The following is a 57,671-nucleotide window of genomic DNA, read 5'->3' on the forward strand; positions in this document are numbered from 1 at the left end:
TTTTTAACCATTCAAATTCGACCTAAAGGGCAAGTCTTCACGTAATGCAAATTCTTACGATTTACCTCTGTACGCTCTTTCAACTCAAACCCCTTCAGATAAATTTGTGTCGTCTTTATAGACTTATGCCCTAAAGATTCACTGATCATTTCAATTGGAACTCCACGGAACTTTGCAGTAGTTGCCCAAGAATGGCGAATCGTGTAAGAAGTTACCGGAGAAGTCAGGTGCAAAGCCCTCGCCAAACTTTTCAAATGATTATTAAACCGGCGAAGTGCAGACTGATATTCACGATAAGCACGTTCATCCTTACGTTTCTTATCACCGGAAAGGATACTGAAAAGGTAATCGGGGCAACCCGGACGCGATGACTGGGAATTGCGAAGCTGATTCATCATTTCCTTAGCTGTATCCAAAACTTCCACACTCATTGGAGTTCTGGTTTTAATTCGATTATATCGGATCACATTACAATCTAAAGCCGACTTTTCCAAATGAGCCAAATCGGCAAAAGACATCCCACAGAATTGAAACATCAAAGCAGCAATCGATTGTGTGCGCCGCAAACAATCCGTCTTGGGATCTTCGTAAAGAAGCCGTCGGAGTTCACTCACCGGAAGAGCCCTTTTCTGACGGATATCCACTCCTGTATACACATCACGGAACAGGCCATGTACATAGGGCGCACTACCCAACTCTACCCCACGGTTATAGATACTGCGAAGCATACGCATATACGTTGATACCGTATTCGGTTTTAAGCCCGAATCATACAGATGTTCCCCGTAACGACGCAATCGGTCACGAGTGACTTGCCTGAAAGATACACTGGCATTACCACAAAATTTATTAAAAGAGAAAAGAGCATTTTGATAGACATGTGCCGTAGAAAAACGACCTTCTTTTCGTAAAAGGCCGATGTATAGTTCCCCACATCGGCTAAATCCATTTTTATTCATTATTTGCATCACTAGTTATTTTATATACAATTATAGGGCGAAAATTTGGAATTTCCATCTTAATGCCATTTATTAATTTTATTTAAATCAAAAGAAATGACAACGACAAAAAAATGCCTGAAAAATGCAACTGGCACACAAAAGAAGAGAAGTCTTGAAACTGATTATCAGGATGATGACGAAATTATTGACATCGATGAGGTCAGAAAAAGAAATGGCATCACAGGCGAAAAAAAACACTATTTCATTGCCTGTCTTCGCACTTATTACGAAGATGACGAGTTTAATTCCTACGTAAAATCTTTAACAGGACTAGCCAAGTACATTGCAGACTGGAGAATCTTTTACGTAAACACACATCATGGATATAGATTAATGAAATTCAGGAGTATACTCAGCGAAATTAGCAGTTTAAGCAAAGGAATCGGAATAATTTCGAAGCACGAAAAAGAAGAGAAAGAACAATACAAATCAAAGTATCACAGTAGAAAATAGCAAAAATAATTGGAGCGAAAAAATACAACTTATACTTTTGCCCCCGTTTTTTAGATAAAGAAATGAACGAACTATCCGGCAGAAATTATAGTGTCACTATAACAGCAAGATAGTGTCACTATCCCGGCAGGATAGTGTAACTATCATCGCACGATAGTGTAAGCATCCTACAGATAGTTCCGCCTTTTCTTTAAATATAACTATTTTACTAACAAATTTATAATGTAATGACAAAAGAAAAACGGCTGATAGCCACTAACAAAACAGAAGAAGAAAGAGATCGATTAACAGAAGTATGGAAAAAACGTATCGTATCAGAGAAAGGTTATTCGGAAACGATCGCAGAACGAATAGCCGAAAAAGTGAAATCACTGGCAGACTACATGCAATATGGCCATGCCATCATCGCATACTACAGACAGAACGGTAGTTTTCAGTTAGTTACAGGCACTCTTATTTCTTATTCCAAAGACTTTCACCACTCTTATGACATGAAGCAGGTACACAGTACCTTCATATTCTGGTGCATGGAAGAGAAAGGATGGAGAACCTTTCAGATTGAGAATTTTCTCGATTGGAAACCAATTGTATAAACTTAAAAACAAACAATAAGACTGATATGAGCACAACTTATTTAAGCGTAGACTATTTTCCGCTTACCGTAAACTTTTTCGACAGAGATGCCATTGAACTGGCTGAAGCCAAATATGGCATCAGAGTGGATGGAGCTGTATGCAAACTTCTATGTAAAATATTCAAAGAAGGATATTACATCCCATGGGGTGAGGAACAATCGTTGATTTTTGCCCGCAAGCTGGGAGGAGAACTGAAAGGAAAAGAGATAGACGGAATCATTCAAATTTTGCTTGACAAAGGATTCTTTGACAAAGAAAGCTATGAGAAGTTTCAGATATTGACTTCCCTTGAAATTCAGCACATCTGGATAGATGCTACCTGCCGCAGGAAAAGAAAGTTAGAAGATTTGCCCTACCTGTTAGTCAATGACACCCAAAAACAGGAAAAGGAAAATAATACAAAGGATGCAAACAATTCGTCAGTACAAGGTGAATTGAAACTGGAAAATGAGAACATTTCACCCGAAATTGCTGACATTTCCGGACAAAGTAAAGGAGAGAAAAGAAAAGCAGAAGAGGAAGAAGACAATACGGCTTCGCCTTCGCTCGAAATCCCCGGTTATGCCTACAACAAGAGTACGCACAACGTCAAAGGACTTCTGGACAGCCTGGCACAACATGGAGTAACAAACAAGAAAGAAATTACAGCTATTCTCAAGCTGTCGGATTATGGAAAGAAGGGGACGCAGATATGGATCACGCTGTCTACCACCAAGTGGGGAAAGATTGATAATCCGGGAAGGTATATCATTTCAACGTTGAGGACATAGAGATAAAATAAGGCACGGATTACACGAATTAACACGGTTTTTAGTTACTCAATTCCTGAAACCGTGAAATCTGTGTAATCCGTGCCTAAAAAAAATTACCACTTATAGTTAATACCGAAGCTCAGCAATTCCTTCAGCTGGAAAAAGCTGCCATTTTCAACGGTTGGTTTTGAACTGTCGTCAAAACGGGCGTGTACGTAAAGTTTAGTAGAAAGATAGCGGTTCAAAACAAAGTTGAATGTATTCTCCCACTCCACACGTACCCATTCGTAATTGGTCAGATAGTTCAGACGGGATTCCAGCGAAACAGCCGAAATGATTTTCCAGTTGAACGTTGACTGCAACTGAGAACCGAAATCGTTTTTAGAGCATTTGCCTTTCTCCAGACCGAACTTGGTTTCATCTACTTCCGAATTGTCGATATATCGCAAGTTATAAGTCAGCGGACCGATGAAAACAGAAAGATTGAATTTCTGCTTATTCAATTTGTAGTCCATACCGATACTGACTGCCAAATCCGCCGGAGACAGGAATGCGGAAACAAGTTCTTCGCTATTGGCTTTGTAACCGTGACAGAACTGAGTCTTAAACTCGGAAGAAATAGTATAGTACCAGTTCTTTAACGCTCTCAATCCTAACTTATTGTACAAACGGAACTGGTCGGTATTAATCAGATAATCATGGAATTTATCCGACGGTGTGGATGTCATACCCAGTTTAGCCTCCAACTGATTTTCGAAAAGGACTTTCTCATTATCATTGTAATTGGCATAAAGCTGCAAGGTAGCCAGACCGGCAAAGTTACTTTCTCCTCCCTTGTACCAGTTCTCAGAAAGGTGGTTCTGGCTGATTTGCAAAGAACCGTTACCTCCGGTAACCCACCAGTTAGGACGGCTGATTTTCATTTTTGCCTTGCCTACATCGTTGCTCATTTCTTCCGGCTGGAAAAGATGGACAACAGATGCCTTCGGAGAAATCTTCGGTTTCACATCCCTACGGAAGACATCACGGCTCATGATACGGTTTTCCGTGGTGACAACCAATTCCGGATGATTGAGATAAAGAGCCATCAGTGCTTTATTGACCGATTGATTGGCACGCTCGGACTTCGTATATGCCAAAGTATCATAAGGAAGAAGTTCCGCTGTCAACTTTTTCAAGTTGTCGGGCAAAGAGTCAAACTGTACCGGTTTCCAGTCCACCTTTGAATACTGCGCCATCGGAGCATAATAATAGGCTAACGGAGTAAACAGACGAAAATAGTCAGGATCGGACGGAATATAACGTTCCGGTACAGACGGGTCATTCAGATAGTCCAACTGACCGATATACTTATTATATAAGATTGATACAGTGTCCAATTTAGGAGTTTCTCCGGACAGATTCAATTTAAGCATTAAATACTTCTGAAGTTCTGACGAAAGCGTGTCTGCCTTCACAATTTTCGCTTTTGCCACTACGGTAGAAGGTTGAGTGGCGGTCTGTGCTGAAAGCGATAAAGATAAAGTCGAGGTAAAAACTACGAATGATAATAACTCTCTTCTCATAATATTCCTAATTTGGTGCAAATCTACATTATTTTGTTTAGAAAACATAGGAATCTTTCAAAATTGCATTTTTTAATAAAATTGTAGAGGGGAAAGTCTGCATTCTTCCCCTTTTTTTTATAATTTTGCGCTTTTTAAGTTCGTAAGAAACTACTAAGTAAAAATAATTAAAACAGTTATAGCTGTGGGAGAAACAAAGTATATTTTCGTCACCGGTGGTGTTGCCTCTTCTTTAGGAAAAGGGATCATCTCATCCTCCATCGGTAAATTGCTGCAAGCAAGAGGTTACAATGTAACCATCCAGAAGTTTGACCCGTATATCAACATCGACCCGGGAACATTGAATCCTTATGAGCATGGAGAATGCTATGTGACCGTAGACGGCCATGAAGCCGATCTTGACCTGGGACACTACGAACGTTTCCTGGGTATTCAGACTACAAAGGCTAACAACATCACTACGGGACGTATCTACAAAAGTGTTATTGACAAAGAACGCCGTGGAGACTATCTGGGTAAGACGATTCAGGTGATTCCTCATATCACGGATGAAATCAAACGGAACGTAAAATTGCTCGGTAACAAATACAAGTTCGATTTTGTAATTACCGAAATCGGTGGTACGGTAGGTGATATCGAATCACTCCCCTACCTCGAAAGTATCCGCCAGTTGAAATGGGAGTTGGGTAAGAACGCTCTTTGCGTACACCTGACATATGTGCCTTATCTTGCCGCTGCCGGAGAGCTGAAAACCAAACCGACACAGCATTCTGTCAAGGAACTCCAGAGTGTAGGTATTCAGCCGGACGTATTGGTGCTTCGTGCCGAACACCCGCTGAGCGACGGACTCCGCAAAAAAGTAGCTCAATTCTGTAATGTGGATGACAAGGCTGTCGTGCAGTCTATCGACGCAGAAACAATTTATGAAGTACCTCTCCTGATGCAGGCACAGGGACTGGACAGCACAATCCTTGAAAAGATGGGGCTGCCCGTAGGAGAAACTCCGGGACTAGGTCCGTGGCGTAAATTCCTGGAACGCCGTCATGCTGCTGAAACGAAAGAACCCATCAACATCGCATTGGTAGGTAAATATGACTTGCAGGATGCTTACAAGTCAATCCGTGAAGCATTGTCACAGGCAGGTACTTACAACGACCGCAAAGTGGAGGTTCACTTTGTGAACAGCGAAAAACTGACAGATGAGAACGTAGCCGAAGCCTTGAAAGGCATGGCAGGCGTGATGATCGGTCCGGGATTCGGTCAGCGTGGTATCGACGGTAAGTTCGTTGCCATCAAATATACACGTACACATGATATACCGACCTTCGGTATCTGTCTGGGTATGCAATGTATCGCTATCGAATTTGCCCGCAACGTATTGGGATATGCCGATGCCGACTCACGCGAAATGGATGAAAAGACTCCGCACAACGTGATCGACATCATGGAGGAACAGAAAGCGATCACCAATATGGGAGGTACGATGCGTCTGGGCGCTTACGAATGTGTGCTTCAGAAAGGATCGAAAGCATACCTTGCTTATGGTGAAGAACATATTCAGGAACGTCACCGCCATCGCTATGAGTTCAACAATGACTATAAGGCTCAATACGAAGCTGCCGGTATGAAATGCGTGGGTATCAACCCCGAATCGGATCTGGTGGAAATCGTTGAGATCCCGGCATTGAAGTGGTTTATCGGCACTCAGTTCCATCCGGAATACAGCAGTACGGTATTGAACCCGCATCCGTTGTTTGTGGCTTTCGTGAAGGCAGCCATCGAGAACGAGAAGAATTGACAATTGACAGTTGACAATTGACAATTTATTATTCAAAAATTTATAATTCATAATTAATAGGAATGGATAAAAACACCATTACAGGTCTCGTTTTAATAGGTATATTATTGGTAGGATTCAGTTATCTGAGCCGTCCAAGCGAGGAGCAGATAGCTGCGCAGAAGAAATACTACGATTCTATTGCCGTGGTGCAACAGCAGCAGGAAGCGCTGAAAGCAAAAACAGAAGCCGCACTCGCCAATGAAAACAAAGGTGCAGCGGCGGCAGCAGATTCTTCTGCCCTGTTTTTCAACGCGATGCATGGAACTGATTCCAAAGTAAGCATCCAGAACAGCGTAGCGGAAATCACTTTCACTACGAAAGGCGGACGGGTATATTCGGCTATGCTGAAAGAATACAAAGGACAGGACAAGACAAACCCTGTCGTACTGTTCGACGGTGATGATGCTACCATGAGTTTCAACTTCTACAACAAGCAAGGAGCCATCCAGACAAAGGACTATTACTTCGAAGCTGTCAATAAGACAGACAGCAGCGTAACTATGCGTCTGGCTGCGGACAACGCCAGCTACATCGATTTTATCTATACGCTGAAACCGAACAGCTACCTGATGAACTTTGAAATCAAAGCAACAGGCATGGAAGGCAAACTGGCCAGTACGGAGTATGTAGACATCGACTGGACACAGCGTGCACGCCAGCTGGAAAAGGGATTCACTTACGAAAACCGCCTCTCAGAGCTGACTTATAAGGTAAAAGGTGACAATGTAGATAATCTGTCGGCTGCCAAGGATGACGAAAAGGATCTGGGCAATACAGCGATAGACTGGGTAGCATTCAAAAACCAGTTCTTCTCTTCTGTATTCATCGCAGACCAGGACTTCAACAAGGTTTCTGTGAAGTCAAGAATGGAACAACAAGGAAGCGGATATATCAAGGATTATTCTGCAGAAATGAGTACCTTCTTCGATCCGAGCGGAAAACAACCGACAGAAATGTACTTCTACTTTGGTCCGAACCACTTCAAGACCTTGAAGGCACTGGACAAAGGACGTACAGAGAAATGGGAACTTAACAGACTGGTATATCTGGGCTGGCCGTTAATCCGCTGGATCAACCAGTTTATCACGATCAACGTATTCGACTGGCTGTCGGGCTGGGGCTTGAGCATGGGTATCGTACTGTTGATTCTGACAATCATGGTGAAGGTGGTAGTTTACCCTGCTACCTGGAAAACATACATGTCTTCTGCCAAGATGCGTGTATTGAAACCGAAAATCGACGAGATCAACAAGAAGTATCCGAAGCAGGAAGATGCGATGAAGAAACAGCAGGAGATGATGAGCCTTTACAGCCAGTATGGCGTGAGCCCGATGGGCGGTTGTCTGCCAATGTTATTGCAGTTCCCGATCTTGATGGCATTGTTCATGTTCGTACCGAGCGCTATCGAGTTACGTCAGCAGAGCTTTTTGTGGGCGGACGACTTGTCCACTTACGACGCGTTCATCACATTCCCGTTCCATATCCCGTTCCTGGGCAACCATCTCAGCTTGTTCTGCTTGCTGATGACGGTAACCAACATCTTGAACACAAAGTATACAATGACGATGCAGGATACAGGAGCACAACCGCAAATGGCTGCGATGAAATGGATGATGTATCTGATGCCGATTATGTTCCTGTTCGTACTGAACGACTATCCTTCGGGATTGAACTATTATTATTTCGTGTCAACACTGATTAGTGTAGGAACCATGATTTTGTTGCGTAAAACTACAGACGAAACAAAATTACTGGCTATTCTGGAAGCTAAGAAAAAAGACCCGAAACAAATGAAAAAGACCGGATTTGCTGCACGCCTGGAAGCTATGCAAAAGCAACAGGAACAGTTACAGCAGCAAAAACAGAATAAACGATAAGAAATTATCCGAAGATATATTCTGAGAAAGCCGGGCAACCGAAAGGGGTTTGTCCGGCTTTCTTTCTCTAAAAAACAAACTTAATATGAAGACAAAATATACTTATAAACAAATCTGGACGATCGCCTACCCTATTCTGATCAGCCTGATTATGGAGCAGCTGATCGGCATGACGGACACGGCCTTTCTTGGACGTGTCGGGGAAATTGAATTAGGGGCATCCGCCATCGCCGGGGTTTACTACCTGGCTATTTTCATGATGGCATTCGGATTCAGCGTAGGAGCACAGATATTGATCGCCCGTCGCAACGGGGAAGGAAACTACAAGGAAATCGGACCGATTTTCTATCAGGGGATTTATTTCCTGGTAGTGGTTGCTGCGATTCTGTTTACACTTTCCATCGTATTCTCGCCATTTATTTTAAAGAATATCATTTCGTCCCCTCACATTTATGATGCAGCGGAAAGTTATATTCATTGGCGGGTGTACGGGTTCTTTTTCTCATTTGTCGGAGTGATGTTCCGCGCCTTCTTTGTCGGTACGACACAGACCAAGACGCTGACGCTGAATTCCATCGTGATGGTGCTTTCTAACGTGGTATTCAACTATATCCTGATTTTCGGTAAGTTCGGTTTCCCGCAACTGGGCATTGCCGGTGCAGCCATCGGTTCATCCCTGGCTGAGCTGGTATCGGTAATTTTCTTTATCATCTATACCTGGAAGCGGATCGACTGCAAGAAGTATGCACTGAATATCCTGCCGAAATTCCAAAGCCGGACATTGAAGCGGATTCTCAATGTCTCCGTGTGGACAATGATTCAAAACTTCGTTTCTTTATCTACCTGGTTTATGTTCTTCCTGTTCGTGGAACACCTGGGAGAACGGTCATTGGCTATCGCGAACATTATCCGGAATGTGTCGGGTATCCCGTTTATGATCGCCATGGCTTTTGCTGCAACCTGCGGATCTCTGGTCAGCAACCTTATCGGTGCGGGCGAAAAAGATTGTGTACGGGGAACCATCAATCAGCACATCCGTATCGGATATGTGTTCGTACTGCCGATATTGATATTCTTCTGTCTGTTTCCCGACCTGATTCTGCGCATATACACGGATATGCCCGATTTGAGGGATGCGTCCATCCCTTCTTTATGGGTATTATGCGCAGCCTACGTAGTGCTGGTACCAGCCAATGTGTATTTCCAGTCGGTATCGGGAACAGGTAACACACGCACGGCACTGGCCATGGAACTTTGTGTACTGACAATTTATGTAGCTTACGCTACTTATTTTATTCTTTACCTTAAAATGGACATTGCGTTTGCCTGGACAACAGAAAGTGTGTATGGAATCTTTATCCTCCTCTTCTGCTACTGGTATATGAAGAAAGGAAACTGGCAGAAAAAGCAGATTTAAATCCTTTTTTCATTATCTTCGCAAGAAAATAAACATTTTTATAAAATATGAGACAAGCAAATCTATTTATGATGTCGGCAGCAATGTTGTTAGCTGCCTGCGGCGGAACAAAAGACGCGGGCAAAACGGATCAGGTGCTTATCGAAAAATCCGATATTAAGATCGAAGGGAAGCGTATGACGCCTGAAGCCCTTTGGGCAATGGGACGTATCGGAGGACTGGCGGTATCGCCCGACGGAAAGAAAATTGCGTATACGGTAGCATACTACAGTGTACCGGAGAACAAGAGTAATCGCGAAGTTTTCGTCATGAACGCGGACGGCAGCGATAACCGGCAAATCACCCGCACTCCTTATCAGGAGAATGAGGTGACCTGGATAAAAGGAGGATCGAAGCTGGCTTTCCTGAGCAACGACAACGGAAGCAGCCAACTATATGAAATGAATCCGGACGGTAGCGGCCGTAAACAACTGACCAACTACGATGGTGACATCGAGGGTTATTCTATCTCACCGGACGGCAAGAAACTGCTGTTCATCTCGCAAGTGAAAACCAAAGAAAGCACTGCCGATAAATATCCGGATCTGCCGAAAGCTACAGGTATTATTGTCACCGACCTGATGTATAAGCACTGGGATGAATGGGTGACAACTGCTCCGCATCCTTTCGTGGCAGACTTTGACGGTAACGGTATTTCCAATATCGTGGATATACTGGAAGGAGAACCATACGAAAGTCCGATGAAACCTTGGGGCGGCATTGAGCAGCTGGCGTGGAATACGACTTCGGACAAAGTGGCTTATACCTGTCGCAAGAAAACGGGGCTGGAATATGCTGTTTCTACCAATTCGGATATTTATGTGTATGATCTGAATACAAAGAAAACGGATAATATCACCGAAGAAAACAAGGGGTATGACACCAATCCGCAATACTCTCCGGATGGCAAGTACATTGCATGGCAAAGCATGGAGCGCGATGGATACGAAGCTGATCTGAACCGTTTGTTTATCATGAATCTGGAAACCGGAGAGAAGCGTTTTGTCAGCAAAGCATTTGAGTCTAATGTGGATGCGTTTGTCTGGGGCAACGATGCCAAGACCATCTATTTTACAGGTGTATGGCACGGAGAAACTCAGATTTATTCTCTTGACCTGACGAATGATTCTGTAAAGGCGATTACTTCGGGTATGTATGATTATGAAGGGGTAGCACTCTTCGGTGACAAACTGATTGCTAAACGCCACTCAATGAGTATGGGTGATGAGATCTATGCGGTAGCATTGGATGGTTCTGCCACTCAACTGACACAGGAGAACAAGGAGATTTATGATCAGCTGGAAATGGGCAAGGTAGAAGGTCGCTGGATGAAAACGACGGATGGCAAGGATATGTTGACATGGGTGATCTATCCTCCCCAGTTCGATCCGAACAAGAAATATCCGACATTGCTGTTCTGTGAAGGTGGCCCTCAAAGTCCGGTAAGCCAGTTCTGGTCTTATCGCTGGAACTTCCAGATTATGGCTGCCAACGACTATATCATTGTAGCCCCGAACCGTCGCGGATTACCGGGATTCGGAGTGGAATGGAACGAACAGATCAGTGGTGATTATGGTGGCCAGTGTATGAAAGACTATTTCACTGCTATCGACGAGATGGCAAAAGAATCGTATGTAGATAAAGATCGTCTGGGATGTGTGGGCGCTAGTTTCGGAGGATTCTCCGTATATTGGTTAGCCGGTCATCACGACAAACGTTTCAAGGCATTTATCGCTCATGACGGAATCTTCAATATGGAAATGCAGTATCTGGAAACAGAAGAGAAATGGTTTGCCAACTGGGATATGGGCGGCGCGTACTGGGAAAAACAGAATCCGATAGCACAACGTACTTTCGCCAACTCCCCTCACCTCTTCGTGGAAAAATGGGATACTCCGATTCTCTGTATTCATGGAGAAAAAGATTTCCGTATTTTGGCTAACCAGGCTATGGCTGCATTTGATGCCGCTGTAATGCGTGGTGTACCTGCAGAGTTGCTGATTTATCCGGATGAAAACCACTGGGTACTGAAACCGCAGAATGGTGTCTTGTGGCAACGCACTTTCTTTGAGTGGCTGGATAAGTGGCTGAAGGCTCCTGCAAAATAAATCTTTGATATAAGACAAATAATGAAGGCTCTGTTCTCAAATCAAATTGAGTTCAGAGCCTTCTGCATTACATCTAAAATCCGCTAGACTTTACTCATGATATATATTTTCGATTGCTACTATATACTTAGATAAGGTCTATGATTCAATCTAGACCTGTTTCATAATCCTTTTCAAATAGCTCAATCGGAGCCTCCATTAAAACAGTTTTTTCAGCACCTTTTTCGTCTGATAAATCAATTAATCCCATTTTTTGCTCCCTTAATTGTTCTCCAGTCCATCTGCCTTTTAAATGGTATTCTTCCCCTTTATTTACGGCCTTCAGTACCAAATAAAAAGTTAAGGTACATCGATATCCACATTCTTGTTTTGTTAACTCATAAGTTGAATAGGGAGGTATCTCATACTTTACATTTCCAATAGAACGTGATCCATTCTTTACTTTTAATGTTTCTCCAAAAATCAACGGAGTCTTCGCACCCGTTCCGTCTATAAAAAGCTTACCTCCAGCATCAATGAAAGGAACAGGAATCTTCAAATCCGCCAAATTTTCAGCATTAACAGGCAAAGAACCTTCAGTCAATACAAATAAAGAGTTCTCTTCCTCTTCCACATCCCATGCATATATCATTGGAAGAGGTTCATCTTTATCATTTACTTTATGTTGCAAGACTACTACAGGATATTCAACCCGCTCTACTACATCCGTTTCCTCCTGCACAAACTTATAGGAAACAACCTCTAATATCGCCGGAGTATTGGATGGAGAAGAAGACACATCATCCGAATCACTACTACAAGCTGCGAGTGCAGCACAGATACCTGCAAGAAAGAACATTTTTGTTTTCATAACGCTTAGTTTTAGTTGTGTTACAATAGTTTAGTTTAGGGCAAATGTATAATATTTATATCACTTATCAAAGCTTTACCGATAAAAAATAAAAAAAGGGAGAATTAATCTCCCTCCCAAATATTTTCGATTTCTACTATATACATTTTATGAAAACCTCCATGAGCATCGTCATACCATTTTTCCAAGGACTCTTTATCCAGGAAACATTCAGGTTTAATGTTATCCGCATACAGTTTTCTTCCTTCCAGACTCAGGCGGGCCTGTTCGAAAAGCACATTCCCCTGTTCTGTGAAGACCGGCTTTAACCCGGTTGCTTTCACCTTATCCGTATCACGACCGGACTTTGAGCCACAAACTGCATGAATCTTCTTATTTGCTTCGCCTAAAAAAGAAAGTGTCAGATAATCACTTTTCTCGATGAACTCATACGTATATCGTTCGGGGCGGACAAAAACAAAAGCAACGGGCTTATTCCAAAGCCAGCCAATACCACCCCAACTGGCAGTCATTGTATTAAATTTCTCTTTGGTGCCAGCAGTAACCAACATCCATTCTTTGCCAATCGCCTCAAAGAAATTTTCTTTCAGGTCTTTTACTTCTAACTTCTTCATCTCTCAGTTTATTTTATAATTACTTTCTTTTACTCAGTTTTACGATTTCTCCCAGATAAGGGATTTCCACACGAATCTTTCTTTTCTTTGCTTCTGCCGCAAATACTTTAGGCGGATCATGCAAGGGTTCATCAGACAAATCAAATGTACCGTAGTGCATCGGAATGGTTATTCCTGCGTGCATCTCTTCGGAGGCAGTCAGTGATTCATAAGGAGAAATATGATTGGGACGCATGAACCAACGGGGTTTATATGCACCGATACCCAACAAGGCATAGTCCGGAGCTCCGAACAGATCCGGGATTTCCCTAAAATGGGTAGAATACCCTGTGTCTCCGCTATAATAGAGAGAAACACCATTCCCCTGCAGCATGAAAGCTCCCCACAATCGCTGCCCTCCATCACGTACGGAGCGTTTGCTCCAATGCTGTGCCGGCAAGAAAGTTATTTTCAGCCCTTCATCTTCCAGTTGCTGATACCAGCCGGCCTCAATCACTCTCATTTCCGGAAACCAGCTCTTTATCAGTTCTCCGGTTCCCAAACCGCAAAACAATTTCATCTGCGGATTATTATTCAGCAAACGGGTGATACTTTGCTTGTCCAGATGGTCAAAATGATCATGACTGATAAGCAGGTAATCAATTTCTGTAAAAATGTCGGGATTGGCAGGAAACTCACTCTGTCTTTTCACAAAAGGGATGTTTCCGAAAACCGGATCGAACATGATTCTTTTACCTGCCAACTGAAGGAAGAAGGAATTATGTCCCAGCCATATTAAAGAATCTCCCACCACAGCATCCAGCGAACGAAGATAACAGACTTTCGGGTCCCACTTCACCGTTTTCTTTTCTTTCCGCTGAGGATTGGGGGACAACCGCCATTTCAACACACTTCCCATACCGGGGCGGAAACGGTGCTGCCTGTTAAAAAAACGTCCGCGTACCATCGGATTTCCTCTCCAATAAGGATTAACGGTAGCCAAACGTTCGTTTCTCCTGAAACATATATGTTCACCCATTTTCTTTATCTATTGAATAAGTCCTCACAAACTTAATTAAAAATCTCGATTTACAAAGAGGGACAAACAAAAAATGTACCCCAGACACACTATCGGGGCACATTTCTCAGAAAAAGAATAAATATTATTCTTTTTTAATAGAACGATCTTACATTAAAAGCAATGCAGTCCATACAACGGCAGCTGCCATCCGAGAGCTGACAAATTGATAATCACGATGACCAGTCCCAATACCCATAGGATAAACAGAGACCATTTCAAGCCGGTCCCCATCGGTGACCAATGAAACAACTGACGCATTATAGTGTACAGAAAAGCTCCTAATGGAATGGCAATGAGTGCAATTCCTGAAATGGTGCCAAGCAATGTCATCACAGGAGATATGGTAGCTATGGGCGTCCAGTCAATAGCCGGAAGCATTTCATAAAGCAGAGCTCCGCCGCCAACAAGCGCAGCAATCACCGCAAACACAAGAGCTACTATCACCACAGCGAGCACGAACAATACCGGACAGCAAATGATGACAAGAGCTACCAGGAATATCTTAAGAATGATAGCGGCGATCGTGACAAATACATCTCCTACTTTTTGCAGAAAGGTACGCGGTTTATCCGAGTTCACAAAGTTATTGACCCCGTCGGCAACCCGTTCAAATCCGTCCGTCACCGTTTTGCCTATATTTTCTATGGTTACCGCTTCGCCACGCATACTCAGCTTCTCTGCTGCCGTACGTGCTTCGGGAATGATAATCCATCCTATAATATAAAGGATAATCATCGGGCAATAGGGAACAAACAATAATACGATCATCAGGATACGCACCAGCGTGATATCCCAGTCAAAATAAGCTGCCAGCCCGGAAGCTACTCCTCCAAGCAACTTATTATCCGGATCACGGAACAGGCGACGGGCTGTAGTGGTCCGTGTATACCCCTGACCGGAAGAAGCTGTCTGTTCCTTCTTATGCGGTTCGGATTCGTCGTCAGATACACCAAAATCTTCCGGTTTGCCTACCCGGGCAATTATTTCTTCCACATCGGCAATAGTAATGACTTGCTTCCCTGCGGACACTTTCTCGGCAAACAGCTCGGCAATACGAATCTCGATATCATTCACAATCTCTTCCGCCCCCTCCTGTTTGCGAAAAAAATGTTTCAGGTTGGACAGATAATCGTCCAGCAAACGATAGGCATCATCATCTATATGATAGACAGTTCCTCCCAAATTTACAGTTAATGTTTTTTTCATTATTATTTCTTCTTTATCGAATTATCTACTAGCAATATGATTCACGGTTTCGTTCAGTTCCTTCCAGGATATCTCAAGCTCGCCTAAAAAAGCCTCTCCTTTTTCTGTGAGCTTATAGTACTTGCGAGGAGGTCCCTGCGTGGATTCTACCCATTCATAACTCAACAAATCGTCATTCTTCAAACGTGTCAGCAATGGATATAAGGTACCTTCCACCACAATCAGCTGTGCCTCTTTCAACTTCTGAATAATATCAGAAGCATAAGCCGGCTCTTTGTGCAGTAAAAGCATGATGCAATACTCCAACATGCCTTTTCTCATCTGAGATTTTACATTGTCTACATTCATTGTTATTTTTCTTTTTGACAGGACAAATATATGCATTACTCTAGTACCTTGCATTACAAAGTACTATAATTTAATAATAATTAAATCATTAAGAAGTTTTCTCCTTATTATAAAAAGAAATAATAGCTATATTTGCAGCTCATAAAACCACAAAAAAGAAAATACGTATGTTTACTATTCGAAAAGCAAGGATAGATGATTGCGGTCTGATCAACCAAATGGCCGGTGAAGTATTTCCCGCCACTTACCAAGAGATCTTATCTCCCGGACAACTGGACTATATGATGGACTGGATGTACTCTCCCGAAAATATCCGGAAACAAATGGAAGAAGAAGGTCATGTTTATTTTATCGCATATGAAGGAGATGAGCCCTGTGGCTATGTCTCCGTACAGCAACAGGAAGAGAATGTATTCCATCTGCAGAAAATCTATGTCCTCCCCCATTTTCAAGGCGCACACTGCGGTAGTTTTTTATTCAGAGAGGCTGTCAGATATATCAAGGAGGTGCATCCGGAACCTTGCTTAATGGAGCTTAACGTGAACCGTAACAACAAGGCTTTACTGTTCTATGAACGGATGGGTATGAGAAAATTGCGGGAAGGGGATTTTCCGATTGGCAACGGGTACTATATGAATGATTATATCATGGGACTGGATATCTGAAAAGTAAGGTAACCATATACAAAATGCCCCGGAACAGATTGTTACTCAATCAATGTTCCGGGGCATTCGTTTATTTATTACCAAGCGGGCTTATTTCGCTACGCGTTCCAGCCATTTCAGCATGAAGATCATGGTAAACATTGAAATAGTACAAGCTACCACAAATACTGTCCATGTCATCCAGATAGGAATGGATTCATACAAAATAGCACCGATCACCAACAGCTGATTGCCAAGTGCAGTCGCACCTAACCAGCCTCCCTGCATAATACCCTGGTATTTCGGAGGAGCTACTTTAGACACAAATGAAATTCCCAACGGAGAAATATACAATTCAGCTACCGTCAAAATCAGATAAGTCAGCATCAACAAGAACGGAGTCACTTTCACCGGTGAAGTTCCTACAGCGATAATGTCCTTGTGCAAAGGCAGATTGGCAAAATAAGAACCGACAGCCATTACGATAAAGGCCAATGCGGCAATACCCATACCAATTGCAATCTTCTTAGGAGTAGAAGGCTCTTTTCCACGTCTGCGCTGGCTGGCAAAGATTGCCATAATCACAGGAGTCAGGAAAACAACAAAGAACGGATTCAACGACTGGAACAACTCAGCGGAAATAGGCATACCAAACAAGTTAAGGTCAGTGTATTCCTTTGCAAAGTATGTCAAAGTCAAACCATTCTGATGGAAAGAGAACCAGAAGAAGATAACAACTCCGAACACTGCGAACAGGGCATACATACGTTGTTTCACTTCCTGAATACTCATTTCTACAGTAGCCGAAGATGCTGAAGACGCAGCGGCTTTCTTGCTGGGATCGGGGAAGTTTCTCTTATTCAGCAAATAGATAGTCAAAGAAATGACCATAGCAATGATAGCCACTCCAAATGCATAATGGAAACCTGTAGTAAAGACATTCAGGTAATCGGATGCAAAAGCTGTATAATCCTGTACCGGAGCGTTGGAAGCTTTCTCTACCAACGTATGATAAGTTTCAGTAGCTTCGGGCGACAAAGTACCAGCCAAATGACCGTGACATAATGCAGGAAGATCAGCATCGTAATTATAACCGAAAGTAGACAACCACCAGTTACGTACACCTACCGCTGCAAACGGAGCAAAGATTGCACCGATATTAATGAACATATAAAACAAGGAGAAACCGGAGTCACGCATGCTGGCATATTGAGGATTATCGTACATCTGCCCTACCAGAGCTTGCAGATTTCCTTTAAATAATCCATTACCAAATGCAATCACAAACAAGCTGGCGCAAGTAATGACCAGATAAAAGGTCTGATTGTCTACCGGAGTCTTGGATGGAATAGCCAACAACAAGTATCCCACTGCCATCAGCACAATTCCCGTGAAAATAGTTCCTTTGTAGTTTCGTGTCTTATCGGCGATAATACCTCCAACCAAAGCAAGAATGTAAATGGAAAAATAGAAAGTTGAATAAATAAATCCCGCTTCTTTTCCATTCATTCCAAACTTAGCTTGCAAGAAAAGCACGAGGATCGCCATCATTGTATAGAAGCCAAAGCGTTCACCTAGATTGGCTAAAGCGGCTGCTATCAGTCCTTTAGGGTGTTTGTCAAACATAGATATAAATTTATTAATTAATGATTGATAATTTTTCTAATGACATATATTCTGCAAATATATACTTTTTTGGATTTATTCCTCAAATAAACGGCAAATTTCTGCCCTCGATTCACGGATTAAATCACCCGGCGCAAGCTTTATCTGCAGCCCCCGTACACCGGCACTTACATAAATATACGGAAATTGCCGGCAGGTTTCATGAATATAAGTAGGAAAATGTTTCTTCATGCCAATAGGCGAACAGCCGCCCCGGATATATCCCGTCAGCGGAAGAAGTTCTTTCACCGGTATCAGATCACACTTTTTATTGCCCGAAGCCTTTGCTGCCAGCTTCAGATCGACTTCGTGCTCACCCGGAATGACGCAAACAAAATAACCGCTTTTGTCACCGTGAAGAACCAGTGTCTTAAATACCTGTTCTATATTCTCGCCTAAGCTGGCAGCTACATGAATGGCACTCAGATCGTTTTCGTCAACTTCATAAGGAATCAGTTCATACGCTATTTTAGCTTTATCCAGCAAACGCGCCGCATTCGTTTTATTGATTTTCATCTTGTTGTTTCTTTTTAGTAAGCCGACACTTATACTTCAATATTAAAGTCCTAATTCCTCGCGAAGAAACTTAGGAGTATAACCTTTCTGGCTCTTCGCAACCTCTTCCGGTGTTCCGTAGCTAAGGAGTACTCCCCCGCCCTTACCACCTTCAGGTCCCATGTCTATGATATAATCCGCCATCTTGATAACGTCCAGGTTATGTTCGATTACAATGACGGTATTACCTTTGTCCACCAGCTTATTAAGTACCCCCATCAATACACGGATATCCTCAAAGTGAAGTCCGGTAGTCGGTTCATCGAGAATGTAAAGTGTTTTACCGGTATCTCGCTTGGACAATTCTGTTGCTAGTTTCACACGCTGGCTCTCTCCACCAGAAAGGGTAGTAGATGACTGCCCTAATTTAATATAGCCCAAACCGACATCCTGCAAGACTTTTATCTTATTCAGAATCTGCGGCACATTCTCAAAGAATTCGACAGCACGGTTTATAGTCATATCAAGCACATCAGCAATAGACTTTCCTTTGAAACGTACTTCAAGCGTTTCGCGATTATACCGCTTGCCGTGGCAAACCTCACAAGGCACATACACATCCGGCAAGAAGTTCATTTCAATCGTCTTGTATCCATTTCCGGTACAGGCTTCACAACGACCGCCCGATACATTAAAAGAGAAGCGTCCGGGCTTGTAACCGCGAATCTTAGCTTCCGGAAGGCTTACGAACAAGTTACGGATATCAGAAAATACACCTGTATAAGTGGCCGGATTGGAACGGGGGGTACGACCAATCGGAGATTGATCTACGTCCACTACCTTATCTATGTTTTCCAGTCCCTCTATAGAATCGTATTCCAAAGGATCCTGCAAAGAGCGATAGAATTTCTGTGAAAGAATCGGCTGCAAAGTCTCATTAATCAACGTCGATTTACCACTTCCGGATACTCCGGTCACACAAATCAACTTCCCTAACGGAAATTCAACATCTACATTTTTCAGATTATTTCCCTTCGCTCCTTTCAGCCAGATAGATTTTCCATTTCCTTTTCTTCGCTTGGCGGGTACTTCTATTTTCATCTCTCCGTTCAGATACTGCGAAGTCATCGTTTCGGTTTGAAGCATTTCTGACGGGGTTCCCGAGAAGACTACCTCCCCACCCAGACGACCGGCTTTAGGCCCCATATCAATCACATAATCGGCAGCCAGCATCATATCTTTATCGTGTTCAACAACGATAACCGAGTTTCCCATATCACGAAGCTCTTTCAACGAGCGGATCAAACGCAGATTGTCACGCTGGTGCAACCCGATACTCGGTTCATCCAGAATATAAAGCACATTCACCAATTGCGAGCCGATCTGTGTAGCCAGACGAATACGCTGACTTTCACCACCGGACAGGCTGACCGAGCTACGGTTCAATGCCAAATAATCCAATCCTACATCCAACAAGAATTTCAAACGCGTACGAATTTCTTTCAGAATCTCGGCTGCGATTTTCTTTTGTTTATCGGACAGAAATTGATCTACGTTCATCAACCAGTCATATAGCTCATTGATGTCCATATTGGCCAAGTCATTGATGTTCTTGTCATGAATACGGAAGTGCAATGCTTCTTTATTCAACCGGGCACCTTTACATTCCGGACAAACAGTGGTACGGGCAAACTGCTCCGCCCACTTCTGCGCGGTAGCAGAAGCATCCTTTTCCTGAAGCATCTGGATATATTTTACGACTCCTTCATAGGTTACAAAGTAATCAGAAGAAGTTCCTATCAGCGAACTCTTGATCTTGATCCGGTCATCCGAACCATATAATATTTCTTCAACCGCATCATCCGACAATTCCTTCACCGGAGTTTTTAAAGTGGCTTCATACTTCTCCAGCAAAGCACCGATCTGCCAGAAAATCATGGCATTCTTGTATTTTCCCAAAGGTGCTATCGCTCCTTCATAGATGGAAAGTTCACGGTCGGGAATCACTTTATCGACATCAATCTGATTGACCACGCCTAATCCTTTACATTTCGGGCACGCTCCCTGCGGAGAGTTGAACGAGAAGTTATGAGGAGCCGGTTCCCGATAAGACAGTCCGGTAACCGGACACATCAGGCGTTTACTGTAATGACGGACACTTTCTGTCTGCGCATCAAGAATCATCAATAAACCATCACCTTGGCGCATAGCAGTTGCCACGCTCTGTTTCAGGCGTTTATCATCTTTCTCGGCTACTATCAGTTTATCAATGACTACCTCAATATCATGATTCTTGTAACGGTCGAGTTTCATGCCGTGCGTCACTTCACGCAGTTCGCCGTCTATCCGTACATAGAGATATCCTTTCTTTCGCACCTGTTCGAAGAGTTCTTTGTAATGTCCCTTACGCGAACGAACCAAGGGTGCGAGCAAGTATATTTTCTTTCCTTTATAATCTTTCAGGATTAAATCCAGAATCTGTTCTTCCGTATATTTCACCATCTCCTCTCCTGACAGGTACGAATAAGCAATACCTGCACGGGCATAGAGCAGACGAAGATAATCGTATATTTCCGTTGTTGTTCCCACGGTAGAACGGGGATTTTTATTCGTAGTTTTCTGTTCGATAGAGATAACCGGACTCAGCCCTGTTATTTTATCGACATCCGGACGTTCCAGATTCCCCAAAAAGTTGCGGGCATAGGCCGAAAAAGTCTCGATATAGCGGCGCTGTCCCTCGGCAAATATCGTATCGAAAGCCAAGGAAGATTTACCACTACCACTCAATCCGGTAATCACTGTCAAACTGTTACGGGGAATTTCAGCATCAATATCTTTCAAATTGTGCACACGGGCACCATACACATTAATATATTCTGTTTCTTGCATATTCATATCCTTCATAAACGGTACAAAATTAATGTTTCCGACTGAAATATGCTCCTAAAAAAGCACAATATTATTTTCTTAACTCAAATCTTATGAAGATATAGGGCATTATTCGTACCTTTGTTCCTTGATTTCAAGAACCAATAGTTATAAATTGATGAAACCGATAAGCCGAATATTCTTATTTTTGCTTTTTATAAGCGCCTCATACGCTATTAGTTATGCACAAGAGAACCAATCTTATTTCTTGCATACCATTGAAAAAGGACAGAGTTTATACTCCATTGCCAAGATGTATAATGTCACAACAAACGACATCATACGTCTGAATCCCGGATGTGATGAGAAAATTTATGCCGGACAAGCTATAAAAATCCCTAAAGGAAAAGAAAGCCAAAAAGGGGAAACATTCCATACGATTCAAGCCGGAGAAACTTTATACAAACTGACTACCATTTATAATATATCTGCAAAAGCCATTTGTGAAGCCAATCCGGGATTGAGCGCCGAAAACTTCCGTATCGGTCAGGTTATTCTCATTCCGTTGGAACAAGAGCAGGAAACGGAAACTACGCAAACACCGGCTGAAAAACCCGCTATACAGGGGCCTGTACAATCTAGATGCAAAGATATGCATAAGGTAAAACGCAAAGAAACCGTATTCAGTGTAAGCCGCGAATATGGAATCAGCGAACAGGAATTGATTGCAGCCAATCCCGAACTGAAAAAGGGAATGAAAAAGGGACAATATCTCTGTATCCCCTATCCCAGTGCAACCACCATGCAACCGACGACTCCCAAAGAGGATCCGTACGCTATCCCCCCCAGTAACAATGAGCTTTTCCGCAAGAGCAAAGAAGCCCCTCAGGCAATCTCTACTATCAAAGCGGCCCTGCTATTGCCTTTCCAGGAAGACAAACGTATGGTGGAATACTACGAAGGTTTCCTGATGGCGGTAGACAGCCTGAAACGTACGGGTACTTCTATTGATCTATATGTATATGACTGTGGAAAAGATGTTTCTACATTAAATACTATTCTGGCGAAAAATGAGATGAAGAACATGAATGTCATTTTCGGTCCGATGCACCAGCAACAGATCAAACCTTTATCTACTTTTGCAGAAAAGAATGATATACGACTGGTGATTCCTTTCTCTTCGAAAGGGGAAGAAGTATTTAATAATCCTGCCATCTACCAGATTAATACCCCGCAATCCTATTTATATTCGGAAGTATACGAACACTTTACCCGTCAATTCCCCAATGCCCATGTCATCTTTATTGAACCAACCAGCGAAGATAAAGAAAAAGCCGAGTTTATCAGCGGCATGAAACAAGAGCTGAAGAGCAAGGGAATGTCAATGAAAACCGTCAATGAAAACGCAACCAAGGATATGCTGAAGGAAGCTCTCCGCTCTGACAAAGACAATATTTTCATTCCGACTTCCGGCAAAAATGTCATGTTAATCAAGATTCTTCCTCAACTGATTCTACTGGTCAGAGATACTCCGGAGCAGAATATTCATCTGTTCGGTTATCCCGAATGGCAGACATATACCCGGGATCACCTGGAAAGTTTCTTTGAACTGGATACCTATTTCTATTCATCGTTCTACACAAATACATTGTTTCCGGCTGCCATACAGTTCACCAACAATTATCACAAATGGTATAGCAAGGACTTGGTGAGTAAATTCCCAAGCTACGGAATGCTTGGTTTCGACACAGGCTTCTTCTTCCTGAAAGGCTTGTCACGCTATGGCTCGGAACTGGAAAACAATTTACCGAAAATGAACCTGACTCCGATACAGACAGGCTTCAAATTCGAACGTGTCAACAACTGGGGAGGATTCATTAATAAGAAAGTATTCTTTATCCATTTCACGAAGAATTTTGAATTAGTAAAACTTGACTTCGAATAAGACGAAAATGACAAAGATAAAATCACTTCTGATTGCCGCTTCCCTGATGATGGGACTTGCACTTCCTGCCACCGCACAGATCGGCGAACCACGCCAGAACTTTTCTGTCGGATTTAATGGAGGTGTCAACTTAAACAGTGCTTCATTCACTCCTAAAATCAAACAGAACTCATTGATGGGTATTACCGGAGGTTTGACGGCACGCTACATTTCCGAAAAGTATTTTGCAATGATCTGTGGTGCGCAAGTAGAGTTAAATATCTCACAGCGCGGCTGGGATGAGTTATTCGAAATCATGGATGAAAATGGGCAGACCGTAGAAGATCCTACCCGCAAGTACACCCGAAAGATGACCTATCTCGACATTCCCTTCCTCGCCCACTTGGCTTTCGGCAATGAAAAAGGACTGCAGTTCTTTATCAATGCAGGTCCTCAGATCGGTCTTCTGATCGGTGAATCTGAAAGCATGGAGAATATAGACATGAATGCCCTGACAGACACTCAAAAAGCTGTTTACGGGGATAAAATCCAAAACAAATTCGATTATGGTATAGCCGGAGGCGGCGGAATAGAATTCAGAACAAAGAAAGCCGGTAGTTTTCTGCTCGAAGGACGCTATTATTTTGCTCTGTCAGACTTTTACAGCACAACAAAGAAAGACTATTTCTCCCGTGCGGCTCATGGCACAATTACAGTGAAGCTCACTTATCTATTCGATTTAAAGAAATAAGAAGCAATACCCAAAAAGATCAGGCGCGAATCTCGCTCGAACCTACGGTTTATATTTCCGTGAGTCTGCGAAATTTGCGCCTGTTTTATTCTATCAGGAACTCCCAATGCGAGAGCTTCCCGCATTCTTATCGAAGTCTGTCTGCAGCCTTTACCATCACCTCGTCACGTCCGATAGCACGAATAGCCAGCACATTCAGAACGATAGACACCAATGGTAAGCAAAGCGCCCAACCAATACGGAACAGATTGGCATCGCTCTTCAATGCAAAATAAAAAGCAATGAAGGCAATATAATAGCCCACCAGCAACAAGCTATTGAAGATTGACATACGAATCTGCAACATTCGGTTCTTATACAGAAAAATAGTCGCAAAAGCTACCAGAGCGCTCAGCATCAGAATACCAAATATCCCCCAAGTAGACTGGAAAATTCCATTCACGTCTATCCCCAGTGCTTTAAAAGGATGTTCTCCTGTAGTGTCAATAAAATATCCCATCGGTAAACACATTGCTGTAATCAGCAACCCTGTTACAATCAATAAGTAAAAACTTTGAATTCGTTGAATCATAAGTATTCTATAGTAGTTAAGTTAAACAATAATAGCCAAGCAATAAGGAATAGGAAAATGCTTCCCGCTTACTACTTGACTATCAATTCTTTCGTTAGAAAATAAATTACTGAAGTTTTTCTTTCTCCTTAGCCGGATTTCTATAATAAATTTTCCCTTCGATGTATTCCTGTGTAGCAATCAAGTCAGGTTTCGGCAATTTCTCATAATAACGAGAAATTTCGATCTGTTCTCTATTCTCGAATACTTCTTCCAAATTATCGTTGTAAGAAGCAAACTCTGCTAATTTCTTAGAAAGATCGTTTTTAATTTCCACACTAATCTGGTTAGCACGCTTACCAATAATGGCAACAGTTTCATAAACATTCCCTGTGTCAGCACAGAGTTCCATCATGTCACGGGTTACCGTCGTAGCAGGAGCGTTCGTTTTTTTGTAGTCCATAAATCTATTTAAATTTAGTCTTTAATTACTTTCTGTGATTCATTGAATATCTTTTCAGCCTCTTTTAGGTATTTACTTTCCGGAAACTCATTCTTGAAAGCATAATATTCATCTATCGTTTCACGGTAACGATCCATCTTCTTGTCTTCTACACTATAAATGGCCATTTCATGTCTGGCACGCAGAATCAATATGGAAAGTTCTTCGCGATAATCTGTATAAGGATAATCTTTCAGAGCATTCTGAGCTGTAATTACACAGGATTCATAGTTATTACCCAGATAGTTACCCAGATTATAATACAACTTTGCAGAATAGAGTTCTTTCAACACCAGTTTATCCTGCAAAGCAAAAATCATATCTTGTGCTTCCTGCTTCTTGGTACTGTTCGGGAAATATTCCATAAACATCTGCAGTTGCTGGATAGCCTGATAAGTGCTTGATTGATCCAAACGTGGTTCCGGAGTATCCAGGAACAGGGATTTACCTGCATGGAAACGTGCCAGTTCAGTGAAAGTACCACGGGGATAAGTGTTGAAATAGGTGATAAACGTCTGGGCGGCTGTCTGATAATCTTTCTGATTATAGTAACTCATACCCAACATATACAGAGACTCCTCCGCTTTATCGGTTCCCTTAAGGATTGTAATCAATTCGTTCAGCAAGGTAGCTGAGCGGTTATACTGCCCTTTAGCAAAATAGTTTTTGGCGGCCTCGTACTTGTATTCGTAATCGGTACTTTTCAGCAACTTATTGTACTCTCCACACGATGTCAGAGAGGCTGCTGCGAGCAAAGTTATAATGATATTTTTCTTCATCCTTTTAAAAAATATTGTGCAAAGTTACTTATTCGCGGGGAATTAACCAATTAATCTATGTTTTTTAATACATAAAAGGCGTTAAACATCGACGAAAAGAGAAAAAACGACGTCGAACAGGAAGCTATAAACAGTCAATAATAAACGGTGAACGATCAACAAGCGCGCTATATGTCATTGGTATACCAGCGCTATCGTTCTTCGTTCACCGTTCGCTTATGGTCCGCCGTCCGGTTACAGCTTGTACAAATCACTTGCCGCCAACAGGTCGACTTTCTTTTCTTTCAGTACTTCAATACATTTATCCATATTACTAGGACGAATCACAACGTTTGCCACGTTATTATTGGCAAACGAATACATATACTCAATAAAGACCCCTTCTGCCGACAAGAATCCCAGCACTTTTGCCAGAGCTCCCGGCACATTCGGACAGCTAATGCCGACCACATCTGTTATATTCACGGCAAAATGATTATCTTTCAATGCTTTATATGCTTTATCCGGATCGGATACAATTCCACGCAAAATGCCAAAATCAGCATTTTCAGCGATGCACAAGGCAGAAAGATTGATGTTCTCTTTTGCCAGCACTTCAGTCACTTCCGTCAAACGGCCGGACTTGTTTTCCAAAAAGATAGAAAGTTGTTTTGCTACCATTATCGTAAAGTTTTAAGTATTAGGTATTAAGTAATAAGTATTAAATATTAGGTAATAGGTAATAGCCACACGGATTCCATGTTGCAGCTACGATAATACCTAATACTTATTACCTATTACCTATTTTAAATTTTTCTGTTATCAATCACTCGTTTAGCTTTGCCCACGCTGCGTTCAATGCTACGCGGTTCTACCAGTTTCACATTGACTCCCAGTCCAAGTACGCTTTGGAGACGGCTTGCCAGTTTCTTCTTCAACGCTAGCATACGGTTAATCTCATCCGAATAGAAATCCGGGCGCACTTCTACCTGAAGTTCCATCGTATCGGTATTGTTTTCACGCCCCACTATCAACAAATAATGTGGTTCGAATTCTTCCATCTCAAGAATGACGGACTCGATCTGAGTCGGGAATACATTGACACCACGGATAATCAGCATATCGTCACTACGTCCCAGGATACGGTCCATACGAACCAATGTACGCCCGCAGGAGCATTTATCATAATGCAAGGCCGTCAAGTCACGCGTACGATAACGAAGCAATGGCATTCCTTCCTTCGTCAGGTGCGTAAATACCAGCTCGCCCGTCTGTCCGGGTTCTACCGGCTGCAATGTATTCGGATCAATAATTTCCGGGAAATAATGATCCTCATTCAAGTGCGTACCATGCTGACATTCACATTCGTAACCTACACCCGGTCCGGCAATTTCACTCAGTCCGTAGATATCATATGCTTTAATACCGAGTTTTTCTTCGATTTCATGACGCATATTCTCCGTCCAGGGCTCCGCACCCAAGGCTCCCACTTTCAGTTGGAATTCCTCCCGCGGATAGCCGGAATCTTTAATGGCATCCGCCAGATAAAGTGCATACGAAGGAGTACAGCAAAGAACCGTTGATCCAAAATCATGCATCAATGTAATCTGCTTTTCTGTATTACCACTGGACATCGGAATCACAGAAGCACCAATATTCTCAGCTCCGGCGTGTGCTCCCAGGCCACCCGTAAAAAGTCCGTAACCATAGGAAACCTGAAATATATCTGAGCGTCCTGCTCCATAAGCAGTAAAAGCACGCGATATACATTCTGCCCACGAAGAAAGGTCTTTGCGGGTATATCCCACTACCGTCGGCTTTCCGGTCGTTCCGGAAGAGGCATGAATACGCACGATCTGGCTCATCGGCACGGCACAAAGTCCGAAAGGATAATTATCTCTTAAATCATGTTTCGTGGTAAACGGCAGTTTCACGATATCATCAATCGTATTGATATCATCGGGGGTGATACCCATTTCCTGCATTTTCTTCCGGTAAAAAGGCGTGTTGTGATAAACGTAATCCACAATTTTCTTGAGTCGTATGCTTTGAATCTTGCGAAGACTTTCGCGGTCCATACACTCAATGGTCTCATTCCAAATCATGTTCTCTTGGTATTATTAGTTGTATGAATCTGTTTCATGATATTAATATGTTGCAAAGTAAAGGATTTATTTGGAAAAATGATTTGTTATCTCAATTATTTTGCCGAATATTGCTCCACTTTTTAGGATTTAACTATGAATTTTGAACTAACATCAGCTTACAAACCTACCGGGGATCAACCAGAAGCGATCGCCCAGCTTACTGAGGGGGTACTTCAAGGAGTTCCCGCACAGACTTTATTGGGGGTTACCGGATCGGGAAAAACGTTCACCATCGCCAATGTGATCGCCAACATCAACAAGCCTACGTTGATCTTGAGCCACAACAAGACATTGGCTGCGCAGCTATACAGCGAGTTCAAGGGATTTTTCCCCAATAACGCCGTAGAATATTACGTTTCATATTACGACTACTATCAGCCGGAAGCCTATCTGCCAAATTCAGATACCTATATAGAAAAGGATCTCGCCATCAATGACGAGATTGACAAGTTACGTCTCGCCGCTACCTCCTCCCTGCTTTCAGGCCGGAAAGATGTGGTAGTCGTTTCCTCAGTCTCCTGTATTTACGGTATGGGAAACCCGTCGGATTTCTATAAAAATGTAATCGAAATTGAACGGGGGCGGATGCTTGACCGTAATGTTTTTCTGCGTCGTCTTGTGGACAGCCTGTATGTCCGTAATGATATCGATTTGAATCGTGGCAACTTCCGCGTTAAAGGAGACACGGTCGACATTTTCCTTGCGTACTCGGACACTCTGCTTCGTGTCACTTTCTGGGGAGACGAGATTGATGGTATAGAAGAAGTGGACCCGATTACCGGTGTGACTACCGCTCCTTTCGAAGCTTATAAGATCTATCCCGCCAATTTATTTATGACCACCAAGGAAGCTACTCTTCGTGCCATCCACGAAATAGAGGATGACTTAACCAAACAAGTAGCGTTCTTCGAATCTATCGGCAAAGAATATGAAGCGAAACGATTGTACGAGCGAGTTACGTATGACATGGAAATGATCCGGGAATTAGGGCACTGTTCCGGCATTGAGAATTATTCCCGTTATTTCGACGGTCGCGCTGCCGGCACCCGTCCTTATTGCCTTCTCGATTTCTTCCCGGATGACTTTTTGCTGGTTATTGACGAAAGCCATGTAAGCGTGCCGCAGGTTCGCGCCATGTATGGAGGCGACCGTGCCCGTAAAATCAATTTGGTAGAATATGGGTTCCGACTGCCTGCCGCAATGGACAACCGCCCTCTGAAATTTGAAGAATTTGAGGAGATGACAAAACAAGTGATTTATGTCAGTGCTACCCCGGCAGAATATGAGCTGATACAATCGGAAGGGATCGTTGTAGAACAAGTGATCCGCCCTACCGGTCTGCTTGATCCTGTTATTGAAGTACGCCCGAGTCTCAATCAAATTGACGACCTGATGGAAGAAATTCAGCTGCGTATCGAAAAAGAAGAACGGGTACTTGTAACGACACTTACGAAACGTATGGCGGAAGAGCTGACAGAATACCTTCTCAACAATAATGTGAGATGTAACTATATCCATAGCGATGTGGATACATTAGAGCGTGTGAAGATCATGGATGACTTGAGACAAGGCGTTTATGACGTACTTATCGGTGTCAATCTGCTTCGTGAAGGTCTTGACCTTCCGGAAGTATCCCTTGTCGCTATTCTCGATGCCGATAAGGAAGGCTTCCTCCGTTCGCATCGCTCATTGACCCAGACTGCAGGACGTGCTGCCCGTAATGTAAACGGAAAAGTAATCATGTATGCAGATAAAATAACAGACAGTATGCGGCTTACGATCGATGAAACAAACCGTCGACGCGAGAAACAGCTCGCTTATAATGAAGCGAACGGCATCACCCCACAACAAATCAAAAAGGCGAGAAACTTGTCTGTATTTGGCAGTCCAGGTTCCGAAGCCGATGAGTTGCTGAAAGAAAAACACGCTTATGTGGAACCTTCTTCACCTAATATCGCAGCCGACCCAATCGTACAATATATGAGCAAAGCTCAAATGGAAAAGAGCATAGAGCGTACCCGCAAATTAATGCAGGAGGCCGCCAAAAAACTGGAATTTATCGAAGCTGCCCAATATCGGAATGAGCTGCTGAAACTGGAAGATTTGATGAAAGAAAAGTGGGGATAAACGGCTTATAAATATCAATAAATCTATAAGAAACCCGAGCTTTTGCTAATTAGTGTTATAAAAACACCTATTTAAGAGAAATAATTTGCAGATTTCGCAAAAGCCCGTATCTTTGCACTGTGTTTTTCATAGTATTAGATTTAAGGTTAACAAAGGTTGGAGCAAGGCGTTGCTCCTTTTTTTATGCCCATACCCCATCTTAGCATCTTCCAATCCTACAAAAATACCCCTTGAAATCTTATCAAAGGGCATTTTTTATCTACACTCTATCTATAATTAAAGCGCTTTTTCAATAGCCTGTTTAATGAGTGCTTCCATGATATCATATCCTTCTCCTGTAGGATGTACCCCATCTTTCGTATATTGAGGATTCAAGGCCTTATTCTCGCCCACCACCATTGGCTGATAATAATTCACAAACGGAATTTTATTAGCTTTGGCGTAAGCTTCTATGCGGGCATTCAATGACTGAATCTTTTGAGGAGCATCTTTAATCTCCCGTCTCCACGGAAATTCAGCAGCCGGCAATACTGAAGTCAGAATCACTTTGATTTTATTTGCCTTCGCCAGTTCTGCCATAGATGCAATATTTCCGAATGTATAATCTTCATTATAAGCACCTGTATTTTCGGCTACATCATTTGTTCCTGCATTAATGACAACCAATGCCGGAGAAAGATTGATCACATCTTCCCTAAAACGAAGTAAAAACTGATAAGACGTCTGACCACTGATACCACGACCGATATATCCATTTGTTTTGAAGAAATCAGGATGTGTCCTCACCCATCCTTCCGTAATGGAATTGCCCATAAAGACCACTCTTTTTTCCTTCTTTACAGGTTGTGCAAGTGCTGCATTCTCTGTCGCATAACGCTTGTAATTAGCGAACTCATGTTTCTGTGCATAGGTCTCTCCTACTGAGAAACTCAAACAAACGATGGCCAACAACATCCATTGACCCAGTCTTTTCTTTTTCATATACGTATATAAAGATTAGTAATTCAAATTGGTTGCAAAGATAAAAAAACTCTTTATATGAACGATCAAATACCGAATATCCGTTAAGCGGAAAGGAGAAATTCTTAATCTATGTTATATAACATAAGATTTTTCTTGGTTAATTTGCAAAGTTCACAGAAGTCCGTATCTTTGTAATGTGTTTTTCATAGTATTAGATTTAAGGTTAACAAAGGTTGGAGCAAGGCGTTGCTCCTTTTTTTATGCCTATACGCTTGGTTTCCTAAAAAAGAATGGTATTTTTGTGAATCTTAATACCCTAAAAAAAACTGCCATGAAAAAGCTCATTACTCTTTTATTTATAAGCATACTTAGCCTTCAGGTTTATTGTTCCGCACAAGAAATATTAAAAGTGGATTATCCGGCTATCAAAGAGTACGTAACTAATCACAATACGGAGTTTCAAAAGCTCATGCAACGTTTTGAAGAAAATGATACTTTACTCACCCGGCAAGATCATGCCATGCTATATTACGGGTATTCATTCACACCAGCTTACAAAGGAAGTATGGATGATTTTCAGGATTTCCGAAAGTTGATTAAAGAAGAAAAGTATGAAGATGCTTATAATATCGGCAAAGAACTACTAAAAAAGAATCCGGTATCTCTCCAATTACTATATAATATGTACGGAATAGCCGGTTTGCTCCAGAAAGATATCCGGGAAATAAAACACTATTCAAAAAGATACGCAGCCTTGCTTACTATGATTGCGCTTACAGGTGACGGTACAAGCGAAGAAACCGCATTTAAGGTTATCTGCGTAAATGACGAATACCAACTGCTGAACATGTTATTCAAAATGGAAAACATGAAAGGTCAATCGCTAGTCAATAAATGTGATCTGATAGAGTTTGATAAATGCCAGTACTATGAAGGAAATCAAATGTATTTCGACATTAGCCGTTCCCTTGATTATATGAGTGAATTATTCGGAAAATGAAAAAAAAGCTATTCTATATCACACTGATAATTGCCATACTTTGTGTTATCAGTATCTTTATCTGCGACTGGACCATCAAGAAGAATGCAGCCTCCTGCATCTATACTGAAATCAGTGATATTCCTGCAAACAATGTAGGTCTGCTTCTCGGCACCTCTCCTAAGCTGAAAAGCGGAAATAACAATTTATATTTTGACTATCGCATTGATGCGGCGGTTGAACTGTACAAGGCAGGCAAAATTAATTATATTCTTATCAGTGGAGATAATCGCAAAGAAGATTACAACGAACCGGAAGAAATGAAGAAAGCGCTTATGCAAAAAGGTGTTCCTGAAAAGTCTATCTATTTAGATTATGCCGGTTTTCGTACCCTTGACTCTGTTGTGCGTGCTAAAGAAGTATTCGGTCAGACCCGTCTGACCATCATTTCTCAACGATTTCACAATGAGCGGGCTATTTATCTTGCCGAAAAGAATGGGATTACCGCCATCGGTTTTAATGCCAGGGATGTAGACGTCTATGCAGGATTGAGAACCAATATCAGAGAATTATTTGCAAGGGTCAAGATGTTTATCGATTTAGCGATAGATAAGCAACCGCATTTCCTGGGAGAAAAGTACAAACTGCCATCCGGCAAATAAGAAAATATCAAAAACAAAAAGTTATTGAAAAATTTATGGAACAACAACCTCAACTCAATGATCACAACAAACAGGAGTATCCTCCTATGCATACAGCAGAGCATTTACTAAATGCCACTATGGTAAAAACTTTCGGTTGCCCTCGCTCAAGAAATGCCCATATAGAAAGGAAAAAGAGTAAGTGCGACTATATTCTTCCTACTTGTCCTACAGATGCGGAGATACAAGCGATAGAAGATAAGGTAAACGAAGTTATCAGTCAAAATCTGCCCGTAACTGTTGAATTTATGACTCATGAGCAAGCTAAAGGCATCGTAGATCTGAGCAAACTTCCTGCTGACGCCAGTGAGACTCTTCGCATTATACGCATAGGAGATTATGACGCCTGTGCCTGTATAGGGTTACATGTATCCAATACCTCAGAGGTAGGAACTTTCAAAATCATCAGTCATGATTATAATGAAGAAAGGCAAACTTTAAGGTTAAGATTCAAACTCATTGAAAAAAAATAGATTATCAAATTAATATCTATATTATATAAAATAAACACACTGCGGTTACATTTTGTCACCAAACAGGCAAAATTGGCATTATTAAAATGACAAATAGACATTTCTAGTCTCAGTTTTCCTTTGGCATAAGGTTTGCACTAATAGCAGTGAACGACGGTTCAAAAGCAGACGGCAAGAGTCGGGATGCCCCCTCTGCGGAAAGCAGCGAACCGAAATTCAAGAGTAAATAAACCGAATGTTTAACTAAAAGATAGGAGACTAAGATTATGATGCCTGTTAGAAGAACTCAAAGTTGGTTACCAAGTATTTTTAACGATTTCTTTGATAACGATTGGATGGTAAAAGCAAATGCAACTGCACCTGCAATCAATGTTTTTGAAACAGAAAAAGAATACAAAGTTGAACTGGCTGCTCCGGGAATGACAAAAGAGGACTTCAATGTTCGCATTGATGAAGACAACAACCTCGTTATCTCTATGGAGAAGAAGACTGAAAACAAAGAAGAGAAGAAAGAAGGTCGCTATCTACGTCGCGAATTCTCTTATTCTAAGTTTCAGCAGACGATGATTCTGCCGGATAATGTAGATAAAGAAAAAATTTCTGCCGCAGTAGAAAACGGAGTTTTGAGCGTCCAACTTCCTAAGATTTCTGAAGAAGAAGTGAAGAAGGCCGAAAAGCAAATCGAAGTAAAATAATACAGTAACCACGATTCATCCCAAGGGGTGAAAACAATAATAAAAACAGCTCTTTTCCAACCAATAAGGATAAGAGCTGTTTTTTATATAATCAAATTCTCAATTATTGATTTTTCCGATAACTGATCACCGCCCAGGTATTGAAACCCAGTGCAAAAAGAAGCAGGACTCCTATTTCAGGCAGCAGTTCCAACAAGCTGCTTCCTTTGAGGTATACCATACGCATTCCTTCCATAAAGTACTTCAAAGGATTGAAATAAGTGATCACCTGTGCCCATTCAGGCATACTGCTCACCGGAGTGAATAATCCGCTCATCAACATCAGAATCAGCATAAAAAAGAACATTACAAACATAGACTGCTGCATAGTTGCCGAATAATTGGATATAACGAGCCCGAAACCGGACATAACGAATACAAACAAAATCGCCAAAAAATAAATCACGATGAAATGCCCTACAGGAGTTATTCCATAAAGCAGCCAGGCTAACAAAAAGCACAAAGTCAATACGATAAAGCCTGTGATCCAGTAAGGTAAAAGTTTAGCCAGAATAAAAGTAAATTTCGGTACGGGAGTCACATTAATCTGTTCGATCGTTCCTACCTCCTTCTCACTAACCACATTCAGGGCGGGCAAAAATCCGCATATCAAAGTCAACAACATTCCCATCAAAGCAGGAATCATATAAAGTTTATAATTCAGATTCGGGTTAAATAATCCCTGCGTATCGATACGAATGGAAGGGGCACTGCCCGACGCAGATACGGCATCAGGATATTCTGCACGTAACTCGGCTGCATAGTTATTGATAATAGTGCCCAGATAAGAACTGCCTAGCCCTCCTTTCGTTCCATTTACCGAATTGGCTGCAATCAGTATATGGGCTTCTCCTTTGTTCACCCAGTCCCGCTCCAGGTGCCTGGGGATCTCCATTATAATATCCGCTGTTCCCAGTTCAATATTCCGTAATCCATCCTCATAAGATGCCGGCACTTCCGTCAGACGGAAATAGGTAGAAGCCGCAATCTTATTCACCAGCCGCTGAGAAATCACCGAATGATCGTTGTCTACAATATTCAGCTGGATATTCTTTATTTCCAGATTCACAGCCCATGGCATCAGCAACATGATCATGCAGGGAAAGATAAGAATCAATCTCGGCAGGAACGAATTGCGAAGCAACTGTTTAAACTCTTTTTCTATCAGAAATTTTATCATAATAAATTCCTTTATTCCAGTCGATATTTAAATTTCCTGATACTGATGGTAATAAGCACTACTGCCATCAGCAACAAAATACCAATCTCTTTAAGTACCAGCACAACCGGCACTCCTTCAATCATCAGTTTGCGTACAGCCTGAATATACCAGCGAGCGGGAATAATATCCGATATGGCCCGGAGAATCACCGGCATACTTTCTACCGGAAAAATCATTCCGGACAAAACCATGGTGGGCATCATCAATATCATTCCGGATGCCAGCATGGCCGCCACCTGTGTACTTGTCACAGAGGAAATCAGCAAACCCAAAGCCAGCGACACGAAAATAAAGAGCAAAGACACCATCACCAACCAGAACAAACTCCCCACTACCGGCACATCCAGTACAAAGACTGAAAGCAGCAAAATGGTTGTCAGATTGACAAAAGATAAAACAAAGTAAGGGACCGCCTTGGCCAGCACGATAAACAATGGTCTTACCGGAGATACCAGCAATACTTCCATCGTGCCCGTCTCCTTTTCACGAACAATGGAAATAGAGGTCATCATCGCACAAATCAGCATTAAAATCAGCCCCATGACTCCGGGCACAAAGTTGTAGGCACTCTTCATCTGCGGATTATACAGCAATTTGACATCTGGAGTCAAACGCGAAACGAACACATTGGGAGGCAACATCTCCTGTCCTGCCGAAGAAACAATGCTGGCTGCATAATTACTCTGCGAGGTAGACATATTGGGATCGGTTGCATCGACTATCAGCTGCACACGGGCATCCCCCGTATAAAGTCCGTCGGCAAAACGCTCTCCAAATACAATTGCCATATCGATCTTATTTTTCCGGAAGGCAGTTTCCATCTCCTGTGGAGAATGAAAACGGGTGGTAACCGTGAAATATTCACTCGCATCCAACCGGTCTATAATTTTCCTTGTCACCACATCATTCGAAGGATCAAGAACTGCCAGCCGGACATTCTTCACTTCCGTACTGATAGCAAACCCAAACAGAATAATCTGCACGACCGGCATTCCCAACAGGATCAGCATAGTACGCCGGTCACGGAAAATATGATAAAATTCTTTCTTTACGAAAGCAATAAATTGTTTCATAATCAATCCGCTTTACGCACCGCATGGCGGGCAAGTTGTTGAAACACATCATCCATTGTCTCCACACCAAACTGTTCTTTCAGCCGGGCCGGCGTATCCAGTGCCTTGATCTGGCCGTCCACCATAATCGATATCCGGTTGCAATATTCCGCTTCATCCATATAATGTGTGGTAACAAATACAGTGATTCCACGATCGGCAGCCTGATAAATCAGCTCCCAGAACTGCCTGCGAGTAGCAGGATCAACTCCTCCGGTCGGTTCATCAAGGAAGACTATTTTCGGCTCATGGAAGATAGAGACAGAAAAGGCCAGTTTCTGTTTCCAACCCAAAGGAAGTTTTTTCACCAACGTATCTCGTTCGTCTGCAAATCCCAGGCGTTCTAACAATTCATCTGTCTTTTCTTCAATCTCCATCTCCTTCATCCCATAAATTCCGGCAAAGAGACGGATATTCTCCCAGACTTTAAGATCCTCATACAAAGAGAATTTCTGACTCATATATCCGATATGCCTTTTGACTTGTTCGGCTTCCCGAAAGATGTCATAGCCTGCCACCTTTCCTACTCCCGAAGTCGGACGGCTCAATCCGCAAAGCATACGCATCGCAGTCGTCTTACCTGCTCCATTGGCTCCAAGAAAACCGAAAATTTCTCCCCGCTGCACTTGAAAAGAGATATGATCGACTGCCGTAAAATGTCCGAAGGATTTGGTCAGCTGCTCCACCTCGATAACAGGAGCTGCCATCTGTTGCGCCTCCTCCCGTTCCAAGGGTGGCGGACAAAGAATGGAAGCAAACTTCTGAAGAATCCGTTCGGGCGTATCGATTCCGTGCACCTGTCCGTGATTAATAAAAGCAATCCGGTCGCATTGACGAGCCTCATCCATAATAGGAGTGGAAACAATGATCGTAATCCCCTGTTTTCTCAAATTACGGAGCATCTGCCAAAATTCTTTTCGAGACACAGGATCTACACCCGTAGTCGGTTCATCCAGAAATAAAATATCAGGTTTATGAATCAGGGAACAGCTCAATGCCAGCTTCTGCTTCATACCTCCCGACAAAGCGCCTGCCCTTCTTTTTTTAAAAGGCTCGATCTGCTGATAAATATCTTTAATCAAATCATAGTTTTCCTGTATCGACGTATGAAATACCGTAGCAAAAAATTCCAGATTCTCTTCTACGGAAAGGTCCTGATAAAGCGAGAACCGTCCGGGCATATATCCTACTTTCGTACGAATCTGTTTGTAATCCGTCACCACATCCAGTCCGTTGACAGTTGCCGTACCTTTATCAGCCAACAGTAAAGTGGTCAGGATGCGGAATAAGGTACTCTTCCCCGCCCCGTCAGGACCGATCAACCCGAAAATTTCTCCCTGCTCTACCGCAAAAGAAACCTCTTTCAGTGCCTCTACTTTCTCGTAGCTCTTGCTAATTTCCTTTACAACGACTATGGGTTCTCCTTTTTCCATACCACACCTCCATACATACCAATCTTCAACGAACCGTCATTTTTCACGGCAATCTTCACTGCGTATACCAGATTGGCACGTTCATTTTTAGTCAGAATCGTTTTGGGGGTAAACTCCGAACGGTCCGAAATCCAAGTGACCACACCGGGATAGGCTTTCTGTTCCGAATTTCCATAATCGGAATACACCGTCACTTTATCCCCCAATTTCACTTGGGACAATTGCTCTGAAGTAATATAAGCCCGCAAATACATCCGGTCTACCTCACCCACTTTAAACAACGGTTTGCCAACGGATGCCAGTTCTCCCGCTTCCGCATATTTTGCCAGTACCGTACCTTCAATAGGTGACTGAATATGGCACTTGTTCAACTGGTCTTCTACCTGTGCCACTTGTATACCGACCGAATTTCCCTGTTCCGTCAGACTGTTCGTACTCTTCATCAATGAGGATTCCTGAGCAATCAACTGCCGCTGAAGCAAGGTTACCTGTGCATCCCAGTCATCCAGTTGTTTCTGATTGGCAGCCCCGGCAGCAAGCAGGTTCTCTACCCGCTTCTTTTCCCTTTGCGCTGTAGTAATTTGCTGTTTGGTAGCGGCTATCTGTTTGGCCAGATCGGGACGCTGGCTTTCCACCGATTTCATGCTTGCTTCCAGTTGCAACTTTTTCAGATATAGCTGGACAGTATCTACCAGCCCTACTTCTTCGCCGGCTTTCAATCTTGTTCCTTCTTCCACTTCCAGTTGCAGCAGTTTTCCCGCCGCTTCGGCGGAAACGATCACTTCCGTAGCTTCAAAGGTTCCTGTTGCATCATAATCGGGCGTTCCGTTTCCACAGGCAGAAAGCATCCATACTGCCATCCCGTATATTCCTATTTTTGTCATTCGTTTCATATCTGACAGATTTTTATTAATGATTAGTAGTATATTTCAATTGATAGATACCCATCAACCGTTGAATCTCATGCATTGCCTTCGCCTGACGGGCAAGACTCTCATTCGTGAGTTCTCTGAGCATTTCTGTCACTGTCAACGTACCATTCGCTACTTTGGCTTCCGCAGCCCGACGAATATTCGTACGCAACCGGATAATTTCATCATCATCCTGCATCTGCTTCTCCAACGAACGGACAGACTGATCCTGCTGCGTCATTTCCAGTCTCGTATTAAAAAGAAACACATCCCGATTGCTATCCAGTTGCTGCCGTTTGTTTTCAATCACCCGACGGTCATTCTTCAACGTATACAGACTTCCGAAATTCCATGAAAGCCGGATACCTGCAATATAATAAGGAGAAAATTCATTCTTCAGCATATTTAATCCCGGATTACCGTAAGCTCCCTGCACAAACAATCCGAAATGAGGAAGATGGCGCACATTCAAGGCTTTCTCTTGTACCTGCAAACCGGCTCCCTGTGCGTCAAACCACGACAGTTCCGGTCGGCGAATCTCACTGACAGCCGACAGTTCGTTTTGAGGAACAGGCTTCTCCAATACTGTCTCCGTCGAAAGCACCTCTCCCATCAATAACGAAAGCATCTTCAAATAAGCCATACGGGAAGAAGTCAGTTCCACTCTCTTCTGGCGGGTATTCAATTGCTCCACTTTCACAGCATCCAGATCGGCCTGATTGGCTATTCCATTGTCCACATAAGCTGTAATCTGACGGAAGTTCCGTCCCAGTTCATCTTGCAGCAAGGCATTCTGAGCCAACTGCTCATCCAACATAAGAATTCCAAAATACAAATCATTCACACGGCCATTCAACGCATACATATCGACGTTCAACTTTTCCCTGTCAATCTCCGCTTCCGCCGTAGCCTTTTTCTTCTGCATCCGGATTCCTCCGCCATCCCATATCTGTTGCTGTAACTCCAGCATCACCTGATACTGGTCTTTGGCCATCCCTTTGATATCCACACCGGGAATGGCAATGGGTAACTCCGTCACATCACTTTGATAAGACGCCTTTGCCGAAAGAGCAAACTGAGGCAAGTATCCCCTCGCCGCATTTTCCAGATTATATTCTTTCGTCTTCTCCACTAAATCATATTGACGCACCAACGGATAGTTATCCTGCGTTTTTTGCTGACATTCTTCTAGTGTTATATGCCCGGTCTGCCCATACATTCCGGGCATGAACAGTAAAAGCGAAAGACTAAAAATAATTCTTTTCATACGCATTTTTTCTATGAATTCTTCAAAAGACAAAGATAGACCTTTAAGTAATAGTTTCACATTCTGATAGTTGGAAAATATGTCCCAATAGTTCGATTCATCCTAAAAAAAGAGAAGATTCAAGGGCTATTTCTTATCTTTGCCGGAAAAGAACTGAGAAAATGGAACAGAAGAAACCGATGGAATTAGGCCTCCAACTGTTGAAGGATATAAATATAGTACGTCACAACGAATTTCGCTTCATCAATGCCGAATTCGGATTTGTGACAAGTTTCTCTAAAATGGAAACGACTATCTTCAGTGTCGGACAACCGTACCGGCTACAGGAAGGCCGTATTGCTATTGTCACTAATGGCTCGGCACGTGTTTTAATCAATCTGATCGAATATATTTTCCTGCCCGACCATATATCCCTGATAGCTCCCAACTCTATCATACAAATCATAGAAGTATCTCACGATTTTGATGCTCACATGATGGCAGTAGACCTGAACTTTCTGCCGATATCCGGAAAGGAAGAATTCTTCACCCATTTCCTCCAACAAAAGAAAAATCTCCTGTTTCCACTGTCTACCGAAGAACAAATACAGATAGAGAATTTTGTGACGGTCATGTGGAGTGTATTGCAAGAACCTGTATTCAGAAAAGAGGTCATTCAGCATTTACTGGTAGGATTACTATATAATATAGAGTATATAGCCAAAAGCAAAGGGCAGGCCGAACTCAGTCCATTAACCCATCAAAACGATATTTTTCAGCGCTTCATTTCTTTGGTCAACACCTATAGCAAGACAGAGCGGAATGTCAGTTTCTATGCGAATAAACTTTGTCTCACTCCCCGTTATCTGAACACTGTAATCCGGCAAACCAGCCAGCAAACAGTAATGGACTGGATAAACCAGTCCATTATACTAGAGGCTAAAGTATTGCTAAAACATAGCAACCGCCTTGTTTATCAGATATCAGATGAATTAAACTTTCCCAATCCGTCTTTTTTCAGCAAGTTTTTCAAACGAATGACCGGAATGACGCCTCAGGAATATCAAAAGAATTAAGGATTACTTTGAAAACTCCTTTATCCGCTGTTCTTCATCCAGTTTACAAATCAACAGTGTATTATCTTTCTCAGCAATGATATATCCATCCAGACCCTGAATAACGACCCGTTTCTCTTCACTGGTATGTACGATGCAGTTCTTGCTTTCGTACAAACGGACATCGGCCCCTACCGTAGCATTTCCGGATTTATCTTGTGGCAACAGTCCGCGGAGCGCTCCCCAGGTCCCCAAGTCCGACCAACCGAAAGAAGCCGGAAGTACATAGATTTCCTGTGCTTTTTCCATTACGGCATAGTCTATGGAAATAGCTTCGCAGGTAGGGAACAGCTTTTTAATCGTTTCATTTTCCTTCTCCGTATAGAAATCGGGGAAAATACGATCGAAGATTTGCGCTATGCCCGGAGCATATACACGCATCACGGAAGTGATAGTACGCACATTCCAAACAAAAATTCCTGCATTCCAGAAGTAGTTACCCTCGGCCAGATATCTGTCGGCAGTCTCCCTGTCCGGTTTTTCCTTGAATGCATCTACCGTAAAAATCTCTTTATCAGTCATGATCTGATCTCCGGCAGCAATATATCCATATCCGGTTTCCGGGCGAGTCGGTTTGATACCCAGCGTTACGATAGCACTGCTGTTGTCAGTAAAACGAAGTGCTTTCTCTACTACCCGGCGGAATTCACCTGTATTGATAACCAATGCATCCGACGGAGTCACCACCACATTGGCGTTCGGATGTTTTTTCTTGATTTTCCAGCAAGCATAGGCGATGCAGGGAGCAGTGTTTCGTGCACAAGGCTCTGCAAGGATATTGCTTTCAGGAATCTCCGGCAATTGCTCCCGGACGATATCAATATATTTCTCGGACGTCACTACCCACACATTTTCCCGTGGACAGACGCCATCAAAACGATCAGCAGTCAGTTGAATCAACGTACGCCCGCATCCCATTACATCAATAAATTGCTTGGGACATTCCGGTGTACTCATCGGCCAAAAACGACTACCGATGCCACCAGCCATAATTACGATATGATTATCCATGCTCATATTACTCCCCTGTTTTAGAATATTTGTGAAATAATTGCGCAATTTACACCAATTTGTCCAATCATGCAACTTATAGACATTAAAAAAAGATAGTGACACTATACAGGAAGGATAGTGTAAGCATACTGACAGGATAGTGACACTATCCCATGCTTATAGTGACACCATCCCAAAAACAGAAATTCATAAAAAAAGCCGCCCCCGAATGCACGGGAACGACTTTTCCAACTTATTATACAACAATTTATTATTTCTTACTTATACTCTTCCCAGCTCTTGATGGCAATATCATCAACGGTCATCGTACAGAAAGCATTGATAAATGCACTTGCCAGACGGGCGTTCGTTATCAACGGCACGTTCAGGTCGATAGCCGCGCGACGTATTTTATATCCATTGTCCAGTTCTCCGGCAGTCAGGTTCTTCGGGATATTGACTACCATGTCAATTTCCTTATTATGAAGCATTTCCAATGCCTGCGGATGTCCTTCTTCACTCGGCCAGTAGACAAGCGTACTTTCAATGCCGTTCTCAGCAAAGGTTTTATGAGTACCGCCGGTTGCAAAAAGTTTGTATCCCTTGTTTACCAACATACGTGCTGCATCCATCATATCAGCCTTCTGCTTCATTGTACCCGTAGAAAGCAGGATGTTCTTTTTAGGAATACGGTAGCCGACAGACAGCATGGCTTTCAGTACGGCACAGGAAGTGTCACTTCCGATACAGCCGACCTCACCTGTAGAAGCCATATCCACTCCCAATACAGGGTCAGCTTTCTGCAAACGGTTGAAAGAGAACTGCGAAGCCTTAATTCCCACATAGTCCAGTTCAAAGAGATTCTTTTCCGGTTTCTCCACAGGAAGACCCAGCATCACTTTGGTTGCCAGCTCAATGAAGTTTATCTTCAGCACTTTGCTGACAAACGGGAAAGAACGGCTGGCACGCAGATTACATTCGATTACCTTAATATCATTATCTTTTGCCAGGTATTGGATGTTGAACGGACCGGAAATATTCAATGCCTTGGCAATCTCACGGCTGATGCGTTTGATGCGACGGACAGTTTCCACATACAACTTTTGCGGAGGAAACTGAATAGTAGCATCACCGGAGTGTACACCGGCAAACTCAATATGTTCGCTGATTGCATAGGCTATGATTTCACCATTCTGCGCCACAGCATCCATTTCCACTTCCTTCGCATGTTCGATAAACTGGCTTACTACCACCGGATGTTTCTTTGATACATTGGCAGCCAGTTTCAGGAAACGTTCAAGCTCTTCCTGATTGGAGCAGACATTCATTGCAGCACCCGAAAGCACATAAGACGGACGGACAAGAACCGGGAAACCGACTTCATCGACAAACTCGTTAATATCTTCCAGCGATGTCAACTCACGCCAGCGTGGCTGGTCTACACCGATACGGTCGAGCATTGCAGAGAACTTTTCACGGTCTTCGGCATTGTCGATGCTCTGAGCACTTGTTCCCAGTATGTGAATGTTCTGGGCATCCAGACGCAAGGCAAGGTTATTCGGAATCTGGCCACCGGTAGATACGATGACACCGTGCGGATTTTCCAGTTCAAGAATATCCATTACCCGTTCGAATGTCAGTTCGTCAAAGTAGAGACGGTCGCACATGTCATAGTCTGTAGATACCGTTTCCGGATTATAGTTGATCATAACACTGCGCCAACCTTCCTTGCGAATGGTATTCAGAGCCTGCACACCGCACCAGTCAAACTCTACAGAAGAACCGATACGGTAGGCACCGGAACCCAATACGACAATGGATTTATGGTCACCCAGATAATGTACATCGTTTGCCACTCCGCTATAGGTCAGATACAGATAATTGGTCTGCGCCGGATATTCGGCAGCCAGTGTATCGATCTGTTTTACCACCGGAAGGATACCAGCAGCCTTACGATACTTGCGGACATACAGACTTCCATTTTCCATATCACCTTCATAACCGATAGCACGGGCAATCTGGAAATCGGAAAAGCCCTGTTGCTTCGCTTTTCTCAATTGACAATTGACAAATGACAATTGACAATTACCTTGCGGATCTTTGGTTGCAAGAACTTCTTTCTTCATTGTCAATTGTCCATTTTCAATTGTCAATTGCCGAAGCTCCTTGGAGGTTTGCATTATATTCATCAACTTCTGAAGGAACCATTTGTCAATCTTCGTCAGTTCATGCACCTGATCGATGGTGTATCCTGCACGGAAGGCTTTTGAGATCACAAAAATACGTTTATCGGTCGGTTCGCGCAGTGCTTTGTCAATATCAGGGATTACTAGTTCTTTGTTTTCCACGAATCCGTGCATTCCCTGTCCGATCATACGGAGGCCCTTCTGAATCGCTTCTTCAAAAGTACGTCCGATTGCCATCACTTCACCTACCGACTTCATGGAAGAACCCAGTTCCTTGTCTACACCATGGAATTTTCCCAAGTCCCAACGTGGAATCTTACATACCACATAGTCCAAAGCCGGTTCGAAGAAAGCAGAAGTAGTCTTTGTCACCGAGTTTTTCAAGTCGAAGAGTCCGTAGCCGAGTCCCAGTTTGGCAGCCACGAATGCCAACGGATATCCGGTTGCCTTAGAGGCCAGGGCCGAGGAACGGGAAAGACGGGCATTTACTTCGATGACGCGATAATCTTCCGATTCGGGGTCGAAAGCATACTGTACATTACATTCGCCGACAATACCGATGTGGCGGATGATACGAATAGCCAGTTCACGGAGTTTATGATATTCACTGTTGGTCAGTGTCTGAGACGGAGCAATAACGATAGACTCACCGGTATGAATACCCAGCGGGTCAAAGTTCTCCATATTACAAACTGTAATACAGTTGTCGAAACGGTCGCGGACGACTTCGTATTCGACTTCTTTCCACCCCCGAAGCGATTTTTCCACCAACACTTGCGGAGAAAAAGAAAAGGCTTTTTCTACCAGTACATCCAGTTGCTCTTCATTGTCACAGAAACCGGAGCCCAAGCCACCCAGCGCATAAGCCGCACGGACAATGACCGGATATCCCAATTCCTTCGCTGCACGACGGGCATCTTCCGCATTTTCTACAGCTTCACTTTTAATGGTCTTGACATTGATTTCGTTCAGTTTCTGTACAAAGAGTTCACGGTCTTCCGTATCCATAATGGCTTGTACGGGAGTACCGAGTACTTTTACATTATACTTTTCAAGGATTCCTTCTTTATATAAAGCAACTCCACAATTCAGCGCGGTCTGTCCGCCGAATGCCAGCATAATACCTTCCGGCTTTTCTTTCTGGATTACTTTCTCTACAAAATACGGAGTGACCGGAAGGAAGTAAATTTGATCTGCCACTCCTTCGGATGTCTGTACGGTAGCAATATTCGGATTGATAAGAATGGTTTCAATCCCTTCTTCTTTCAAGGCTTTGAGTGCCTGCGAACCGGAATAGTCAAACTCACCGGCTTCACCGATTTTCAAGGCACCGGAACCCAGCAGCAATACTTTCTTTATATTTTCTTTCATGATAGTCGGTTATTTAAGCAGGTTTACAAATTCATCGAACAGGAATTCCGTATCCGTAGGACCACTTGCAGCTTCGGGATGAAACTGTGCAGAGAACCAAGGATTTTTCTTGTGTTTGATTCCTTCGTTAGAACCATCATTCATATTGATGAACAGCGGTTCCCAATCTGCCCCCAGCGTATTATTGTCTACCGCATAACCATGATTCTGCGAAGTAATAAAACAACGTTCCGTACCCACCATGCGTACCGGCTGGTTGTGGCTACGGTGTCCATATTTAAGTTTGTAAATCTTTGCCCCTCCGGCTTTCGAGAGCAACTGGTTGCCCATGCAGATTCCAAAGATGGGAAGTTTCTCGTTCGCCATTGCCTTGCGGATATTCTGCACAGCTGCATCGCAGGTATCCGGGTCACCCGGGCCGTTGGAGATAAACAGTCCGTCAAATTCGAGTCCGTTAAAATCATAATCCCAAGGTACACGGATCACTTCTACACCACGCTTCAACAAGCAACGAATAATATTGGTTTTTACACCGCAATCCACCAAAACAACCTTCTTTAATTGACAATTGACAGTTGACAATTGACAATTAAGCTGCGCGACGGACATGGTTAATGGAAAAGAACGGGATGTTCCATCGGGAAGATAGGAGATTATTTCTTTGCAGGAAACACGGTCTACGTAATTCACGGCAGCGTAATTGTCAATTGTCCATTGTCCATTGTCAATTTCATTGTCGAAGACGATGCGTCCCATCATGACTCCGTGTTCACGAAGTATTTTGGTCAGTTCACGCGTATCGATGCCTGTGATGCCCGGTACTTTCTCACGTTTCAGCCAGTCGCCGAGGCTTTCCACTGCGTTCCAGTGGCTGTACTCAGAAGAGTAGTCACTTACGATGATCGCTTCGGCATGAATCTTTTCACTTTCCATGAAAGTGGCGAGTCCGTTGGGTTCGATGGTAAAAGGAGGAACTCCGTAATTACCCACCAAAGGATAGGTAAGAGTCATCAACTGTCCGGCGTAGGAAGGGTCAGTAAGGCTCTCCGGATATCCGGTCATGGCGGTGTTGAAAACTACTTCGCCCGCCACCGGCTTCTCGTAGCCAAACGACTTACCGGAAAACCGGCTCCCGTCGTCAAGGATTAATGTCACATTTCTCATTCTTATTTTTGAATCGTTGTATGGTTGTTAGAATTGATACATCTGCTCAATGTAGTTGATAAATGCCTGATTCACCATTTTCACACCACCCGGCGTGGGATAGTTTCCACTGAAGTACCAGTCTCCCTGATGGTTCGGACAGGCTTCATGGAGTCCTTCCAACGGTTGGTAGACGATTTCCACTTTCGCTTTCGTTCCCTTCGGTGTCAGGAGTTCTACCATCTTGGCAGATATTTCTTCATCGGTGAACGGCGCATAGATATCCTTCACGTAATTCACCATTTGTTCTTTCGGCAATCCTACCTGATCTTTCGATTTCCGGTAGGCGGCAGCAATCACATCCTTCATATCCCGCTCTTTCAGAAGCTCGATGGCAGCTTTGAAAGCGATAAATTCGCTCATCTTCGCCATATCGATGCCGTAATAGTCCGGATAACGAACTTGTGGAGAAGAAGATACAATCACGATCTTCTTCGGACCAAGACGGTCGAGAATACCGATGATACTTTGCTTCAAGGTAGTACCACGCACAATGCTATCGTCGATAATCACAAGATTGTCGACACCGGAAACCAGACTTCCGTACGTGATGTCATATACGTGGGCAGCCAGGTCATTCCGACTGTTTCCCTCGGCAATGAATGTACGGAGCTTAATATCTTTGATGGCAACTTTTTCACTGCGGATACGGCGGGAAAGAATGACCTCCAGCTCTTCCATATTGGGATGATGCCCCAATGCCGCAATCTGCCGTACTTTCTCTTCATTCAGATAGTCATCCAGCCCTTGCAACATTCCGTAGAAGGCAACTTCGGCCGTATTCGGGATAAAGGAAAATACAGTATGGTCCAAGTCGTTATTAATGGCTTTCAGAATATTCGGAACCAGTTTTTCTCCCAAGAGTTTCCGTTCTTTATAGATATCTACATCGCTGCCACGGGAGAAGTAGATACGTTCGAACGAGCAGGCGTGCCGCTCGCGAGGCTTGTTGATTTGTGAAGTCCGCAGTCTGCCTTCTTTGCTGATCAGCAATGCCTGCCCGGGTTGCAGTTCCTTGATTTTTTCTACGGGAACATTCAAAGCAGTCTGAATCACCGGACGCTCGGAAGCCAGTACGGCTATTTCATCATCCTGATACCAGAAAGCGGGACGAATACCCCACGGATCACGGATAGCAAAAGATTCGCCGCTTCCGGTGAGACCGCAGATCACATATCCCCCATCCCACTCACGGCTGGAAGTACGCAATACGTTGGCCAGTTCGATATGTTCTTCTATATAATGGGTGACTCCCATCCCTGTCAGTCCTTCGGCTTCAGCAAGGTTGAAGAGGCGTTCCACTTCACGGTCAAGACGATGCCCCACCTGTTCCAACATGATATAGGTATCGGCATACTTACGTGGATGCTGACCGATAGCGGTGATGCGGGCAAAGATTTCATCTACATTCGTCATATTGAAGTTTCCGCAGAGAGCCAGATTTTTGGCACGCCAGTTGTTTCTTCTTAAAAACGGATGTACGTACGAGATTCCGGATTTTCCGGTAGTAGAATAACGCAGATGCCCCATATATACTTCACCCGCAAAGGGCAAAGTACGTTTGGCAAATGCCGCATCATGCAACTGTTCGGAAGTGAGGTCCTTGAAGTTACTCTGTACAGCTTCGAAGATTTCGGTGATGGCACCGGAACCTAACGCGCGTTCGCGAAACATATATTCCTCACCCGGATTTGCTTCCAGCTTCACGCATGCCAGTCCTGCCCCTTCCTGCCCCCGGTTATGCTGTTTCTCCATCAACAGATAGAGCTTGTTGAGACCGTACATCCATGTTCCGTACTTTTTCTCGTAATACTCCAGGGGTTGGAGCAGGCGTATCATGGCAACGCCACATTCATGTTTCAATTGTTCCATTAATCTATCTCTTACTATTTGACTATTTACATTTTAAACTACTCGACTGTTACCGACTTAGCCAAATTTCTAGGTTGGTCTACATCCATCCCCTTACATACCGCAATATGATAAGCAAGCAACTGGAGAGGTACCGTAGTAATTAACGGATCAAGGCACTCGATTGTTTCCGGAAGTTCGATACTGCAATCGGCTATTTTACTGATCACCGTATCGCCCTTGGTTACAAATGCAATCACCTTTCCTTTTCGTGCCTTGATTTCCTGAATATTGCTAAGTACTTTCTCATACAACCCGTTTTGGGTAGCAATGACTACTACCGGCATTTCGGCATCAATCAGGGCTATCGGTCCGTGCTTCATTTCGGCAGCCGGATAACCTTCGGCGTGAATATACGATATTTCTTTCAATTTCAATGCACCTTCCAAAGCAACCGGATAACTATATCCGCGTCCGAGGTAAATAAAGTTATGCGCATAGGTGAAAGTTTTCGACAGTTCCGCCAGCTTATCATTCAGTTTCAATACTTCCTTCATTTTGCCGGGAATGCTATTCAATTCCCGTACAATGTTCAGGTATTGTGTCTCGTCTATCGTACCTTTCTCCCGGGCGAGAGTCAATGCCAACATGGTCAGCACAGTCACCTGTCCGGTAAATGCTTTGGTCGATGCCACTCCGATTTCCGGTCCGACGTGGATGTACGACCCCGTATGCGTAGCGCGGGGGATGGAGGAACCAATCGCATTACAGATACCATATATAAATGCACCCCGACTTTTTGCCAGTTCCACTGCCGCCAGCGTATCCGCCGTTTCTCCACTTTGAGAAATGGCAATCACCACATCGTGCTCATCGATCACCGGATCACGGTAACGAAATTCGGAGGCATACTCCACTTCTACCGGAATACGGCAGAAACTTTCAATCAGATGCTTTCCGATCAATCCCGCATGCCACGAAGTACCGCAAGCCACAATAATAAAGCGTTTGGCGTTCAGCAACTTTTCTTTATAGTCTATTACTGCCGAAAGCACCACATTATTGGCTTCCACATTGATACGTCCGCGCATACAATCGTGAATACAGTCCGGCTGCTCAAAAATCTCCTTCAACATGAAATGCGGATAACCGCCTTTTTCCAGCTGACCAAGCTTCAATTCTACTTTTTTCACTTCGGGAGTCATCTCCACATTGCTGAGATCGACTACCTTCAATTCTTTTCCCCGATTGATCACCGCTATCTCACCATCTTCGAGATACACCACCTTATCTGTATATTCTACAATCGGTGTGGCATCCGAAGCAAGGAAAAACTCATCTTCACCAATACCTACCACCAGCGGACTGCTTTTTCGAGCCGCAATGATTTCTTCCGGATGTTCTTTATCAAGAATCGCAATCGCATAAGCACCAATCACTTCATTCAAAGCCAACTGAACGGCAGTAAGCAGATCGACCTGATTGGCAACTTTCATATATTCGATTAATTGAACGAGCACCTCAGTATCAGTACTACTTTTAAAGACGTAACCTTTGGCTTGGAGTTTTTCTTTGAGAACGGCGTAATTTTCAATGATACCGTTATGAATGAGAGCGAGTTTTTCGGAAGAAGAGTAATGAGGATGAGCATTAACGGAACAAGGTTCCCCGTGAGTAGCCCAACGGGTATGGGCAATTCCGACTGTACCGGAAATATCTTTTTGTGTGACGAAATTTTCAAGTTCGGAGACTTTCCCTTTCGTCTTGTACACATTTAACTGTTGGTTATCACTGATCAATGCTACCCCTGCACTGTCATATCCACGATACTCCAGTCGCTTCAGCCCTTTAATAAGGATGGGGTAGGCTTTTCTTTTACCAATATAGCCTACTATTCCACACATATTATGATATTTTTATTTCGGGTGCAAATATACACATTCAAAATGACACAAAGATAACTTTTTCAATATTTATTTGACATAAGCACATAAAAAAGTTGCAAACACATCAAAACGTTAAATAATATATTATTTTAAGCTCAAAAAGAAACAAATTACAATCAAAACAAAATAAAACCGGACAGACTGATAAATTATAAGCAAATCAGAGCATTTTGATTACAAATTAAAAGAATAAAGAAAAGGTATCTTATTTTGTGTCACACAAAACAAACAATACACTATCATTATGAAATTAAATTCCTAACTTTGCCGAACAATTTGATACATCAAACAGGTATTATCATACAATAAAGCTAAAAAGAATGAAGAAACAAGAACTTTTTAACAACGCAACAGGAAAAATCCCCTACCAACGACAGCCCGGACAAATGGGCTTGTATGATGCGGCATACGAACACGATGCCTGCGGGGTTGGTATGCTGGTGAACATTCACGGAGAAAAGTCACATGACATTGTTGAGTCGGCTTTAAAGGTATTAGAGAATATGCGTCACCGTGGCGCTGAGGGGGCGGATAACAAAACCGGCGACGGTGCAGGTATTATGTTACAGATTCCACATGAGTTTATTTTACTGCAAGGCATCCCCGTACCCGAAAAGGGACGGTACGGCACCGGTCTGCTTTTTCTACCGAAAAACGAGAAAGATCAGGCAGCTATTTTTAGTATCATTATTGAAGAAATAGAAAAAGAGGGACTTACATTGATGCATCTGCGCAATGTACCCACCTGTCCGGAAATTCTAGGTGAAGCGGCTCTGGCTAACGAACCGGATATCAAGCAGGTCTTTATTACCGGTTTTACGGAAACGGAAACCGCCGACCGCAAACTGTATCTGATTCGCAAACGGATAGAGAATAAAGTCAGATTGTCAGCTATTCCGACGAGAAACGATTTTTATGTCGTTTCGCTCTCGACCAAAAGTATTATATATAAAGGTATGCTCTCGTCATTGCAGCTACGCAACTACTATCCTGATCTGACGAATAGCTACTTCACCAGCGGCTTGGCTCTGGTACACTCCCGTTTCAGCACCAACACTTTTCCGACATGGGGACTGGCACAACCTTTCCGCCTGCTGGCGCACAACGGTGAAATCAATACCATTCGTGGCAACCGCGGATGGATGGAAGCCCGTGAAAGCGTACTCTCCACTCCTATGCTGGGAGATATCAAAGAAATACGCCCGATCATACAGCCGGGTATGAGCGACAGTGCTTCTCTGGACAATGTGCTGGAATTTCTGGTCATGTCAGGATTAAGTCTGCCTCATGCAATGGCTATGCTCGTACCGGAATCTTTCAACGAGAAGAATCCGATCAGTGAAGACCTGAAAGCATTCTATGAATACCATTCTATCCTGATGGAACCTTGGGACGGACCGGCAGCCTTGCTTTTCAGCGACGGACGATTTGCAGGTGGTATGCTCGACCGTAACGGCCTGCGCCCTGCCCGCTATCTGATCACTAAAAACGATACGATGGTAGTGGCATCCGAAGTGGGCGTAATGGACTTTGAACCGGGAGATATCAAGGAAAAAGGGCGCCTGCAACCGGGCAAGATTCTATTGATCGATACAGAGAAAGGAGAAATCTACTATGACGGCGAATTGAAGAAACAACTGGCCGAAGCGAAGCCTTACCGTACATGGCTATCGACTAACCGTATCGAACTGGATGAACTGAAAAGCGGTCGTAAAGTGCCTCATCACGTAGAAAACTATGACCAGATGCTCCGTACTTTCGGCTATTCAAAAGAAGATATCGAACGGCTGATTATGCCAATGGCGAGCGCGGGTGCCGAACCCATCCACTCAATGGGTAATGATACGCCACTGGCTGTACTTTCCGATAAACCACAGCTACTCTACAACTATTTCCGCCAGCAATTCGCACAGGTTACGAATCCGCCGATCGACCCGCTACGCGAAGAACTGGTAATGTCTTTGACGGAATATATCGGAGCGGTAGGCATGAATATCCTGACTCCCAGCGAGAGTCATTGTAAAATGGTACGTCTGAATCATCCGATTTTAAGCAATACACAGCTGGATATTCTTTGCAATATCCGCTACAAGGGCTTTAAGACTGTAAAATTACCGATGCTGTTTGAAGTATCCAAAGGGAAAGCCGGATTACAGGAATCACTGAACAACCTTTGCAAAATGGCGGAGGAATCAGTTACGGACGGAGCAAACTACATTGTACTGACCGACCGTGACGTGGATGCAACTCATGCCGTTATCCCTTCATTACTGGCAGTAAGTGCCGTGCATCACCATCTGATATCTGTCGGCAAACGTGTGCAGACAGCATTGATTGTAGAGAGCGGAGAAATGCGTGAAGTAATGCACGCCGCTTTACTACTCGGTTTTGGAGCCAGTGCACTGAACCCGTATATGGCATTTGCCATCCTCGACAAGCTGGTAAAAGAGAAAGATATTCAACTGGACTATGCTACCGCTGAGAAAAACTATATCAAATCTATCTGCAAAGGTCTGTTCAAAATCATGAGTAAGATGGGGATTTCCACTATCCGCTCTTATCGCGGTGCAAAGATTTTCGAAGCTGTCGGACTCAGCGAAGAGTTGAGCAAGGCTTATTTCGGCGGACTCGGTTCCCCCATCGGAGGTATCCGCCTGGAGGAAGTGGCAAGAGACGCAATCGCTTTCCACGATGAAGGAGTTGAAGGAATGGAAAATGGAGAATTGAAAATGGAAAATGAAGCACCGCACGGCAACTCTCAATTTTCAACTTTCAATTTTCCATTATTAAAGAACAACGGACTGTATGCCTTCCGAAAGGACGGAGAAAAACATGCGTGGAACCCGGAAACCATCAGTACATTGCAACTTGCCACCCGCTTGGGCAGTTACAAGAAATTCAAAGAGTTCACTCATTTGGTAGACAATAAGGAGAAACCTATTTTCCTGCGTGACTTCTTAGGATTCCGTCGCAATCCTATATCCATCGAACAGGTAGAACCGATAGAGAATATTCTCCGTCGTTTTGTGACGGGTGCCATGTCTTTCGGATCTATCAGCAAGGAAGCTCATGAAGCAATGGCGATTGCCATGAATACCATTCACGGACGCAGCAACACGGGTGAAGGTGGCGAAGATGCTTCCCGCTTCCACCCGCTGCCGGACGGTACTTCCATGCGAAGTGCCATCAAACAGGTAGCTTCCGGACGCTTCGGGGTCACCGCCGAATATCTGGTGAATGCCGATGAGATACAAATAAAAATAGCGCAGGGAGCTAAACCAGGGGAAGGCGGACAGCTTCCGGGATTCAAAGTGAACGACGTCATAGCCAAAACACGCCATTCCATTCCGGGGATCTCACTGATCTCTCCTCCTCCCCATCATGATATTTATTCGATTGAGGATTTGGCGCAATTGATATTTGACTTGAAAAACGTTAATCCACAAGCCAAAATCAGTGTCAAACTGGTAGCAGAAAGTGGCGTAGGTACCATTGCCGCAGGCGTGGCAAAAGCAAAAGCGGATTTGATTGTCATCTCCGGTGCCGAGGGTGGTACGGGAGCCTCTCCCGCTTCATCCATCCGTTACGCCGGCATTTCTCCGGAACTGGGACTGAGCGAGACACAGCAAACCTTGGTTCTGAACGGTCTGCGGGGACAAGTCGTCCTACAAGCCGATGGCCAATTAAAAACCGGACGCGACATTATCATAATGGCATTAATGGGCGCCGAAGAATATGGTTTTGCCACTTCCGCCCTGATCGTGCTGGGATGTGTGATGATGCGCAAATGTCACCAGAATACTTGTCCGGTAGGAGTAGCCACGCAGAATGAGGAATTACGCAAACGCTTTCACGGGCGCAGCGAATATCTTATCAACTTTTTCACCTTCCTGGCACAGGAAGTCCGTGAATATCTGGCGGAAATGGGATTCACCAAAATGGATGATATTATCGGACGCACGGACTTGATTGAACGCAAATCCGACGAAAACGACCCGAATCCGAAGCACGCTCTGATTGACTTCACCAAGCTACTGGCACGTGTGGATAACAGTGCAGCCATCCGTCACGTCATCGATCAGGATCATGGTATTTCTACAGTGAAGGATGTGGCAATCATTGATGCTGCCCAAGAAGCGATAGAACACGAAAAAGAAGTTTCATTGGAATACACAATTGCCAATACGGACCGTGCGACAGGTGCCATGCTCTCCGGTGTCATTGCCCAAAAATACGGAGAGAAGGGATTGCCGGAACATACCCTGAATGTGAAATTCAAAGGCTCTGCGGGACAGTCATTCGGTGCCTTCCTCGTACCGGGAGTCAATTTCAAATTGGAAGGTGAAGCGAATGATTATCTGGGTAAAGGATTGAGCGGCGGACGCATTGCCGTATTACCGCCTATCCGCAGCAACTTCGAAGCCGAAAAGAACACGATTGCAGGCAATACCCTGCTCTATGGTGCAACCAGCGGCGAAGTCTATATCAATGGGCGCGTAGGTGAACGTTTTGCCGTGCGCAACTCAGGGGCTGTTGCCGTAGTGGAAGGTGTAGGCGACCACTGTTGCGAATATATGACCGGAGGCCGTGTAGTGGTTCTGGGGCAAACCGGACGAAATTTTGCCGCCGGTATGAGTGGCGGTGTGGCTTACGTATGGAACAAAGACGGCAATTTTGACTACTTCTGCAACATGGAAATGGTTGAACTGTCACTGATCGAAGAGGCCGGTTACCGCAAAGAACTGCACGAACTGATTCGTCAGCACTACCTGTACACCGGTTCGAAACTGGCACGTACCATGCTCGATGACTGGAACCATTACGTAGATCAGTTTATCCAGATAGTACCTATTGAATACAAAAAAGTACTACAGGAAGAGCAGATGAGAAAGTTACAGCAAAAAATAGCAGATATGCAAAGAGACTATTAATTCAAGTATTAGGTATTAAGTATTAGGTATTAACCGTAGCTTCAAACATCTTTAATCCATATAGTTAATACTTATTGCTTAATACCTATTACCTAATACTTATTACTTAACAAGATGGGAGATCCTAAAGCTTTTTTAAATATACCTCGGCAAGAGGCGGGATACCGCCCCGTTAGCGAGCGCATCACTGACTATAGTCAGGTAGAACAGACATTGAATACAAACAGCCGCAAATTACAGGCATCACGGTGCATGGATTGCGGAGTACCTTTTTGCCACTGGGCTTGTCCAATAGGCAACAAACAACCGGAATGGCAGGACGCTTTATTCAAAGGAAAATGGAAAGAAGCGTATGAAGTGCTGTCATCCACTTGCGACTTTCCGGAATTTACAGGACGTATCTGCCCTGCCCTCTGTGAGAAATCCTGTGTACTGAAACTATCCTGTGACCAACCGGTGACTATCCGTGAAAATGAAGCTGCCATTGTAGAAGCCGCCTTCCGTGAAGGATATATACAGGTGCAACATCCCCAAAGAAACGGCAAAAAAGTAGCAGTTGTCGGTGCCGGTCCGGCCGGATTGGTAGCTGCCAACCAGCTGAATCTAAAAGGATACACCGTAACGTTATTCGATAAAGATGAAGCTGCGGGAGGATTATTACGTTTCGGTATTCCAAACTTCAAACTGGACAAAAACGTAATCGACCGCCGCATGAAAATACTTGCCGCAGAAGGTATTCAGTTTGAAATGGGAGTAGAAATAGACGTTAACCATTTGCCGGAAGGATTCGATGCATATTGCATTTGCACGGGTACACCGACTGCCCGTGATTTAAGCATTCCGGGACGGGAGTTGAAAGGAATCCATTTCGCACTGGAAATGCTGGCGCAACAGAACAGGATTCTGGAAGGACAAACTTTCCCCAAAGACAAACTGGTGAATGCCAAAGGCAAAAAAGTGCTTGTGATCGGCGGTGGAGACACCGGTTCGGACTGTATCGGAACCAGTGTACGACAGGGAGCAACCAGCGTCACGCAAATTGAAATTATGCCCAAACCTCCCGTCGGTCACAATCCTTCTACGCCCTGGCCGCAATGGCCGGTAGTTTTCAAAACGACCTCCAGCCATGAAGAAGGTTGTACCCGTCGCTGGTGCCTGACTTCCAATCAGTTTTTGGGTAAGAACGGTAAAGTAACCGGCGTCGAGGTGGAAGAAGTAGAATGGACACCGGCAACAGATGGCGGACGTCCGACCATGAACCTCACAGGGAAGAAAGAAGTAATCGAAGCAGATATGGTGCTGCTGGCCATGGGATTCCTGAAACCGGAACAACCGAAATTTGCAGAAAACGTATTCCTTGCCGGAGATGCAGCTACCGGAGCAAGCCTCGTAGTACGGGCGATGGCAGGAGGACGAAAGGCTGCTGCGGACATAGATCACTATTTGGTGAAGTAACCCTTACAGCAAGGAACACCATGAAGTTTATAGACTATTATTTATTCGTTTGACCTAGGTTGAACGAAACAACAACCTAGGTTGAACTAAAAGATGGCCCAGGTCAAACGAAAGGAAAAGCCAGGGAAAACGAATAAATAGTAACGAACCGACTTTTAAAAAACAGAGAATCAACAAATTATATTAACTTCCAAATACTCAAAGTTATGTGTGGAATAGCAGGTATACTCAACATAAAAACTCAAACCAAAGAGCTAAGAGACAAAGCACTGAAAATGGCACAGAAAATCCGTCATCGCGGACCGGACTGGAGCGGTATCTACGTAGGTGGAAGCGCCATTCTGGCACACGAACGCCTCTCGATAGTTGACCCGCAAAGCGGAGGACAGCCCTTATACTCCCCCGACCGGAAACAAGTGCTCGCTGTGAACGGTGAAATCTACAACCATCGGGATATCCGCGCCCGCTATGCCGGACAATATGATTTTCAGACCGGAAGCGACTGTGAAGTGATTCTTGCCCTTTATAAAGATAAAGGCATCCACTTTCTGGAAGAGATCAGCGGAATTTTCGCCTTTGTACTTTATGATGAAGAAAAAGACGAGTTCCTCATTGCACGTGATCCTATCGGAGTCATACCTTTATATATA

General features: G+C 43.6%; 45 protein-coding genes (1 of these 45 running past the window's edge). 19 read left to right on the forward strand and 26 right to left on the reverse strand.

Annotation, left to right across the window (positions count from 1 at the left end; genetic code table 11):
• Positions 1–11: 11 nt before the first annotated feature.
• Positions 12–968: a tyrosine-type DNA invertase cluster 3b gene (locus DW640_RS06015; protein WP_048696036.1), complete on the reverse strand. Its 957-nt coding sequence runs from the start codon at positions 966–968 to the stop codon at positions 12–14.
• Positions 969–1,055: 87 nt separating this feature from the next.
• Here DW640_RS06015 and DW640_RS06020 point away from each other — a divergent pair, with 87 nt between their 5' ends.
• The 3 genes from DW640_RS06020 to DW640_RS06030 all read left to right on the forward strand — a co-directional run bounded on the left by DW640_RS06020 (position 1,056) and on the right by DW640_RS06030 (position 2,859).
• Entirely contained in the window at positions 1,056–1,454 is a 399-nt protein-coding gene (locus DW640_RS06020) for a DUF4119 family protein (RefSeq protein ID WP_011107341.1), read from the forward strand.
• Positions 1,455–1,681: 227 nt separating this feature from the next.
• Positions 1,682–2,047, forward strand: a complete 366-nt coding sequence (locus tag DW640_RS06025) for an SH3 beta-barrel fold-containing protein (protein WP_008765097.1) — start codon at positions 1,682–1,684, stop codon at positions 2,045–2,047.
• A gap of 26 nt (positions 2,048–2,073) precedes the next feature.
• Positions 2,074–2,859 carry a DUF4373 domain-containing protein gene (locus DW640_RS06030; protein ID WP_008763177.1) on the forward strand — a complete coding sequence of 262 codons (786 nt, stop codon included), beginning with the start codon at positions 2,074–2,076 and terminating at the stop codon, positions 2,857–2,859.
• 95 nt (positions 2,860–2,954) lie between these two features.
• Here the strand turns inward: DW640_RS06030 and DW640_RS06035 are convergent, their stop codons facing one another.
• Positions 2,955–4,406, reverse strand: a complete 1,452-nt coding sequence (locus DW640_RS06035; protein WP_011107340.1) for a DUF3078 domain-containing protein — start codon at positions 4,404–4,406, stop codon at positions 2,955–2,957.
• A 184-nt stretch (positions 4,407–4,590) separates the two neighbouring features.
• Between DW640_RS06035 and DW640_RS06040 the strand changes: the two genes are divergently transcribed.
• The 4 genes from DW640_RS06040 (at position 4,591) to DW640_RS06055 (ending at position 11,687) form a co-directional block, all read left to right on the forward strand.
• On the forward strand, positions 4,591–6,204 hold the full coding sequence (locus DW640_RS06040; protein WP_008763175.1) for a CTP synthase: 1,614 nt from the start codon (positions 4,591–4,593) through the stop codon (positions 6,202–6,204).
• Between the two features lie 62 nt (positions 6,205–6,266).
• Positions 6,267–8,123 carry a membrane protein insertase YidC gene (gene yidC / locus DW640_RS06045; RefSeq protein ID WP_117577619.1) on the forward strand — a complete coding sequence of 619 codons (1,857 nt, stop codon included), beginning with the start codon at positions 6,267–6,269 and terminating at the stop codon, positions 8,121–8,123.
• Positions 8,124–8,208: 85 nt separating this feature from the next.
• Positions 8,209–9,540 (forward strand): multidrug efflux MATE transporter BexA, encoded by a 1,332-nt coding sequence (gene bexA / locus DW640_RS06050; protein WP_008765095.1) that lies wholly within the window; start codon positions 8,209–8,211, stop codon positions 9,538–9,540.
• A 47-nt stretch (positions 9,541–9,587) separates the two neighbouring features.
• Positions 9,588–11,687: a S9 family peptidase gene (locus tag DW640_RS06055; protein ID WP_011107338.1), complete on the forward strand. Its 2,100-nt coding sequence runs from the start codon at positions 9,588–9,590 to the stop codon at positions 11,685–11,687.
• Between the two features lie 145 nt (positions 11,688–11,832).
• Here DW640_RS06055 and DW640_RS06060 read toward each other — a convergent pair whose 3' ends face one another.
• From DW640_RS06060 to DW640_RS06080, 5 genes are all read right to left on the reverse strand, one after another.
• On the reverse strand, positions 11,833–12,537 hold the full coding sequence (locus DW640_RS06060) for a hypothetical protein (RefSeq protein ID WP_172681272.1): 705 nt from the start codon (positions 12,535–12,537) through the stop codon (positions 11,833–11,835).
• Positions 12,538–12,641: 104 nt separating this feature from the next.
• Entirely contained in the window at positions 12,642–13,151 is a 510-nt protein-coding gene (locus DW640_RS06065) for a flavin reductase (RefSeq protein WP_011107336.1), read from the reverse strand.
• 19 nt (positions 13,152–13,170) lie between these two features.
• On the reverse strand, positions 13,171–14,169 hold the full coding sequence (locus DW640_RS06070; protein ID WP_008765092.1) for an MBL fold metallo-hydrolase: 999 nt from the start codon (positions 14,167–14,169) through the stop codon (positions 13,171–13,173).
• A 153-nt stretch (positions 14,170–14,322) separates the two neighbouring features.
• Positions 14,323–15,417, reverse strand: a complete 1,095-nt coding sequence (locus DW640_RS06075; RefSeq protein ID WP_008765091.1) for a PspC domain-containing protein — start codon at positions 15,415–15,417, stop codon at positions 14,323–14,325.
• Positions 15,418–15,438: 21 nt separating this feature from the next.
• Positions 15,439–15,765 (reverse strand): PadR family transcriptional regulator, encoded by a 327-nt coding sequence (locus DW640_RS06080; protein ID WP_032813353.1) that lies wholly within the window; start codon positions 15,763–15,765, stop codon positions 15,439–15,441.
• 167 nt (positions 15,766–15,932) lie between these two features.
• Here DW640_RS06080 and DW640_RS06085 point away from each other — a divergent pair, with 167 nt between their 5' ends.
• Entirely contained in the window at positions 15,933–16,430 is a 498-nt protein-coding gene (locus DW640_RS06085; protein ID WP_008765089.1) for a GNAT family N-acetyltransferase, read from the forward strand.
• A 90-nt stretch (positions 16,431–16,520) separates the two neighbouring features.
• Here the strand turns inward: DW640_RS06085 and DW640_RS06090 are convergent, their stop codons facing one another.
• The 3 genes from DW640_RS06090 to uvrA form a co-directional block, all read right to left on the reverse strand.
• Positions 16,521–18,035 carry a peptide MFS transporter gene (locus tag DW640_RS06090; RefSeq protein ID WP_113748444.1) on the reverse strand — a complete coding sequence of 505 codons (1,515 nt, stop codon included), beginning with the start codon at positions 18,033–18,035 and terminating at the stop codon, positions 16,521–16,523.
• Between the two features lie 75 nt (positions 18,036–18,110).
• Positions 18,111–18,590, reverse strand: coding sequence for a Cys-tRNA(Pro) deacylase (ybaK, locus tag DW640_RS06095; protein WP_008763164.1), 480 nt, complete (start codon positions 18,588–18,590; stop codon positions 18,111–18,113).
• 42 nt (positions 18,591–18,632) lie between these two features.
• Complete coding sequence (gene uvrA / locus DW640_RS06100; protein ID WP_032813763.1) at positions 18,633–21,458, reverse strand: excinuclease ABC subunit UvrA; 2,826 nt, start codon at positions 21,456–21,458, stop codon at positions 18,633–18,635.
• 157 nt (positions 21,459–21,615) lie between these two features.
• Between uvrA and DW640_RS06105 the strand changes: the two genes are divergently transcribed.
• Together DW640_RS06105 and DW640_RS06110 are read left to right on the forward strand one after the other, a co-directional pair.
• Entirely contained in the window at positions 21,616–23,382 is a 1,767-nt protein-coding gene (locus DW640_RS06105; protein WP_117577621.1) for a LysM peptidoglycan-binding domain-containing protein, read from the forward strand.
• Positions 23,383–23,389: 7 nt separating this feature from the next.
• Positions 23,390–24,112 carry a porin family protein gene (locus tag DW640_RS06110; protein WP_117577660.1) on the forward strand — a complete coding sequence of 241 codons (723 nt, stop codon included), beginning with the start codon at positions 23,390–23,392 and terminating at the stop codon, positions 24,110–24,112.
• A gap of 127 nt (positions 24,113–24,239) precedes the next feature.
• Here the strand turns inward: DW640_RS06110 and DW640_RS06115 are convergent, their stop codons facing one another.
• The 5 genes from DW640_RS06115 to DW640_RS06135 form a co-directional block, all read right to left on the reverse strand.
• Positions 24,240–24,683, reverse strand: a complete 444-nt coding sequence (locus tag DW640_RS06115) for a DUF4293 domain-containing protein (RefSeq protein ID WP_011107333.1) — start codon at positions 24,681–24,683, stop codon at positions 24,240–24,242.
• Positions 24,684–24,789: 106 nt separating this feature from the next.
• Entirely contained in the window at positions 24,790–25,125 is a 336-nt protein-coding gene (locus tag DW640_RS06120; protein WP_004299989.1) for a DNA-directed RNA polymerase subunit omega, read from the reverse strand.
• Positions 25,126–25,139: 14 nt separating this feature from the next.
• A complete protein-coding gene (locus DW640_RS06125; RefSeq protein ID WP_008763159.1) occupies positions 25,140–25,943 on the reverse strand; it encodes an outer membrane protein assembly factor BamD in 804 nt (267 codons plus the stop codon).
• A 234-nt stretch (positions 25,944–26,177) separates the two neighbouring features.
• Positions 26,178–26,603 (reverse strand): amino acid-binding protein, encoded by a 426-nt coding sequence (locus tag DW640_RS06130; protein WP_008763158.1) that lies wholly within the window; start codon positions 26,601–26,603, stop codon positions 26,178–26,180.
• A 125-nt stretch (positions 26,604–26,728) separates the two neighbouring features.
• The gene (locus tag DW640_RS06135) at positions 26,729–28,027 is read right to left on the reverse strand and encodes a phenylacetate--CoA ligase family protein (protein ID WP_011107332.1); all 1,299 of its coding nucleotides are present in this window, start codon (positions 28,025–28,027) and stop codon (positions 26,729–26,731) included.
• Positions 28,028–28,162: 135 nt separating this feature from the next.
• Between DW640_RS06135 and uvrB the strand changes: the two genes are divergently transcribed.
• Positions 28,163–30,196 carry an excinuclease ABC subunit UvrB gene (gene uvrB, locus DW640_RS06140; protein WP_008763156.1) on the forward strand — a complete coding sequence of 678 codons (2,034 nt, stop codon included), beginning with the start codon at positions 28,163–28,165 and terminating at the stop codon, positions 30,194–30,196.
• Between the two features lie 276 nt (positions 30,197–30,472).
• On the opposite strand, the gene DW640_RS06150 is transcribed toward uvrB, so the two are convergent.
• Complete coding sequence (locus tag DW640_RS06150; protein ID WP_016267339.1) at positions 30,473–31,177, reverse strand: SGNH/GDSL hydrolase family protein; 705 nt, start codon at positions 31,175–31,177, stop codon at positions 30,473–30,475.
• A gap of 313 nt (positions 31,178–31,490) precedes the next feature.
• Here DW640_RS06150 and DW640_RS06155 point away from each other — a divergent pair, with 313 nt between their 5' ends.
• The 4 genes from DW640_RS06155 to DW640_RS06170 all read left to right on the forward strand — a co-directional run bounded on the left by DW640_RS06155 (position 31,491) and on the right by DW640_RS06170 (position 34,007).
• Positions 31,491–32,159, forward strand: a complete 669-nt coding sequence (locus tag DW640_RS06155; RefSeq protein WP_016267338.1) for a DUF4919 domain-containing protein — start codon at positions 31,491–31,493, stop codon at positions 32,157–32,159.
• The gene (locus DW640_RS06160) at positions 32,156–32,800 is read left to right on the forward strand and encodes a vancomycin high temperature exclusion protein (protein WP_008763153.1); all 645 of its coding nucleotides are present in this window, start codon (positions 32,156–32,158) and stop codon (positions 32,798–32,800) included. The genes DW640_RS06155 and DW640_RS06160 overlap by 4 nt, the downstream gene beginning before the upstream one ends.
• Positions 32,801–32,835: 35 nt before the next feature.
• Positions 32,836–33,312, forward strand: a complete 477-nt coding sequence (locus DW640_RS06165) for a hypothetical protein (protein ID WP_011107329.1) — start codon at positions 32,836–32,838, stop codon at positions 33,310–33,312.
• Between the two features lie 266 nt (positions 33,313–33,578).
• Positions 33,579–34,007 (forward strand): Hsp20/alpha crystallin family protein, encoded by a 429-nt coding sequence (locus DW640_RS06170; RefSeq protein ID WP_008763145.1) that lies wholly within the window; start codon positions 33,579–33,581, stop codon positions 34,005–34,007.
• A gap of 103 nt (positions 34,008–34,110) precedes the next feature.
• On the opposite strand, the gene DW640_RS06175 is transcribed toward DW640_RS06170, so the two are convergent.
• The 5 genes from DW640_RS06175 to DW640_RS06195 are packed head-to-tail and all read right to left on the reverse strand — an operon-like array spanning position 34,111 to position 39,991.
• Positions 34,111–35,226: an ABC transporter permease gene (locus tag DW640_RS06175; RefSeq protein ID WP_117577623.1), complete on the reverse strand. Its 1,116-nt coding sequence runs from the start codon at positions 35,224–35,226 to the stop codon at positions 34,111–34,113.
• Between the two features lie 11 nt (positions 35,227–35,237).
• Positions 35,238–36,341, reverse strand: coding sequence for an ABC transporter permease (locus DW640_RS06180; protein WP_011107326.1), 1,104 nt, complete (start codon positions 36,339–36,341; stop codon positions 35,238–35,240).
• Positions 36,342–36,343: 2 nt separating this feature from the next.
• Positions 36,344–37,813 carry an ATP-binding cassette domain-containing protein gene (locus DW640_RS06185; RefSeq protein WP_117577625.1) on the reverse strand — a complete coding sequence of 490 codons (1,470 nt, stop codon included), beginning with the start codon at positions 37,811–37,813 and terminating at the stop codon, positions 36,344–36,346.
• Positions 37,792–38,706 (reverse strand): HlyD family secretion protein, encoded by a 915-nt coding sequence (locus DW640_RS06190; protein ID WP_117577627.1) that lies wholly within the window; start codon positions 38,704–38,706, stop codon positions 37,792–37,794. Before DW640_RS06190 ends, DW640_RS06185 begins: the two co-directional genes overlap by 22 nt.
• A gap of 16 nt (positions 38,707–38,722) precedes the next feature.
• Positions 38,723–39,991 carry a TolC family protein gene (locus tag DW640_RS06195; RefSeq protein ID WP_187323688.1) on the reverse strand — a complete coding sequence of 423 codons (1,269 nt, stop codon included), beginning with the start codon at positions 39,989–39,991 and terminating at the stop codon, positions 38,723–38,725.
• Positions 39,992–40,152: 161 nt separating this feature from the next.
• Between DW640_RS06195 and DW640_RS06200 the strand changes: the two genes are divergently transcribed.
• Positions 40,153–41,046, forward strand: a complete 894-nt coding sequence (locus DW640_RS06200; RefSeq protein ID WP_022471447.1) for a helix-turn-helix domain-containing protein — start codon at positions 40,153–40,155, stop codon at positions 41,044–41,046.
• Between the two features lie 3 nt (positions 41,047–41,049).
• Here DW640_RS06200 and DW640_RS06205 read toward each other — a convergent pair whose 3' ends face one another.
• From DW640_RS06205 to glmS, 5 genes are all read right to left on the reverse strand, one after another.
• Entirely contained in the window at positions 41,050–42,096 is a 1,047-nt protein-coding gene (locus DW640_RS06205; protein WP_048692555.1) for a mannose-1-phosphate guanylyltransferase, read from the reverse strand.
• A 260-nt stretch (positions 42,097–42,356) separates the two neighbouring features.
• A complete protein-coding gene (gene carB / locus DW640_RS06210; RefSeq protein WP_117577629.1) occupies positions 42,357–45,635 on the reverse strand; it encodes a carbamoyl-phosphate synthase (glutamine-hydrolyzing) large subunit in 3,279 nt (1,092 codons plus the stop codon).
• 9 nt (positions 45,636–45,644) lie between these two features.
• Positions 45,645–46,799 carry a glutamine-hydrolyzing carbamoyl-phosphate synthase small subunit gene (gene carA / locus DW640_RS06215; RefSeq protein ID WP_054959844.1) on the reverse strand — a complete coding sequence of 385 codons (1,155 nt, stop codon included), beginning with the start codon at positions 46,797–46,799 and terminating at the stop codon, positions 45,645–45,647.
• A 27-nt stretch (positions 46,800–46,826) separates the two neighbouring features.
• On the reverse strand, positions 46,827–48,710 hold the full coding sequence (locus DW640_RS06220; RefSeq protein WP_022471448.1) for an amidophosphoribosyltransferase: 1,884 nt from the start codon (positions 48,708–48,710) through the stop codon (positions 46,827–46,829).
• 38 nt (positions 48,711–48,748) lie between these two features.
• Entirely contained in the window at positions 48,749–50,593 is a 1,845-nt protein-coding gene (glmS, locus tag DW640_RS06225) for a glutamine--fructose-6-phosphate transaminase (isomerizing) (protein ID WP_022471449.1), read from the reverse strand.
• Between the two features lie 362 nt (positions 50,594–50,955).
• On the opposite strand from glmS, the gene gltB reads away from it, so the two are divergent.
• From gltB to asnB, 3 genes are all read left to right on the forward strand, one after another.
• Positions 50,956–55,566, forward strand: coding sequence for a glutamate synthase large subunit (gene gltB, locus DW640_RS06230; RefSeq protein ID WP_090615740.1), 4,611 nt, complete (start codon positions 50,956–50,958; stop codon positions 55,564–55,566).
• A 114-nt stretch (positions 55,567–55,680) separates the two neighbouring features.
• On the forward strand, positions 55,681–57,021 hold the full coding sequence (locus DW640_RS06235) for a glutamate synthase subunit beta (protein WP_117577631.1): 1,341 nt from the start codon (positions 55,681–55,683) through the stop codon (positions 57,019–57,021).
• A gap of 206 nt (positions 57,022–57,227) precedes the next feature.
• A protein-coding gene (asnB, locus tag DW640_RS06240) for an asparagine synthase B (protein WP_117577633.1) crosses the window boundary here: on the forward strand, positions 57,228–57,671 show its start. It continues 1,236 nt past the right edge of the window; the window shows 444 of its 1,680 coding nt (coding positions 1–444); the start codon lies at positions 57,228–57,230; its stop codon lies off the right edge, out of view.

Origin of the sequence: Bacteroides sp. AM23-12 (genome assembly GCF_003434395.1) — a bacterium.
Taxonomy (GTDB): Bacteria; Bacteroidota; Bacteroidia; order Bacteroidales; family Bacteroidaceae; genus Bacteroides; species Bacteroides thetaiotaomicron.

Bases quoted from the DNA above. Each gene is read 5' to 3' on its own strand.
- DW640_RS06015 (WP_048696036.1), bottom strand. From the start codon at position 968: ATGCAAATAATGAATAAAAATGGATTTAGCCGATGTGGGGAACTATAC.
- DW640_RS06020 (WP_011107341.1), top strand. From the start codon at position 1,056: ATGACAACGACAAAAAAATGCCTGAAAAATGCAACTGGCACACAAAAG.
- DW640_RS06025 (WP_008765097.1), top strand. From the start codon at position 1,682: ATGACAAAAGAAAAACGGCTGATAGCCACTAACAAAACAGAAGAAGAA.
- DW640_RS06030 (WP_008763177.1), top strand. From the start codon at position 2,074: ATGAGCACAACTTATTTAAGCGTAGACTATTTTCCGCTTACCGTAAAC.
- DW640_RS06035 (WP_011107340.1), bottom strand. From the start codon at position 4,406: ATGAGAAGAGAGTTATTATCATTCGTAGTTTTTACCTCGACTTTATCT.
- yidC (WP_117577619.1), top strand. From the start codon at position 6,267: ATGGATAAAAACACCATTACAGGTCTCGTTTTAATAGGTATATTATTG.
- bexA (WP_008765095.1), top strand. From the start codon at position 8,209: ATGAAGACAAAATATACTTATAAACAAATCTGGACGATCGCCTACCCT.
- DW640_RS06055 (WP_011107338.1), top strand. From the start codon at position 9,588: ATGAGACAAGCAAATCTATTTATGATGTCGGCAGCAATGTTGTTAGCT.
- DW640_RS06060 (WP_172681272.1), bottom strand. From the start codon at position 12,537: ATGAAAACAAAAATGTTCTTTCTTGCAGGTATCTGTGCTGCACTCGCA.
- DW640_RS06065 (WP_011107336.1), bottom strand. From the start codon at position 13,151: ATGAAGAAGTTAGAAGTAAAAGACCTGAAAGAAAATTTCTTTGAGGCG.
- DW640_RS06070 (WP_008765092.1), bottom strand. From the start codon at position 14,169: ATGGGTGAACATATATGTTTCAGGAGAAACGAACGTTTGGCTACCGTT.
- DW640_RS06075 (WP_008765091.1), bottom strand. From the start codon at position 15,417: ATGAAAAAAACATTAACTGTAAATTTGGGAGGAACTGTCTATCATATA.
- DW640_RS06080 (WP_032813353.1), bottom strand. From the start codon at position 15,765: ATGAATGTAGACAATGTAAAATCTCAGATGAGAAAAGGCATGTTGGAG.
- DW640_RS06085 (WP_008765089.1), top strand. From the start codon at position 15,933: ATGTTTACTATTCGAAAAGCAAGGATAGATGATTGCGGTCTGATCAAC.
- DW640_RS06090 (WP_113748444.1), bottom strand. From the start codon at position 18,035: ATGTTTGACAAACACCCTAAAGGACTGATAGCAGCCGCTTTAGCCAAT.
- ybaK (WP_008763164.1), bottom strand. From the start codon at position 18,590: ATGAAAATCAATAAAACGAATGCGGCGCGTTTGCTGGATAAAGCTAAA.
- uvrA (WP_032813763.1), bottom strand. From the start codon at position 21,458: ATGCAAGAAACAGAATATATTAATGTGTATGGTGCCCGTGTGCACAAT.
- DW640_RS06105 (WP_117577621.1), top strand. From the start codon at position 21,616: ATGAAACCGATAAGCCGAATATTCTTATTTTTGCTTTTTATAAGCGCC.
- DW640_RS06110 (WP_117577660.1), top strand. From the start codon at position 23,390: ATGACAAAGATAAAATCACTTCTGATTGCCGCTTCCCTGATGATGGGA.
- DW640_RS06115 (WP_011107333.1), bottom strand. From the start codon at position 24,683: ATGATTCAACGAATTCAAAGTTTTTACTTATTGATTGTAACAGGGTTG.
- DW640_RS06120 (WP_004299989.1), bottom strand. From the start codon at position 25,125: ATGGACTACAAAAAAACGAACGCTCCTGCTACGACGGTAACCCGTGAC.
- DW640_RS06125 (WP_008763159.1), bottom strand. From the start codon at position 25,943: ATGAAGAAAAATATCATTATAACTTTGCTCGCAGCAGCCTCTCTGACA.
- DW640_RS06130 (WP_008763158.1), bottom strand. From the start codon at position 26,603: ATGGTAGCAAAACAACTTTCTATCTTTTTGGAAAACAAGTCCGGCCGT.
- DW640_RS06135 (WP_011107332.1), bottom strand. From the start codon at position 28,027: ATGATTTGGAATGAGACCATTGAGTGTATGGACCGCGAAAGTCTTCGC.
- uvrB (WP_008763156.1), top strand. From the start codon at position 28,163: ATGAATTTTGAACTAACATCAGCTTACAAACCTACCGGGGATCAACCA.
- DW640_RS06150 (WP_016267339.1), bottom strand. From the start codon at position 31,177: ATGAAAAAGAAAAGACTGGGTCAATGGATGTTGTTGGCCATCGTTTGT.
- DW640_RS06155 (WP_016267338.1), top strand. From the start codon at position 31,491: ATGAAAAAGCTCATTACTCTTTTATTTATAAGCATACTTAGCCTTCAG.
- DW640_RS06160 (WP_008763153.1), top strand. From the start codon at position 32,156: ATGAAAAAAAAGCTATTCTATATCACACTGATAATTGCCATACTTTGT.
- DW640_RS06165 (WP_011107329.1), top strand. From the start codon at position 32,836: ATGGAACAACAACCTCAACTCAATGATCACAACAAACAGGAGTATCCT.
- DW640_RS06170 (WP_008763145.1), top strand. From the start codon at position 33,579: ATGATGCCTGTTAGAAGAACTCAAAGTTGGTTACCAAGTATTTTTAAC.
- DW640_RS06175 (WP_117577623.1), bottom strand. From the start codon at position 35,226: ATGATAAAATTTCTGATAGAAAAAGAGTTTAAACAGTTGCTTCGCAAT.
- DW640_RS06180 (WP_011107326.1), bottom strand. From the start codon at position 36,341: ATGAAACAATTTATTGCTTTCGTAAAGAAAGAATTTTATCATATTTTC.
- DW640_RS06185 (WP_117577625.1), bottom strand. From the start codon at position 37,813: ATGGAAAAAGGAGAACCCATAGTCGTTGTAAAGGAAATTAGCAAGAGC.
- DW640_RS06190 (WP_117577627.1), bottom strand. From the start codon at position 38,706: ATGAAACGAATGACAAAAATAGGAATATACGGGATGGCAGTATGGATG.
- DW640_RS06195 (WP_187323688.1), bottom strand. From the start codon at position 39,991: ATGAAAAGAATTATTTTTAGTCTTTCGCTTTTACTGTTCATGCCCGGA.
- DW640_RS06200 (WP_022471447.1), top strand. From the start codon at position 40,153: ATGGAACAGAAGAAACCGATGGAATTAGGCCTCCAACTGTTGAAGGAT.
- DW640_RS06205 (WP_048692555.1), bottom strand. From the start codon at position 42,096: ATGGATAATCATATCGTAATTATGGCTGGTGGCATCGGTAGTCGTTTT.
- carB (WP_117577629.1), bottom strand. From the start codon at position 45,635: ATGAAAGAAAATATAAAGAAAGTATTGCTGCTGGGTTCCGGTGCCTTG.
- carA (WP_054959844.1), bottom strand. From the start codon at position 46,799: ATGAGAAATGTGACATTAATCCTTGACGACGGGAGCCGGTTTTCCGGT.
- DW640_RS06220 (WP_022471448.1), bottom strand. From the start codon at position 48,710: ATGGAACAATTGAAACATGAATGTGGCGTTGCCATGATACGCCTGCTC.
- glmS (WP_022471449.1), bottom strand. From the start codon at position 50,593: ATGTGTGGAATAGTAGGCTATATTGGTAAAAGAAAAGCCTACCCCATC.
- gltB (WP_090615740.1), top strand. From the start codon at position 50,956: ATGAAGAAACAAGAACTTTTTAACAACGCAACAGGAAAAATCCCCTAC.
- DW640_RS06235 (WP_117577631.1), top strand. From the start codon at position 55,681: ATGGGAGATCCTAAAGCTTTTTTAAATATACCTCGGCAAGAGGCGGGA.